Origin of the sequence: Nocardia kruczakiae NBRC 101016 (assembly GCF_001612965.1) — a bacterium.
In the GTDB taxonomy this organism is placed as follows: Bacteria; Actinomycetota; Actinomycetes; order Mycobacteriales; family Mycobacteriaceae; genus Nocardia; species Nocardia kruczakiae.
This window is the reverse complement of record NZ_BDBL01000032.1, coordinates 56,337-110,520: the sequence shown is the minus strand read 5'-3', so window position 1 is coordinate 110,520 and position 54,184 is coordinate 56,337. Positions and strand designations below refer to the sequence as shown.

42 protein-coding genes (1 of these 42 running past the window's edge) are annotated in these 54,184 nt (G+C 69.4%); 21 read left to right on the top strand and 21 right to left on the bottom strand.

Annotated features, from left to right (window positions below; translation table 11 throughout):
- Positions 1–109: 109 nt before the first annotated feature.
- The 4 genes from NK1_RS23015 to tsf all read left to right on the top strand — a co-directional run bounded on the left by NK1_RS23015 (position 110) and on the right by tsf (position 2,946).
- On the top strand, positions 110–490 hold the full coding sequence (locus tag NK1_RS23015) for a YidH family protein (protein ID WP_063011782.1): 381 nt from the start codon (positions 110–112) through the stop codon (positions 488–490).
- Complete coding sequence (locus NK1_RS23010) at positions 487–852, top strand: DUF202 domain-containing protein (RefSeq protein WP_063011780.1); 366 nt, start codon at positions 487–489, stop codon at positions 850–852. The genes NK1_RS23015 and NK1_RS23010 overlap by 4 nt, the downstream gene beginning before the upstream one ends.
- A gap of 267 nt (positions 853–1,119) precedes the next feature.
- Positions 1,120–1,998 carry a 30S ribosomal protein S2 gene (rpsB, locus tag NK1_RS23005; protein WP_030513085.1) on the top strand — a complete coding sequence of 293 codons (879 nt, stop codon included), beginning with the start codon at positions 1,120–1,122 and terminating at the stop codon, positions 1,996–1,998.
- 123 nt (positions 1,999–2,121) lie between these two features.
- Positions 2,122–2,946 (top strand): translation elongation factor Ts, encoded by an 825-nt coding sequence (gene tsf / locus NK1_RS23000; RefSeq protein ID WP_063011778.1) that lies wholly within the window; start codon positions 2,122–2,124, stop codon positions 2,944–2,946.
- Positions 2,947–3,006: 60 nt separating this feature from the next.
- Here tsf and NK1_RS22995 read toward each other — a convergent pair whose 3' ends face one another.
- Entirely contained in the window at positions 3,007–3,324 is a 318-nt protein-coding gene (locus NK1_RS22995; RefSeq protein WP_063011776.1) for a hypothetical protein, read from the bottom strand.
- 197 nt (positions 3,325–3,521) lie between these two features.
- On the opposite strand from NK1_RS22995, the gene pyrH reads away from it, so the two are divergent.
- The 3 genes from pyrH to NK1_RS22980 all read left to right on the top strand — a co-directional run bounded on the left by pyrH (position 3,522) and on the right by NK1_RS22980 (position 5,868).
- Positions 3,522–4,256 (top strand): UMP kinase, encoded by a 735-nt coding sequence (pyrH, locus tag NK1_RS22990; RefSeq protein ID WP_036503626.1) that lies wholly within the window; start codon positions 3,522–3,524, stop codon positions 4,254–4,256.
- A 63-nt stretch (positions 4,257–4,319) separates the two neighbouring features.
- On the top strand, positions 4,320–4,877 hold the full coding sequence (gene frr / locus NK1_RS22985; RefSeq protein ID WP_062962886.1) for a ribosome recycling factor: 558 nt from the start codon (positions 4,320–4,322) through the stop codon (positions 4,875–4,877).
- A gap of 103 nt (positions 4,878–4,980) precedes the next feature.
- The gene (locus NK1_RS22980) at positions 4,981–5,868 is read left to right on the top strand and encodes a phosphatidate cytidylyltransferase (RefSeq protein WP_063011818.1); all 888 of its coding nucleotides are present in this window, start codon (positions 4,981–4,983) and stop codon (positions 5,866–5,868) included.
- A 15-nt stretch (positions 5,869–5,883) separates the two neighbouring features.
- On the opposite strand, the gene NK1_RS22975 is transcribed toward NK1_RS22980, so the two are convergent.
- Positions 5,884–6,231 (bottom strand): LapA family protein, encoded by a 348-nt coding sequence (locus tag NK1_RS22975; RefSeq protein ID WP_063011774.1) that lies wholly within the window; start codon positions 6,229–6,231, stop codon positions 5,884–5,886.
- A 135-nt stretch (positions 6,232–6,366) separates the two neighbouring features.
- Between NK1_RS22975 and rlmN the strand changes: the two genes are divergently transcribed.
- Positions 6,367–7,476, top strand: a complete 1,110-nt coding sequence (gene rlmN, locus NK1_RS22970; protein WP_039779781.1) for a dual-specificity RNA methyltransferase RlmN — start codon at positions 6,367–6,369, stop codon at positions 7,474–7,476.
- 63 nt (positions 7,477–7,539) lie between these two features.
- Here the strand turns inward: rlmN and NK1_RS22965 are convergent, their stop codons facing one another.
- From NK1_RS22965 to aroF, 5 genes are all read right to left on the bottom strand, one after another.
- Positions 7,540–8,238: a DUF8020 domain-containing protein gene (locus NK1_RS22965; protein WP_063011772.1), complete on the bottom strand. Its 699-nt coding sequence runs from the start codon at positions 8,236–8,238 to the stop codon at positions 7,540–7,542.
- Between the two features lie 80 nt (positions 8,239–8,318).
- On the bottom strand, positions 8,319–10,142 hold the full coding sequence (gene asnB / locus NK1_RS22960) for an asparagine synthase (glutamine-hydrolyzing) (RefSeq protein ID WP_063011769.1): 1,824 nt from the start codon (positions 10,140–10,142) through the stop codon (positions 8,319–8,321).
- A 14-nt stretch (positions 10,143–10,156) separates the two neighbouring features.
- Entirely contained in the window at positions 10,157–11,596 is a 1,440-nt protein-coding gene (locus NK1_RS22955; protein ID WP_063011767.1) for a phenylacetate--CoA ligase family protein, read from the bottom strand.
- A gap of 11 nt (positions 11,597–11,607) precedes the next feature.
- A complete protein-coding gene (locus NK1_RS22950; protein WP_063011764.1) occupies positions 11,608–13,236 on the bottom strand; it encodes an HAL/PAL/TAL family ammonia-lyase in 1,629 nt (542 codons plus the stop codon).
- Positions 13,233–14,288 (bottom strand): 3-deoxy-7-phosphoheptulonate synthase, encoded by a 1,056-nt coding sequence (gene aroF / locus NK1_RS22945; RefSeq protein WP_063011762.1) that lies wholly within the window; start codon positions 14,286–14,288, stop codon positions 13,233–13,235. The genes NK1_RS22950 and aroF overlap by 4 nt, the downstream gene beginning before the upstream one ends.
- A 438-nt stretch (positions 14,289–14,726) precedes the next feature.
- On the opposite strand from aroF, the gene NK1_RS22940 reads away from it, so the two are divergent.
- From NK1_RS22940 to NK1_RS22905, 8 genes are all read left to right on the top strand, one after another.
- Positions 14,727–16,334 carry an ABC transporter substrate-binding protein gene (locus tag NK1_RS22940; RefSeq protein WP_063011760.1) on the top strand — a complete coding sequence of 536 codons (1,608 nt, stop codon included), beginning with the start codon at positions 14,727–14,729 and terminating at the stop codon, positions 16,332–16,334.
- Positions 16,331–17,359 (top strand): ABC transporter permease, encoded by a 1,029-nt coding sequence (locus NK1_RS22935; protein WP_063906086.1) that lies wholly within the window; start codon positions 16,331–16,333, stop codon positions 17,357–17,359. The genes NK1_RS22940 and NK1_RS22935 overlap by 4 nt, the downstream gene beginning before the upstream one ends.
- Complete coding sequence (locus tag NK1_RS22930) at positions 17,356–18,213, top strand: ABC transporter permease (protein WP_063906085.1); 858 nt, start codon at positions 17,356–17,358, stop codon at positions 18,211–18,213. The genes NK1_RS22935 and NK1_RS22930 overlap by 4 nt, the downstream gene beginning before the upstream one ends.
- Positions 18,210–19,790 (top strand): ATP-binding cassette domain-containing protein, encoded by a 1,581-nt coding sequence (locus tag NK1_RS22925; RefSeq protein ID WP_063011758.1) that lies wholly within the window; start codon positions 18,210–18,212, stop codon positions 19,788–19,790. The genes NK1_RS22930 and NK1_RS22925 overlap by 4 nt, the downstream gene beginning before the upstream one ends.
- A gap of 135 nt (positions 19,791–19,925) precedes the next feature.
- On the top strand, positions 19,926–20,798 hold the full coding sequence (locus NK1_RS22920) for a cyclase family protein (RefSeq protein ID WP_063011756.1): 873 nt from the start codon (positions 19,926–19,928) through the stop codon (positions 20,796–20,798).
- A 54-nt stretch (positions 20,799–20,852) separates the two neighbouring features.
- Positions 20,853–21,863, top strand: coding sequence for an SGNH/GDSL hydrolase family protein (locus tag NK1_RS22915; RefSeq protein WP_063011754.1), 1,011 nt, complete (start codon positions 20,853–20,855; stop codon positions 21,861–21,863).
- 115 nt (positions 21,864–21,978) lie between these two features.
- Positions 21,979–23,352, top strand: a complete 1,374-nt coding sequence (locus tag NK1_RS22910) for an acyltransferase family protein (protein WP_063906084.1) — start codon at positions 21,979–21,981, stop codon at positions 23,350–23,352.
- Complete coding sequence (locus NK1_RS22905) at positions 23,349–23,867, top strand: hypothetical protein (protein WP_063011752.1); 519 nt, start codon at positions 23,349–23,351, stop codon at positions 23,865–23,867. Before NK1_RS22910 ends, NK1_RS22905 begins: the two co-directional genes overlap by 4 nt.
- Here the strand turns inward: NK1_RS22905 and NK1_RS22900 are convergent.
- From NK1_RS22900 to NK1_RS35820, 4 genes are all read right to left on the bottom strand, one after another.
- Positions 23,854–24,174 (bottom strand): ArsR/SmtB family transcription factor, encoded by a 321-nt coding sequence (locus tag NK1_RS22900; RefSeq protein WP_039779771.1) that lies wholly within the window; start codon positions 24,172–24,174, stop codon positions 23,854–23,856. The genes NK1_RS22905 and NK1_RS22900 overlap by 14 nt on opposite strands.
- A gap of 39 nt (positions 24,175–24,213) precedes the next feature.
- The gene (locus NK1_RS22895; protein ID WP_439955960.1) at positions 24,214–24,861 is read right to left on the bottom strand and encodes a nitroreductase family protein; all 648 of its coding nucleotides are present in this window, start codon (positions 24,859–24,861) and stop codon (positions 24,214–24,216) included.
- 2 nt (positions 24,862–24,863) lie between these two features.
- On the bottom strand, positions 24,864–26,096 hold the full coding sequence (locus tag NK1_RS22890; protein ID WP_063011750.1) for an MFS transporter: 1,233 nt from the start codon (positions 26,094–26,096) through the stop codon (positions 24,864–24,866).
- Between the two features lie 180 nt (positions 26,097–26,276).
- Complete coding sequence (locus NK1_RS35820) at positions 26,277–26,600, bottom strand: ArsR/SmtB family transcription factor (protein WP_232329432.1); 324 nt, start codon at positions 26,598–26,600, stop codon at positions 26,277–26,279.
- A 298-nt stretch (positions 26,601–26,898) separates the two neighbouring features.
- Here NK1_RS35820 and NK1_RS35420 point away from each other — a divergent pair, with 298 nt between their 5' ends.
- Positions 26,899–35,076: a type I polyketide synthase gene (locus NK1_RS35420; RefSeq protein ID WP_063011748.1), complete on the top strand. Its 8,178-nt coding sequence runs from the start codon at positions 26,899–26,901 to the stop codon at positions 35,074–35,076.
- A gap of 50 nt (positions 35,077–35,126) precedes the next feature.
- Here NK1_RS35420 and NK1_RS22875 read toward each other — a convergent pair whose 3' ends face one another.
- The gene (locus NK1_RS22875) at positions 35,127–36,365 is read right to left on the bottom strand and encodes a serine hydrolase domain-containing protein (protein WP_063011746.1); all 1,239 of its coding nucleotides are present in this window, start codon (positions 36,363–36,365) and stop codon (positions 35,127–35,129) included.
- Positions 36,366–36,561: 196 nt separating this feature from the next.
- Here NK1_RS22875 and NK1_RS22870 point away from each other — a divergent pair, with 196 nt between their 5' ends.
- The 4 genes from NK1_RS22870 (at position 36,562) to NK1_RS22855 (ending at position 41,213) form a co-directional block, all read left to right on the top strand.
- Entirely contained in the window at positions 36,562–37,548 is a 987-nt protein-coding gene (locus NK1_RS22870; protein ID WP_063011744.1) for an LLM class F420-dependent oxidoreductase, read from the top strand.
- Between the two features lie 275 nt (positions 37,549–37,823).
- Positions 37,824–38,588, top strand: coding sequence for a response regulator transcription factor (locus tag NK1_RS22865; RefSeq protein WP_084461412.1), 765 nt, complete (start codon positions 37,824–37,826; stop codon positions 38,586–38,588).
- A 157-nt stretch (positions 38,589–38,745) separates the two neighbouring features.
- Positions 38,746–39,966, top strand: coding sequence for a cytochrome P450 (locus NK1_RS22860; RefSeq protein WP_063011740.1), 1,221 nt, complete (start codon positions 38,746–38,748; stop codon positions 39,964–39,966).
- A 2-nt stretch (positions 39,967–39,968) separates the two neighbouring features.
- Positions 39,969–41,213: an MFS transporter gene (locus NK1_RS22855; RefSeq protein WP_167354287.1), complete on the top strand. Its 1,245-nt coding sequence runs from the start codon at positions 39,969–39,971 to the stop codon at positions 41,211–41,213.
- A gap of 49 nt (positions 41,214–41,262) precedes the next feature.
- On the opposite strand, the gene efeB is transcribed toward NK1_RS22855, so the two are convergent.
- The 9 genes from efeB to hpnE all read right to left on the bottom strand — a co-directional run.
- Entirely contained in the window at positions 41,263–42,498 is a 1,236-nt protein-coding gene (gene efeB, locus NK1_RS22850) for an iron uptake transporter deferrochelatase/peroxidase subunit (RefSeq protein ID WP_063011737.1), read from the bottom strand.
- Between the two features lie 37 nt (positions 42,499–42,535).
- The gene (gene efeU / locus NK1_RS22845) at positions 42,536–44,740 is read right to left on the bottom strand and encodes an iron uptake transporter permease EfeU (protein WP_063011735.1); all 2,205 of its coding nucleotides are present in this window, start codon (positions 44,738–44,740) and stop codon (positions 42,536–42,538) included.
- A gap of 83 nt (positions 44,741–44,823) precedes the next feature.
- Positions 44,824–45,951 (bottom strand): flavodoxin-dependent (E)-4-hydroxy-3-methylbut-2-enyl-diphosphate synthase, encoded by a 1,128-nt coding sequence (gene ispG / locus NK1_RS22840; protein ID WP_063011733.1) that lies wholly within the window; start codon positions 45,949–45,951, stop codon positions 44,824–44,826.
- On the bottom strand, positions 45,948–47,741 hold the full coding sequence (locus tag NK1_RS22835) for a 1-deoxy-D-xylulose-5-phosphate synthase (RefSeq protein ID WP_063011731.1): 1,794 nt from the start codon (positions 47,739–47,741) through the stop codon (positions 45,948–45,950). Before NK1_RS22835 ends, ispG begins: the two co-directional genes overlap by 4 nt.
- 47 nt (positions 47,742–47,788) lie before the next feature.
- The gene (gene hpnH / locus NK1_RS22830; RefSeq protein ID WP_036503553.1) at positions 47,789–48,790 is read right to left on the bottom strand and encodes an adenosyl-hopene transferase HpnH; all 1,002 of its coding nucleotides are present in this window, start codon (positions 48,788–48,790) and stop codon (positions 47,789–47,791) included.
- On the bottom strand, positions 48,791–49,771 hold the full coding sequence (gene ispH, locus NK1_RS36250) for a 4-hydroxy-3-methylbut-2-enyl diphosphate reductase (RefSeq protein WP_245660752.1): 981 nt from the start codon (positions 49,769–49,771) through the stop codon (positions 48,791–48,793).
- Positions 49,772–50,270: 499 nt separating this feature from the next.
- A complete protein-coding gene (gene shc / locus NK1_RS22820; protein WP_084461408.1) occupies positions 50,271–52,424 on the bottom strand; it encodes a squalene--hopene cyclase in 2,154 nt (717 codons plus the stop codon).
- Between the two features lie 2 nt (positions 52,425–52,426).
- Positions 52,427–53,443, bottom strand: a complete 1,017-nt coding sequence (locus NK1_RS22815) for a polyprenyl synthetase family protein (RefSeq protein ID WP_063011727.1) — start codon at positions 53,441–53,443, stop codon at positions 52,427–52,429.
- Positions 53,440–54,184, bottom strand: the final stretch of a protein-coding gene (hpnE, locus tag NK1_RS22810; RefSeq protein WP_063011812.1) for a hydroxysqualene dehydroxylase HpnE. 767 nt of this gene lie beyond the right edge of the window; only the last 745 of its 1,512 coding nucleotides appear in the window; its start codon lies off the right edge, out of view; its stop codon occupies positions 53,440–53,442. Before hpnE ends, NK1_RS22815 begins: the two co-directional genes overlap by 4 nt.

Here is a 54,184-nt window from a genome sequence, read left to right as displayed (position 1 = left end):
GTCCGCCGCGCGTGATGTCGAGCCGTCGCCTGCACCCGCGGCCGAGTCGTCGCCCGCGCCTGCGGCTGAGTCGTCGCCCCCTCCCGTGGCTGAGTCGTCGCCCCCTCCCGTGGCTGAGTCGTCGCCCGCTCCCGCGGCCCAGCCGTCGCCCGCCCCCGCCGAGGGGCCCGACCTCGACTACCGATTCACCCTCGCCGGTGAACGCACCTTCCTCGCCTGGATCCGTACCGCCCTCGGCCTGCTCGCGGGCGGGGTCGCGGTGCACGAGTTGGTGCAGCCGTTCGGCCATCACGACATCCGATCGGTGCTGGCGATCAGTTGCATCGTGCTGTCGGCCGTCATCGCGCTCGGCGCGTTCGGCCGCTGGCGGCTGGTGGGCGCGGCGATGCGGGAGGGCCGTCCGCTCCCGAACACGGTGATGGTGCCGATTCTGGCGATCGGGATCGCCGTCATCGCCATGCTGGCCGGAATCGGATTGCTGCTGTCATGACCGCGATCCCGCCGAATCGTCCGCCCGCGGTCCCGGCCGACCGCGGTTTGCAGGCCGAGCGGACGGCATTGTCCTGGTGGCGGACCGCCGTGGGCGCCATGGCCAATGCGCTGCTGTTCCTGCACGTCGCCTTGACCAGCGGTGACCTCGCCGCCACCGTGCTCGCGCTCGTGGCGATCGGCGCGCTGGCGGTGATCTCCACCGTCTGTGTGGTGCGCAGCCGGACCCTGCACACCCATGCGTGGGGGAGGTGGAGCGACGGGCGGATCGCGATGTCGACGACGAGCGCGGCGATCTGTGTCGTGGCGTCGGTGGCGCTCGTGGTGGCGTTGCTGGAGTCGACGCCCGGCTGGCATCTCTGAGCTGATCTGCGCATCGGCAGGTTGCCCGGCGTCCGCTGGGCGGGGGGTGGGAATCCGGGCGTGACCACCCCGTTTATGTTCTCACCTGCGCTGGTCGTAGACTGACAACGCGGTTCGCTGTACGCGGATCGACTCCGCGCGTCCGATCTCGGTGCCGTCGGCTGGTCCTCCCGAATTTTTCCGGAAGGTCCGGCGGCCACGGACGCCAGGGCAGAGATCGACCCTCGATTTCTGCGTCAACCGGCTCAGAAAGGCGGGTACGCAGCTATGGCTGTCGTAACCATGAAGCAGCTGCTCGACAGCGGCGCACACTTCGGTCACCAGACCCGGCGGTGGAACCCGAAGATGAAGCGGTTCATCTTCACCGACCGCAACGGCATCTACATCATCGACCTGCAGCAGACGCTGACCTACATCGACAAGGCCTACGAGTTCGTCAAGGAGACCGTCGCCCACGGTGGCACCGTTCTCTTCGTCGGCACCAAGAAGCAGGCTCAGGAGTCGATCGCGGCCGAGGCGACTCGCGTCGGGATGCCCTACGTCAACCAGCGCTGGCTGGGTGGCATGCTCACCAACTTCTCCACCGTGCACAAGCGGCTGCAGCGCCTGAAGGAACTCGAGGCGATGGAGCAGACCGGTGGTTTCGAGGGCCGCACCAAGAAGGAAATCTTGATGCTGACCCGCGAGAAGAACAAGCTGGAGCGCACCCTCGGCGGTATCCGCGATATGGCCAAGGTTCCCTCGGCCATCTGGGTCGTCGACACCAACAAGGAGCACATCGCCGTCGGTGAGGCTCGCAAGCTGAACATCCCGGTCATCGCGATCCTGGACACCAACTGCGACCCCGACCTGGTCGACTACCCGATTCCGGGTAACGACGACGCGATCCGCTCGGCCGCGCTGCTCACCAAGGTTGTCGCTTCCGCGGTCGCCGAGGGCGTGCAGGCCCGCGCCTCCCGCGCCTCGGGCGATGTGAAGCCCGAAGCCGGCGCCGGCGAGCCGCTCGCCGAGTGGGAGCAGGAGCTGCTGGCGCAGGCGACCCCGGCCGCCGAGGGCGGCGAGGCTGCTGCCGAAGCTCCGGTCGAGACCGCCGCCGAGGCGGAGCTGAAGGAAGAGCCGGCCACCAAGACCCCGGCCGACTTCTGATCCGGCGCGGTTCCCACCGCGATTGTCTGTTCACCCTGCCGGCCCTTCCTGTTCGGAAGTGGTCGGCATGGTGGTGCTAAGAGACCTGACAACTTTCGTAAATCTTCGAGGAGGCTCGCCACGATGGCGAACTACACCGCCCAGGATGTGAAGCGGCTCCGCGAGCTCACCGGCTCCGGAATGATGGACTGCAAGAAGGCCCTGGAGGAGACCGACGGCGACTTCGACAAGGCCGTCGAGGTGCTGCGGATCAAGGGTGCCAAGGATGTCGGCAAGCGTGCCGAGCGCGCCACCGCCGAGGGCCTGGTCGCCGCGCAGAACGGCGTGATGATCGAGCTCAACTCCGAGACCGACTTCGTCGCCAAGAACGACGAGTTCCAGAACACCGCCGGCGACATCGTCGACGCCGCCGCCAAGGTGCGCCCGGCCGACCTGGAGGCGCTCAAGGCCGTCGACGTCAACGGCAAGACCGCCGACCAGGTGGTGCAGGAGCTGGCCGCCAAGATCGGCGAGAAGCTCGAGCTGCGCCGCGTCGTGTCCTTCGACGGCCCGGTCGCGACCTACCTGCACAAGCGTTCCTCGGACCTGCCGCCGGCCGTCGGCGTGCTGGTCGAGTACCAGGGTGAGGGCGACGCCGCGGCCGAGGTCGCTCGCGCTGCCGCGATGCAGATCGCCGCGCTGAAGGCCAAGTACCTGACCCGCGAGGATGTCCCGGCCGATGTCGTCGCCAAGGAGCGCGAGATCGCCGAGGCGACCGCCAAGGAAGAGGGCAAGCCGGAGGCCGCGCTGCCGAAGATCGTCGAGGGCCGCGTGAACGGCTTCTACAAGGACGTCGTCCTGCTGGAGCAGTCCTCGGTCACCGACAGCAAGAAGACCGTCAAGCAGCTGCTGGACGACGCCGGTGTCACCATCACCCGCTTCGCCCGCTTCGAGGTCGGTCAGGCCTGATCTGCCGGAAAGGCCCCCGGTGCGACGAATTCCGTTGCGCCGGGGGCCTTTCGGTATCGATCAGCCGTAGCAGCCGCCGGGATTGATGCATCCGCTGCTGCCCGTGACGGCCCAGTTCGCCAGATACGGGATCGCCGGCAGCAGGCTGATGATCGGCGTGCTGCTGTCGACGCTGCCGAACGCGGCCTCGGTACTGCCGGTCTGGATCGGTCCGGTGAAACTGGCCGGTGTCGCCGAATCCACGCCGTCCGGCGCGGGGGCGGTTTCCGGTGTCAGGGGAACGACCGCCGCGGTGGCGGGAGAGGCGATGGCGAGGGGTGCGGCGCCGAGCAGTGCCGCGGTGCAGAGAATGTGAACCGTCCGGCGAGTGATCGTCATGCGCCCGCACCTTATTTGAAACAACAACGTTTCGCAGTGGGATAGGGAATTGTCGCGTATTCGAGGGTCGGCTCACCGGCGCGACCGCTCGTGGTGCAGGATGGACGCAGCGTGTTACCGTCCCGCGCGAACAATCGCGCCCGGGAGGGTGATTTCCCGTGCGTGCGCTCGCTCGACTGCCGAGGATTAGGAGACCGATGACGGACCCGGATACGGCGCCCGACCGCAAGGGCTATCGCCGAGTACTCCTCAAATTGGGTGGGGAGATGTTCGGCGGCGGCGAGGTCGGGCTCGACCCGGATGTGGTCCAGACCGTAGCCGAGCAGATCGCCGAGGTCGTCTCGACCGGCGTGCAGGTGGCGGTGGTCATCGGTGGCGGCAACTTCTTCCGCGGCGCCGAACTCGAGGAGCGCGGCATGGAACGGGCCCGGTCCGATTACATGGGTATGCTCGGCACCGTGATGAACAGCCTTGCGCTGCAAGACTTTCTGCAGAAGCAGGGGGTCGACACCCGCGTGCAGACGGCCATCACCATGGGACAGGTCGCGGAGCCGTATCTGCCCCTGCGCGCGAAGCGGCATCTGGAGAAGGGCCGGGTGGTGATCTTCGGCGCCGGTATGGGCATGCCGTACTTCTCCACCGACACCACCGCGGCGCAGCGCGCGCTCGAGATCGGTGCCGAGGTGGTGCTGATGGCCAAGGCCGTCGACGGCGTCTTCACCGCCGACCCCAAGGTCGAGGCGGAGGCGAGCATGTTCTCCGAGATCACTCACAAGGAAGTCCTCGAGCGTGGACTCAAGGTGGCCGATGCCACCGCGTTCAGTTTGTGTATGGACAACCAGATGCCGATGCTGGTGTTCAATTTGTTGATCAAGGGCAATATCGCCCGCGCGGTGGCCGGTGAGAAAATCGGCACACTGGTTCGGTCCTGAACCCTGTGGGGATCGGTCCTCGCGAATTCCGGGCCCCGAAACGATGCTGTGGAGGAAACGGTCGTGATTGATGAAGCGCTCTTCGACGCCGAGGAGAAGATGGAAAAGGCTGTCTCGGTGGCGAAGGACGACCTCGGAGGTATTCGGACCGGCCGCGCCAACCCGGGCATGTTCAACCGGGTCGTGGTCGAGTACTACGGCTCGCCGACGCCGATCACCCAGATGGCCAGCATCACCGTGCCCGAACCGCGCATGGTCGTCATCAAGCCCTACGAGCAGGGGCAGTTGCAGACGATCGAGACCGCGATCCGCAATTCGGATCTGGGTGTGAATCCGACCAACGACGGCACCATCATCCGCGTGGTGATTCCACAGCTGACCGAGGAACGCCGCCGGGAACTGGTGAAACAGGCGAAATCCAAGGGGGAGGACGCCAAGATCGCCATTCGTAACGTGCGGCGCAAGTCGATGGACGAGCTGAACCGCATTCAGAAGGACGGCGAGGCCGGCGAGGACGAGGTCGGTCGCGCCGAGAAGGAACTGGACAAGACCACCCAGAAGTACGTTGCCCAGATCGACGAGCTGGTCAAGCACAAGGAATCGGAACTGCTCGAGGTGTGAGACTCGGCCCGGCGCGACGATGCGGCACGGGCCCGGGGACGGAGTGGACGAATAAGTGAGCGACGGGACAATCGTGGCCGAAGAAGCCGCAGCCGGCGAGACGATGCCGGCGAGCGACCCGGCCGGTGCAACACCGGCTCCCGACACGCCCTCGGCGCAGCCGAGCGGTAAGCCCTCCCGCGCCGGTCGCAATTTACCGGCCGCGCTGGCGGTCGGTGTCGGCCTCGGCGCATCGCTGATCGCGATCCTGCTGTTCGTTCCGAAGGTTCTGATCGGAGTCATCGCGGTCGCGATGGCGATCGCCACCTGGGAGGTCGCCAAGCGGCTGCGCGAGGCCGACGTCCTGGTGCCGCGGGTGCCGCTCATCGTCGGCGGACAGGCGATGATCTGGCTGGCCTGGCCCTACGGCACCGAGGGAGTGGCGGGCGCCTTCGCGGCGACCGCGCTGGTGTGCATGGTGTGGCGCCTGTTCGACCACGGCCTGGCGGCCACGCCGCGAAACTTCCTGCGCGACACCGCGATCACGGTGTTCGTGGTGTCCTGGATCCCGCTGCTGGCCTCGTTCGCGGTGCTGATGCTGCAGCAGGACGACGGCAATCTTCGCGTGCTGACCTTCATGATCCTGGTGGTCTGCTCCGATGTCGGCGGATATGTGGCCGGCGTGCTGTTCGGCCGCCATCCGATGGTGCCGGCCATCAGCCCGAAGAAATCGTGGGAGGGTTTCGCCGGATCGCTGGTGTTCTGCATCATCGGCGGACTGCTCACGGTGACGTTGCTGCTGCAGGCCAATTCGATGATCGGCGTGCTGCTGGGTGTCGCCATCGTGCTCGTGGCGACCTGCGGTGATCTGATCGAATCGCAGATCAAGCGCGAGCTGGGCATCAAGGATATGGGCACGTTGCTGCCCGGGCACGGCGGCATCATGGACCGCCTCGACTCGATGCTGCCCTCGGCGTTCGTCTCCTGGCTGGTGCTGACCGCCCTGCTCTGACCCCCTTGCTCGGGCTCAGCGCCGCTTGGCCGCGCGCCGCAACTGCATGATCCGCCAGCCGCCGGCCAGCGCCATCACCAGCGCTCCGGCGATCACCGACAGCAGCAGCGTGACACCGAGCGGCATGTTGAACTGCCAGAAGAACAGGTGGATCCGGACCTGATCGAGGTTCTGCAGGATGAAGATCAACAGCAGCACCCCGATGACCGCCGCGGCCACCAGCGCCACCCAGGTGTAGCCCGCGCGGGTTTTGAGGGCTCGGTTGCGGCGGACGGGTGCGGTCGAGGGCGGATTGTCGACGCGCGGGGGATCGGTGTGCGGGACCGGATCCGGTCCGGGGCTCGGTACTGCGTCGCTGGTCATATTTCGATCATTCCCGATCGCTATGGCGGATATGTGTATCTCCGGAATACCCGTTCGTCCGCGCCGTAACTGTGATCGGGTTATCCCTGCCCGCAGGCGCCGGGCCGGCACCGGCAATGCGACACTGGAAGGGTTATGACTACCTCCCTGCCGCTCGTTTTCGATGCCCCGCGCCGTGGAATGCCGCCGCGGCATCTCGCCGACCTCGATTCGGCCCAGCGGCGGCAGGCGGTGGAGGAACTCGGACTGCCGAAGTTCCGGGCCGATCAGATCGCCCGGCAGTACTACGGGCGGTTGCAGGCCGATCCGCGGCAGATGACCGATCTGCCCGAGCCGATGCGGGAGAAGATCGCCGAAGCGTTGTTCCCGCCGCTGCTCAGCGAGGTGCGGCAGGTGGTGTGTGATGCGGGCACCACGCGCAAGACGCTGTGGCGCGCCGGTGACGGCACCCTGCTCGAGAGCGTGCTGATGCGCTACCCCGACCGCAACACGCTGTGCATCTCCAGCCAGGCCGGCTGCGGGATGGCCTGCCCGTTCTGCGCGACCGGGCAGGGCGGACTGAACCGCAACCTCTCCACCGCCGAGATCGTCGACCAGGTGCGCGCGGCCGCCGCGGCGCTGCGCGACGGTGAGGTGGCCGGCGGTGCCGGTCGCCTGTCGAACATCGTGTTCATGGGAATGGGCGAGCCGCTCGCCAACTACAAGCGTGTGGTGGCCGCGGTCCGGCGAATCACCTCTCCCGCGCCGGACGGCCTGGGTATCTCGCAGCGCAATGTGGTCGTGTCGACGGTCGGTCTTGCCCCCGCGATCCGCAAACTGGCCGACGAGGGCCTGTCGGTGACGCTGGCCGTTTCCCTGCACACGCCGGACGACGAATTGCGGGATACGTTGGTGCCGGTCAACAATCGCTGGTCGGTTGCCGAAGTCCTCGACGCCGCACGGTATTACGCCGACAAGACCGGCCGCCGGGTCTCGGTCGAATATGCCCTGATCCGCGATATCAACGACCAGCCGTGGCGTGCCGACATGCTGGGCCAGAAGCTGCACAAGGCGCTGGGCGCCCGCGTCCACGTGAACCTGATCCCGTTGAATCCGACCCCGGGCTCGAAGTGGGACGCCTCACCGAAACCTGTTGAGCGGGAATTCGTTCGGCGGGTGGAGGCACAGGGTGTGCCGTGCACCGTACGCGATACCCGCGGGCAGGAGATCGCCGCGGCCTGCGGACAGCTGGCGGCCGAGGGTTAGACACCGCTCGGCGGAATGGCCGTCGGGCAGGCCTCCGGCGATCCGGAAGCCCGCCCGCACCGCCTATCCCGCCGGTTTGGTGAACGGCTGGTTGATGGTTGTGAAGTATTGCGCCGCGGCCAGAATCGCCACCGGCGCCGTCACCAGCAGCTGACCGATCAGGGTGCCGAGGGCGCCGATCGCCACGATGCCACCCACGCAGCCCACCGCCGCCGCAGGAACGAACGGGCCGAACAGGCCGACGATCGTCGCGGAGGCGACGGTGGCTCCGGCGATGCCGCCGAGCAGGCAGCCGATCGCGCCGCCGCTGAGTCCGCCGATCAGCGTGCCGATCGTGGCGCCCGCGCCGATCGTGCTGGTCAGGCGGGACCATGCGGCCTGTTCGCGGTCATAGGGGGTCTTCCACGGCGCCTGATCCTCGTACGGCAGCGCGACGGGGCGGTATGTCGCGTGCGCGAGATCCAGTTGCGGTGTCAGGGTCGCGGTGTGGCCCGAGATGTCCGCGGCGATCGGGAAGACGAAATCGTCCACCCGGAAGGACAATTCGGTGCCCGCGAGCACGGTGCCGTCGGCCGCCTCGATCCTGAAGACGCCGGCCTCGTCGGTCAGCGAACCGCTGTCGGTGCGGATGATCGTCGACGTCGGGGTCGTGGTGGCGGTGTAGTTCACCGCTCCGGCCTCGGCCGGATCGGCGTGGGCGAGCGCGGGCGCCACACTCAGTGTGGTGGCCAGCAGTGCGCTCGCCGCGATCATTTTCCTCATCTTTTCCTTTCCTCTCCCGAAACCCGGTCCGCGCCATCGGTTGTCGACGAGGGCCGGTGGTGGGTACGTGCCGGATGCGGCTACAGCCGCACCTCGACGCGGTAGTCGCGCAGCCAGGTGTTGAGCTGCAGGGCGCGGGGCAGCCAGGGCGGCGGGGTGAAGGTGCCGCTGTGCCAGCGATCGCCCTCGGCGAGTTCGGCGAGCGCGCCGGTGTTCAGCAGAGCCAGCGCGGGGGCGCTCGGATCGGCCAGCATGGCTCGGGTGGCCTCGCGCACCGCGGCGAGATATTGCGGGCTCTGGCCGAACGGGAAACCGCTCTTGGGTCGCTTGGCGACCTGTGGTGGCAGCCAAGGCTCGGCCGCGGCGCGCAGGATCCCCTTCTCCTGGCCGCCGTGGCGCTTGAGATCCCACGGCACGTTCCACAGGTATTCGACGAGCCGGTGATCGCAGAACGGCAACCGGACCAGCAGGCCGGTGCGCATGCTCATCCGGTCCTTGCGGTCGAGCAGGAACGGCAGGAAACGGGTGAGTTCGAGATGGAAGACCTCCCGGATGCGCCGGTCCGGACCCTCTTCACCGTCGAGCGGGGACAGTTCGGCGACGGCCTCGCGATGCCGGTGCACCACCGCCGCGTCCAGGTCGAGATGGGCGCGCAATTCGGGCGACAGCATCGCGTTGCGATCGGTGTTGCCCGCGGCCCACGGGAAACTGCCGCTGGACGCGGCGGCCTCGGCCGCGAACCACGGATATCCGCCGAAGATGTCGTCGGCGCCTTCTCCCGACAGCACCACGTCCGCGTATCGGCGGACCTCCCGGAACAGCAGGTAGAGCGAGACATCCAGATCGCCGACGCCGGGGATGTCGCGCGCCCGCAGCGTTTCGCCCATCTCGTCCAGCAGGGCGGGGGCGTCGAGGAGGACCTCGGTATGGTCGGTGCCGACATGGTCCACCACCGCACGCACGTACGGCGCGTCCCGGCTGACGTGCAGGGCGTCGGGCGTGAAATCGGTGTCGCTACCGGCGAAGTCGACCGAATAGGTGGCCAGTTTCGCGTCGCCACGCGCCCGCGCCGCCAAGGCGGTGATGACGCTGGAATCCAGACCGCCGGACAGCAGCCCGGCGGCCGTGCCGGTGCGGGTCTGCCGCTCGACGATATCGGTGAGCAAATCACGCAGCGTGGCGATCGTGGTGTCGACATCGTCGGTGTGCGGTGCGCTGACCGGCTGCCAGTACCGGTGGTGGTGCAGGCCGTTGTGATCGGCGCGCACGATCCAGCCCGGCCGCACCTCGCGCAGTCCGCGATAGACCGCGTCACCCGGACGCCGCATCGCCACCGTGAAGATGTCGATCAGCCCCTCGACATCGACCTGCGGCCGGAACAACTCGTTGGCCAGCAACGCTTTCGGTTCCGAGCCGAACAGCAGCCCGCCGGGGTGCTCGGCGTAGTAGAGCGGTTCGATGCCCAGCCGGTCGCGGGCCAGCAGCAGTTCGCCGCGACGCACGTCCCACACGGCGAAGGCGAACATGCCGTCGAGGCGGCGCACCGCGTCGGCGCCCCACTCCAGGTAGGCGTGTAGCACCACCTCGGCGTCGGGGTCCGTCGCACCGGTGAAGGCGTGGCCGCGGGCGGTCAGTTCGTGGCGGAGTTCGGCGGTGTTGTAGATCTCGCCGGACAGCGTGAGCACCGCGATCGGCCGTCCGGCCTCGCCGGTGACGACGGGCTGCCCGTTGTCGAGCAGATCGGCGACCGCGAGGACGTTGCGGCCCAGCGCGATTCGCTGTTCCAGCCAGATGCCGCCGCCGTCGGGACCGCGGTGGGCGAGTGCGTCGGACATGGCCCGGACCGTCGCGGTGTGCTCGCGCAGATCGCGGTCGCGGTCGAGCCAGCCGGTGATTGCGGACATGAGTCGTGGCCTCCTCAGGCACCGGGTGCGAGTTCGGCGATCGTCTGCCGCACCACGGCGTCGATCGGGGCGGGCAGCCGGTCCCAGTTCTTCTCGTCGTCGAGGTCGAGGACCCGCGAGAGCTTCCAGCCGAGGTACTGGCCGAGAGAGGCCAGCGGCGGCAGCACCGGCACCGGACGGACGGTCACTTCCTCGCGGCCGAACAGCGCCCGCAACCGGCCGGCCAGCACGTCGGTCCACGGGCCGGCGGGGTCGCCGTCGTAGGTGACCAGGAAGACGACCTGGCGGCCGCGCACGACGACCATGTAGTTGAAGACCGTCGCCGCGGGCAGCGGCTGTTCCCACACCGCCGCCTCGAGGTCGTTCTGCCGAATTCCGTTGCGGTCCAGGACCAGAAGGTCCTGGGAACGTCCCTGGGTGAGCAGGACCGGGGTGGCGACCCCGCACGGGCACGGGGTCGCATCGATCTCGACGAGATCGCCGGTGCGGTAGCGCAGCAGCGGCCGGGCGGGCAGATCGAGCGTGGTCAGCACCAGTTCACCGCGATCGGAAGTGTTCCCGATGCGGCGAATTCCGTTGTCGTCGGCCAACTCCAGCAGGAAGCTCTGCGGTTGCAGGTGGAGCTGTCCCCGCTCACAGGTGACCGCGGGTGTTCCGGTCTCCGAGGAGCCGTAGGAGGAGACGTACGATTGCGCGCCGGTCAGGCGTTCGAGGTGACGGCGGAAACTGGGGCCGGTCTGTTCGGCCATCAGCAGTAGCCGATCGAAGCGTGGCGCCGGCAGATCGTTGCGGTGGGCGAACTGCACCATTTCCAGCAGCCGCGACGGCGGTCCGACGAAGACGTTCGCGCCGAGTTGGTCGACCAGCCGTAGCACCCGGGTGTAGTCGCCGGTGATGTTGTCCACCCAGGGCCGCAGCGACATGACCTCGAGGTATTCCAGCGCCTTCTCGAACTGGTAGGCGGCCGGGGCGAACGGGGCGTTGATCAGAATCAGCGCGATATCCTCCGGCTGCAGCAGCCGGGCCCACATCTCGCCGATGTTGACGGTGTTGACCAGCAGATCGTCCAGCGCCTTCGGCGCGGCGGCGGGATCGCCGGTGGTGCCGGAGGATTCGTAGTAGTGCAGGAATTCGTTCAGCGGCCGGGTGAACGCCTCGGCCCCGAACCGGCCCAGTTCGCGCTTGCCGAGCAGCGGGAGCGACGGCAGGATCTCGGTGAGCGCCCGCTCGTCGGAAATCATTGTGCCCGCGTCGATCTCGGCGAGCAGATCGGCCGGCAGCCGCCCCTCGTACATAGGGGAGCCGGCGGCGGCCCGGACGGTTCGCAGCAGTTTCGCCGCGTGAACCCCGTCGAGGTCGGCGGTGCCGTCGAGCACCGAGCGAACCAGGCGGGTGTGTTCATCGAGCAGGGCCTCGTTCTTCGCGCGCGTGCGCGCATCGCGTAACAGCAACATCGGTACGGCTCCTAACCGTGGGGGGTGAGAAGGGGATCGGCGACGCCGGCGGCGGCACGCACCGATCCGTCGGCGATCAGCCGGGCGACCCGCTCGATATCGCGGTCCATGCGGCGGTCGCGGTCGGTGAAGGGGACGTGCGCGCGAATCAGTTCGTGGACCCGGCGCACCGCGGGCGCTGCCTGTGCGGCGCCGCGGATATCGATCGCCTGCGCGAGCGCGATGAGGTGGATGGCGGTGACCTGCCGCGTCAACTCGATGATGGTCCGCGCGTCGCGGGCGGCGATCGTGCCCATGCTGACCTTGTCCTGGTTGTGCGATTCGGTCGAGCGCGACAGCACGGTCGCCGGACCGCTGAGCCCGAGTGCCTCGGCGGTGACCGCGGACGCGGCGATCTGCATGCCTTTGAACCCGTGGTGCAGACCGGACTGCCGGTCGGACTCGGGCAGCGGCGCGACGAGATTGGCGGTCAGGCCCGCGTTGAACTTCTCGTCCACCACCAGGGCGAGCTGGCGGTCCAGCAGATCGGCGAGACTGGCCACGGCGACCTTCAGGCTGTCCATCGCCTGTCCGACGTGGCCGGCGTAGAAGTTGCCGCCGTGATGCAATTCGCCTGTCTCCCAGGCGAAGAGCGGATTGTCGGTGGAGGAGTTGATCTCGGTCTCCACCCACCTGCGGGTCCACTCGAGACTGTCGCGCAGCACGCCGTTGACGTGCGGTGCGCAGCGCACCGAGTACTTGTCCTGGATGCGGTGGTCCAGCAGCAGGAACCCGCGGCCGTCCAAGGTGTCGCGGCGGACCAGGATCTCCTCGTAGCTGGTGGTGAGCTGCGAACCGGCGAGCAGTTCCCGGATCAGCGCGGCGCTGGCGCCCTGACCCGGATGGGGCTTGTTGGCGTGCACGAACGGATGGAAATGAGAAGCGTTGCCCAGCAGCGCTTGACAGGTCATCGCCGTGGCGACGTCGGCGGCGTAGGCCAGCTCGGCCGCGTCGGTGAGCGCCAGCGCCGCGAAGGCCGCCGTGAACGAGGTGCCGTTGATCAGCGCCAGGCCCTCCTTCGGGCCCAGCGCGACCGGTGCGATGCCCGCCTCGCGCAACGCGTCGAGCGCCGGCCGGGTCTCGCCGCGGTAGCGCACCTCGCCCTCGCCGATCAGCGCCGCCGCGAGGTAGCACAGCGGCACCAGATCGCCACTGGCGCCGAGAGATCCGCGTTCGGGGATCAGCGGCAGGATGTCTTCGTCGAGGTGCCGCAGCAACGTCGCCACCACCTCGGGGCGGATCGCGGACGGCCCGCGGGTGAGGCAGTTCGCCCGGATCAGCATGGTGGCGCGGGCGACCTCCTGGGTCGCGATCGGCCCCACGCCGTTGAGGTGGTACAGGATCAGATTGCGCTGCAGCGCAGCCGCTTTCGACGGTGCGATCTGCCGGTTGACGCTGTCGCCGAATCCGGTGGTGACGCCGTAGATCGGTATCCCGGTTTCCAGCAGTTCGTTCTTCAGCAGCACCGACTCCGACATCCCGGCCTGGGCCACCGGTGCGATGCTGACCGAGATCGGCGCGTCGCGTCGCGCCACCGCCGCCACATCGGCGAGTTGTAAACCGTTGCCGTCCAGAACCAGTTCGGTGCTCGTGGTGGTCATGACAGTTCGGCCAGCAACTCGGGGGTGGAGACGAATTCACGGCCGAGGGCGCTCGCGAGCGGGCGCAGATCCGCGCTGAACCGGTCGAACTGCGCCAGATCGAGCGACTGAGCGCCGTCGGAGAGCGCCTCGTGCGGGCGCGGATGCACCTCGACGATCAGTCCGTCGGCGCCGGCGGCGAGGGCGGCGGCCGACATCGGCGGCACATATCGCGTCGCGCCGGTGCCGTGGCTCGGATCGACCAGAATCGGCAGGTGGGACAGTTCCTTGACCACCGGAACGGCGTTGAGGTCCAACGTGAACCGGGTCGAGCGCTCGAATGTGCGGATCCCGCGCTCACAGAGGATGACGTTGTCGTTGCCGTGCGCGAGCAGATATTCCGCCGCGTTGAGCCACTCGTGCACGCTCGCCGACATGCCGCGCTTGAGCAGTACCGGCCGCCCCGTCAGCGCCAATTCGGTGAGCAGGCTGAAGTTCTGCATATTGCGCGCGCCGACCTGCAACACGTCGGCGGCGTCGCCGACCAGCTCGATATCGCGGGCGTCGAGGATTTCGGTGACGATCGGAAGTCCGGTCTGCGCCCGCGCCTCGCGCAGCAGTGGCAGCCCGATGTGGCCGAGGCCGTGAAAGCTGTAGGGGGAGGTGCGCGGTTTGAAGATGCCGACGCGCAGCATGGCCGCGCCGGCGGCCTTGACCCGATGGGCCGTTTCCAGCAGTACTTCCGGGGTTTCGGCCGAGCACGGCCCGGCGATGATCACCGGCCTGCCGTCGCCGACCGGCACCGAGCCGACGTGCACCACCGACCCCTCCGGCCGATGTGCCCGCGCCGCGAGCGGAAACGACGTCCCTTCCGGCAGTACGCGGGTCACGTACTCGCTGCGGGTGAGTTCGGCCTCCAGGACGGGACCGGAGGCGCCCCACGCCACGATCAGGAAGCCGTCGCGGGTGCGCCGGGTGGTCGCGGCGGCGGGCAGTTGCCGGATCCGGGACAACAGGTCCTGCAACCGGTTTTCGTCGATATCGCCGCGGGTGTGCGCTACATAGACGGTCATCGTGTCGGCCTCCTCGGGTCGCCGAACCCTGGGGCAGCAGCATTGGTGCGAGCCAGGCGGGAAGAAAACGATCGAATTGCGATCGCACATCATTCTGTTTCGGCCGGGAATATCGGTCTTCCGGCCACGGCCCTATTGCGTTCGGGTCCAGTGGCGTGTTTTCCGGACATCGACCCGTACCGGAGACCGGGTTCGGTCCCCGGCTGTGGGCCGTCCCCGCATTTCTGTACTGGACTTTTGCCGGTCGAATTACCGCGCTCCCAGCGGTTAGCTTTTGTCAATGTTTGGAATCCGTCGTCGGCGAAAAGCTGTGTGCCGGCCTGTCGTCGACTTCACTGAAATTCCCCGTAGCCCGTCCGATGCGCGCCCGGCGCGCCGACGAAAGAATGTGTGATGCGAAAAAAGAGCCGGTCGATTTCCGGATCGATCGCGGGAGTAATGGCGATAGTCGCGCTGGTCACGGCCTGTTCGTCCGGTGGTTCCGGCGCGGATGAGGAATCCGCCACGCCGGTTTCCGGCGGTACGCTGACCTACGCCTCCTATCGCGACGCGACGTGCATGGATCCGCATGTCAGTCCGGGTGACATCGTCGGAGAACTACAGCGCAACGTATTCGACTCGCTCGTCGCGCAGAAATCCGACGGCACCTTCGCTCCGTGGCTGGCGAGCGCGTGGAAGATTTCCGCCGACGGTAAAGAATATGTGTTCACACTGCGCCCGGATGTGAAATTCTTCGACGGCACCCCATTCGATGCCGCAGCGGTGAAGGCCAACTTCGAACACATTCTCGCGCCGACCACGAAATCGCAGTACGCGGCGAGTCTGCTCGGGCCCTATGCCGGCACGGACACCGTCGACGACCACACCGTGCGAGTCCGCTTCACCCAGCCGTACTCGCCGTTCCTGCAGGCGGTCAGCACCGCCTACCTGGGGTTCTACTCACCGAAGGTGCTGGCCGAGCACCCGGACGAGCTGTGCGGAGGTGGCCGCTACGCGGTGGGGACCGGGCCGTTCCGGGAGCTGACCGTGACCCACGGCCAGGGCATCGAATTCGAGCGGAATCCGGACTACGGCTGGCCGCCGGCGACCGCGCGGCACACCGGTCCGGCGTATCTGGACAAATTGTCGGTCCGGTATCTCACCGAGGACGCGGTGCGCACGGGCGCGCTGCGGGGTGGGCAGGTCGATGTGATCGCGGGTACGCCGCCGGCGGATTATCAAGCGCTGCAGCAGGATCCGGCGTACCGGATCGTTCGCGGTGATGCGCCGGGGGCGCCGTACACGTTCTTCTTGAATCAGTCGAAGGAGCCGTTCTCCGATATCCGGGCGCGGCAGGCGGTGAGCGCGGCGATCGATATCGACGGCATCGTCGACAGCATCTATCTGGGGGTCTACCCGCGTGCGTACGGACCGCTGTCCGCCTCGACTCCCGGCTACGACGCCTCGGTGGAGAAGCGGCCGGGGTACGACGTGGCGAAGGCCAACCGCCTGCTCGACGAACTGGGCTACACCGGGCGTGACGCGCAGGGCTATCGAACCAAGGACGGTCACCGGTTCGGCCTGGTGTTGCCCTACGCCTCGAATCTGGTGCGGGAGTCCCGGGATCTGGTCACCCAGGCGGTGCAGCAGGATCTGAAGAAGGTCGGCATCGAATTGCGGCTCACCCCGGTCGATTACGGGACCTACACCACGATCATCGCCGCCAACGGCTACGACCTGGTCGGCGCCAGCTGGGGCCGATCCGATGCGGACGTGCTCGCCACGCTGTACCAGTCGGACCGCTCGGTCGCCAAGGGTGGCGCCAACAACGGAAAGGTGGCCGACACGCAACTGGACGCGCTGCTGCAGCAGGGCCGTGCGACCGCCGATCCCGCGCAGCGGGCCGCCGCCTACAAGCAGGCGCAGCAGTTGATCCTCGACAAGGCCTACGCCCTGCCGATCTACGTTTTCACCGGTGTGTACACGGCGGCCGCGCGTGTGCACGGCTTCGGGCTGGATGCCAACGGCTGGAGCAACTTCTACGACACCTGGGTGGACCACTCGTGACCGGGCAGGTGGTTCGCATCCTCGTCCACCGGATCTGGACCGGTGCGCTGGTATTGCTGGGTGCGGTCACACTGACCTTCTTCGCCCTGCGGCTGGCGCCGGGAAATCCGGTCGACACCCTGCTGGGCGCCCAGACCAGCGCGTCGCCGCGCGTGCGGGCGCAGATCGCCGCCGATCTGGGACTGGATCAGCCGGTGTGGCGGCAGTATCTGCACACCGTGGTGCGTCCGCTCACCGGTGATCTCGGCCGTTCCTATCAGCTGCAGGAGGATGTGAAAAGCCTGCTGCTGAGCCAACTTCGGCCCACCGCGGAGCTGGCGCTGTGTGCCCTGGTGCCTGCCGTCCTGGTGGCCGTGCTGGCGGCGACCTCGACGGCCGGGCGGGGGCGGTTCGTGCGCGCGGCGGTGTCCGGCGCGGAACTGCTCGCGGTATCACTGCCGCCGTTCTGGCTCGGACTGCTGCTGATCACCGCATTCGCCTTCCGGCTGCACATCTTCCCGGTCGCCGGTGACCACGGCGCGGCGAGTCTGGTGCTGCCGGCGCTGAGCCTGGCGGTACCGATGGCGGGCGAATTGGGGCAGGTGCTGCGCGGAAATCTGGACCGGACCCTGGAACAGCCGTTCGTCGCGACACTACGGGCGCGCGGGCTGTCCGAGCCCGGCCTGCGCGTGCGCCACGCGCTGCGCCACGGATCGCTGGCCACGGTCACCATGACCAGCTGGATGCTCGGCACGCTGTTCAGCGGGACCGTGCTGGTGGAGACGTTGTTCGCGCGGCCCGGCATCGGCCGGATCACCGTGAACGCGGTGACCACCAAGGACTTTCCGGTGGTGAGCGCGGTGGTGCTGCTGGCCGCGGTGCTGTTCGTGGTGATCAATCTGGTGGTGGATCTGCTGTACCTGGTCCTCGATCCGCGGCTGCGTGCGCCCCGCGCGCGGCCGCCGCGCGTGCCGGCCGCCGCGCCGGCGAGCATCGTCGTTGCGGTCGTGGCCGATGCCGAACCCGTCGGAAAGGGGACGCCGTGAGCAGATGGTCCGAAGCCCTGGGGAGAAATCCCGGGGCGCGACTGCGATCGGTGCCGTGGCCGGTATGGATCGCCGCGGCCGTCTTCGTCTTTCTGGTCGTCGCCGCGCTGGCGCCGGATCTGGTGACCGGAGTGGACCCCACCGCGATGGCCCGCCGCCAGACCCTGCGGCCGCCGAGCGGCGAACACCTGTTCGGCACCGACCAGCTCGGCCGCGACGTCTTCGCCAGAACCGTGCACGCCACGCGGATCTCGCTGGGCATCGGGATGGTGGCGACGGCGATCGGATTCGGCCTGGGCGCGGTGATCGGACTGCTCGCCTCGGGCCCCTCGCGCTTGCTGGATGCGGTGCTGATGCGGCTGACCGACACTATGCTGGCCTTTCCCGGGATGCTGCTGGCACTCGTGGTGATCGCGGTATCCGGGCCGGGAGCGCGCAATTCGGCCATCGCCATCGGGCTGGCCACCATCCCGTACTACGCCCGGCTGGTCCGGTCGCAGGCGCTCGAGGTGCGCCACAGCGGATATGTGGAGGCCGCGCGCACTCTGGGACAGAGTCGATCGCGGATCGCGCTGCGCCACGTCCTGCCGAATGCGCTGACGACGCTGGTGGTGCTGGCGACGCTCGGCGTGGGCACCGCGATCGTGGCGGGTGCGGGCCTGAGTTTTCTCGGCCTGGGCGTGATCCCGCCGACGCCCGAATGGGGCTCGATGCTGTCGGAGGGACGCAATCTCGTCGGCCGGGCCTGGTGGATCGGGGTGTTCCCCGGATTGTTCGTGGTCGCCTCGGTTGTCTCGATCACGGTGCTGAGCCGGTACTGGCAGCGCCTGGCGGAAGGAAGGACCGCGCGATGACAGCACTCGAATTCGAGGATCTCACCGTCTCTTTCGGCGAGACCGAAGTCGTCCACGGCATCTCGCTGCGCGTGCGGGCCGGTGAATGCGTGGCCGTCGTGGGCGAATCCGGTTCCGGCAAAAGCGTTTCCGCGCGTGCTCTGATCGGGCTCACACAGCGCGACGGCCGCGTGCGGGCGGCGCGGTTGCGCATCGGCGACCACGACGCGCGCGGGTGGTCGCAGCGGCGCTGGCGGACCGTGCGGGGCAGCACCGTCGGCTATGTCACCCAGAACGCGCTGGCGTCTTTGGATCCGTTGCGGCGGGTCGGGCAGGAGCTGGGCGAGGCATTGCGGGTGCACCGCAGCGTCCCCGCGGCCTCGATTCCCGACCGTGCGCTGGAGCTGCTGCGACGGGTGGGAGTACCCGATCCGGTCAACCGGTTGCGGCAGTACCCGCACGAGCTTTCGGGGGGCCTGCGCCAGCGGGTCCTGATCGCGAGTGCCCTCGCGGCGCAACCACAGTTCCTCATCGCCGACGAACCGACCACCGCCTTGGACGCCACCGTCCAGCGCCAGATCCTCACGCTGCTGCGTGACATCCGCGATGCCGGTACCGGTGTGCTGCTGATCAGCCACGACCTGGCCGTGGTCGCCGAGGTGGCGGATCGGATCGTGTTGATGCGTGACGGCCGGATCGTCGAGGAGGGCGCGACGGCCGATATACTCGGCCGTCCCGAACACGAGTACACGAAACTGCTGCTGGCCGCGGTGCCCTCGGCGCATACCCGGGGCGCGCGGCTCTCGCCGGTCGAATTCGATCTCGCCGCGCAGTTGCCCGCCCGGGCGGCGGTGACGACGACGGAACCACTCGTGCGGCTGGCGGGCGCGCACCGCCGTTTCGGTAAGCCCGACGGCGGGGTCACCGTCGCGCTCGACGGGGTCGATTCGGTGGTCGCGCCCGGCCGGGTGGTCGGTGTGGTGGGCGAATCGGGTTCGGGCAAGAGCACTTTCGCGCGGGTGCTGCTGGGGCTCGAGCGGCTCGACTCCGGTTCCGTGACGGTCGCTCCCGGCGCCAGTGTCCAGGCGGTCTTCCAGGATGCGCTCGGCTCGTTCGATCCCCGGTTCACGGTGCGCCGGGTCCTGGCCGAGGCCCTGGAGGCGGGCCGGGTACCGCGCGCCGCCCGCGACGACCACGCCCGCCGGCTCCTGGCCGCGGTGGGATTGTCCGAGACGGTGCTTGCTCGTCGTCCGCTGGAACTGTCCGGTGGTCAGCAGCAGCGGGTCGCGATCGCACGGGCGCTGGCCCCCGGTCCGGATGTGATCGTCTGCGACGAGCCGGTGTCGGCGCTGGATGTGTCGGTGCAGGCCCAGATCCTGGATCTGCTGCTGCGGGTGCGCACCGAACTCGGTGTGGCACTGGTGTTCATCTCCCACGACCTCGGTGTCGTCCACCACGTCAGCGACGAGATCCTGGTCATGCGGGCGGGGCGGGTGGTCGAATCCGGCCCGGCCGACGAACTGTTCGCCGACCCGCGTGACACGTACACGCGCGAACTGCTCGCCGCGGTGCCGACGCTCCCGGTGGCGCGAGACTGAGCCGGGCGGCTCGAAAGCCGTTGCGGGCCGGGCGTTCCCGGGCCACGGACCGGGGCGTGGATCCGGGCTACGGGCCGAAGACGCGGCCCCGGCGCGCCAGCACACTGGGGGCACCGTCGCGAAAGGAGATCGTCTGTGTGTGCTCCGGAACTGATCGACAGTGTGGCGTCGCCGTGCGGCCTGGTCGCCGCCCCGCCCCGCCCGGCTCGCCGGGGATTCTTGAAGACGCTGGCCACGGGCCTGGCCGTCGGTGCGGCGGGGGCCGTCACGACGGGTGCGTCTCCGGTGCAGGCGGCGTCCGGGCGCGGTCGCGGCTTCGGCCGGGTCGCCGATCTGACCCACACCGTGACCCCGGACTTTCCGGTGTGGACACAGGTGAGCAAACCGCCGCAGTTGATTCCGGTGTCCCGGATGGCGGAGAACCGGTACAACGGCGACGAGATCGTCACCTACGAACATGTCGGCACCCATGTCGACGCACCCCTGCATTTCAGCGACGGGGGTGTGTCGGTGGACCGGATTCCCGCCGATCAACTGGTGGCGCCGCTGGCGGTGCTGCGGATCGCCGATCGGGCGGCGCGGGATCCGTCCGCGGCGGTGACCGTGGCCGACATCCGGGCCTGGGAGGCCGCGCACGGCCCGCTGCCCGACGGCGTCTTCGTGGCGATGGATTCGGGGTGGTCGCACCGCATTTCGGTGCCGGGCGCCTATCTCAACTACGACGAGCGGCGCAACGTGTATCGCTGGCCGGGGTTCAGTGCCGAGGCCGCGGATTTCCTGCTCCGGCAACGTCGCGTGGTCGGTATCGGTGTCGACTCCACCGGCCTGGACCGGGGTAGCGACCATGCGGTTCCGGTACATCGCAGCTGGTTGCCGGCGGGGCGCTACGGCGTCGAATCGCTCGCCGACCTGGATCAGGTGCCCGACGCCGGCGCGACGCTGATCGTGGGTGCGCCCAAGCACGGCGGCGGAACCGGTGGGCCCGCAAGGGTTTTCGCGCTGTTCTGATCGAGCCTGCCCCGCTACTGGACATTTCTTCATGATTTCGACGACAATCGAAATGTGATCGATGATCTGGTGAACTGGGACGGAGTGGTCGCGGTGAGCGACGCGGGGCAGTGGCGGCAGCCGTGGCGGTTGCCGCCGGACCGCCTGGCGGCCGCGTTCTCTCCGGAACTGGCCGAACACGCGGCCGTGGCGACGGGAGTGCGGCTGGGACTGGTGACCGATGCGGCCGAGTTGACGCTGCCCGTGCACTCCACCCCGATCTGGCAGCCGCGGCCCCGGTTCGTCGACGTCTTCGTCGACGGGCGGCGCACCCAGCGCGTGCCGGTGGGTTCGGGTGCCGAGGTTGTGGTTGCGACGTTGCCCGGCACGCGTTCCCGGGTAGAGCTGTGGTTGCCGCATCGCGGGGCCGTGACGCGGGTCGGCGCCCTGTCGGTACCGGCGGGCGCGACCGTGGAACCGTGGGAATCCGACGGTCCGCGGTGGATCACCTACGGCAGCTCCCTCACCCAGTGCCTGATCACCGAGGCGCCCAGCGACACCTGGCCGGCCCGGATCGCGCGAACCCACGGCTGGCGCATGCTGAATCTGGGGTTCGCCGCCCAGGCCTATCTGGACCCGTTCGTCGCCCGCGCCATCGCGGCCCGGCCCGCCGACCTGATCTCGGTGGAACTGGGGCCGAACCTCTACATCCGCGGACCGTTCGCCGCCCGGTCCCTGGGCGGGCTCGCGGCCGGATTCCTGGAGACGATCCGCACGGCGCATCCGGATGTTCCGGTGGTCGTGTTCTCGCCGCCGGTGTGGGTGCAGCGCGAGAACGAGCCGAATCCGCACGGCCTCACGCTGCGCGACGTCCGGGAGCTGGTCGAGGACGTGGTCGCGGTTCTGCAGCGGCTGGGGGACGACAAACTGCATCTCGTCTCCGGCGCGGAACTGTTCGGGGCCGGTGATGGCGCGCTCACCGTCGACGGACTGCATCCGGATGCCGCGGGCGACGCGCTGATCGCCGAGCGCTTCGGACCGCGGCTCGCCGCGGCGCTGGCGACCGCGGCACCGGTCCGGTCCTGACGCGGACCGGCCCGAGGGCGGGCCGGCGAACCGGTCCGTTGCCCGAAGACGACCGGATCACCCTTTTCGACACTTGATGGGCCGTCGTTTCCTTCGCCCGTCAGGAGGGTGCTCCGTGACCGACACATCGCAACCGACCAAGATTCCCCGCCTGCCGACACTCACCGGAATGCGTTTCGCCGCAGCACTTCTCGTGTTCTGCACGCACGTATCGCTGGAGGGGTTCTTCGCCGATGCCGGCGCCGCCGACACCGCCTCGTTCCTGGTGAAGCGGGCCGGGTGGACCGGCGTCGGATTCTTCTTCGTGCTCAGCGGTTTCGTGCTGGCGTGGTCGGCGCGTCCCGGCGACACCACGGTGGGCTTCTGGCGCCGCCGGGCGGTGAAGGTCTACCCCAATCACGTGCTCACCTGGGCGATGGCGTTCGCGCTGCTGCTGTGGACGGGAAAGACGGTCACCGCGGGGGTGGCGATTCCCAATCTGCTGCTCGTGCACACCTGGCTGCCGATCGTGCAGAACTTCGCCAGTATGAACACCGTCGCCTGGTCGCTGTGCTGTGAGGCGTTCTTCTATCTGCTGTTTCCCTGGCTGCTGGCCGCGGTGAACCGGATCCGGGCCGAACGGCTCTGGGCGGCGACGATCGCGGTGATCGCCGTCATCGTCGTACTCCCGCTGATCGCGCAATTGCTCCCCGACCGGCCACGGGTGCCGTTCGCACCGGATGTGCCGGTCTACCAGTTCTGGTTCGTCTACCTGTTCCCGCCGGTGCGCACCCTGGACTTCCTGCTCGGCATCCTGCTGGCGAAGCTGCTGCTGTCGGGCCGGCGCGCGCCGCTGTCCCTCGCCCCGGCGACCGGGCTGGCGGTGCTGGGATATGTGGGTCTGCTGTACGCGCCGTACCTGTTCGCGCTCGACGCGGTGACCATCGTGCCGATCGCGCTGCTGATCCTGGCGGGCGCGCGGGCCGATGTGCGAGGTACCCCGTCGCTGTGGCGGGCGCGTTTCGTGGTGTGGCTGGGCGATATCTCGTTCGCGTTCTACATGATTCACGAATTGGTACTGCACTATCGGGTCCGGCTGTTCGGTATCCAGGCGGCCTGGTCCACCCCGTTCGCGCTCGCGGTCGTGCTGGGGCTGCTGCTGGTCGATGTCGTGCTCGCCTGGGGCCTGTACTCGGCGGTGGAATCGCCGATCGTGCGCCGGTGGAGTCGTCCGCGCCGGCGGGAGTCGTCGCTACCGGCCGCGGCGACCGCGACGCTGACCTCGCTCGCCGGGGTGGCGGCGGACACCGGAAGGTCGGCGGGAGCAGCGGGTGCCCGCGGTGGTGCCGCCGCACCGTCGATCGCGGTGGTCGATTCGCCTGCGGCGGTGTCGGATTCGCCTGTCACTGAGATCGATTCGCCTCCGGCGGTAGTCGAATCTCCCGTGGCGGTGCTCGATTTGTCCGCGGTGGTGCTGGACTCGCCCGCGGCAGACGGGGTGGAGCGATGAGGGCGCTGATCGTCTCGGCGGTGGTCCTGGCGTGGACGGTGGCGGTGACCCTGTGCACCGCACCGTCCGCGCGCGCCGATGACGTCGAAATACGCTGCGCCGGAACCAGTACCGTCACCTACACGCCCGGCCTCACCGCCACCGCGCGGCCGACCACCATCGTCACCGACGCGACCCTGTCGTGCGCCTCGAGCGATCCGTCGATCACCGGCGGCACCACCCACGCCGGCGGCCGGGCGGAGATCGGCTGCGGTCCGGCGGCGGGAGTCGGCACCTCCCGCATCGATTGGAACAACGGACGCCACAGCACGTTTCGTTTCCGCACGGTCTTCGCCGACCGACCGGCCGGGCAGACGGTGATCGTCGTGTCCGGCACGGTCGTCGACGGCGAATTCCTCGGCGATCAGGTGGACGGCGCCGGGGTCTACCTGACGCCCGATCTGGCCGGATGTGCCACCGCGACCGGTGTCACCAGCACGACCGGGCCGCTGGTGCGGACGTTCAGGAAGCCGTGATGCCCTCGTGCACATTGCGCAGAATAGAGCTCAGCACTCCGGGGAAGCGGGTCTCGACCTCGTCGTAGCGCAGTTCGTTGCGGCGGTAGCTGCCCTCCTGGATCACGCGCAGCAGACCCGCCATCCGCAGCACCTTCAGATGATGCGACAGCGTGGACATGCTCACCGGGACATCGAATCCGCCGCAGGTGATCGCCTCGCGCTGCATCAGTTTGCAGACGATGTCCAGGCGCACCGGATCGGCGAGGGCCTGCAGCAGAGTGGGCAGGGCGACCGAGTCGACGGAGGGGTGTTCGAGCGCGCGCACTGTGCGAGTCTACCGGCGTCGCGGACGGCACAGCCGCCCTCACCAGGTGTCCCAGTGCGCGACGTTGTCCAGATCGGTGCGCGCTGCCGGGCGGAACGAGGTGCCGATGGTGTACGCCACCGGAATCAGCGCGGTCTGGAGCACCGATTCGTACGGAATGCCCAGCAATTCGGCCGCCTCGCGCTCGTACTGCAGATGCGGCGTGGTCCACACGGTGCCGAGGCCGCGTTCCCGGGCGGCCAGCATGAAACTCCAGGTGGCCGGCAGGATCGAGCCGAAACTGTTGGCCAGGTCGACGGCTCCGGGACGGGTGCGCCGCACGATGTGCACGCACGGCACCAGCAGAACCGGCACCTGGTGCAGATACCGGAACAGATGATGCCCGCTGTCGTGACCGCGCTGGATCTGGGCCGGGTCGTCGCGCCAGTCGATGCCGTCCTCGGGGACCACCTCGGTCGGCGCCATCAGCCCCTTGCGGTACAGATTCGCCAGTGCCGCACGCTTTTCCGGATCGGTGACCACCACGAACGCCCACCGTTGCCGATTACGCCCGGTGGGCGCCTGGGTGGCCAGGTGCAGGCACTCCTCGAGCACCTCGCGTTCGACCGGCCGGGTCAGGTCGAGTCGTTTGCGCACCGCCCGGGTGGTGGTGAGCAGTTCGTCGGTCGTGAGGTTCAGCCTCGTCACCATTACGCCGCCACCGCCTCGGCCACCGCGCGCTCACGCACGAGCAACACCACGATCGGGAAGACCAGCAGGCACGAGATCGCGCAGACGACGCCGAGCCACACGAAGCTGTGCGTGCCCGACAACACCGCGACCGATGCCGAGGTGCCGATCGTCGAACCCGCGTACAGCGCGGAGGAATTCAAGCCCAGCGCGGTTCCGCGGGCGCTGGGACTGAGTTCGCTCACCAGCGTGGTGATCGAGGACGCTCCGATATTGAACGCCAGCACCCACAGCGCGGCGATGACGACCGGCGGAACGAGAGCGCCGCTGAGACTCGAGAACGCGACCAGCGCGACCGCGACCGACACACCGGCCGCGGCGATCACCGCACGCTTGCCGTATCGGTCGGTGAGCCGCCCGCCGAGGAAGTTGCCCAGCACCCCGACCGCGCTGATGACCAACAGGACCAGGCCGATCGCGGTCGTGGACAGATCGAACTCGGTATGGAAGTAGACCCCGATATTGGCCCACATGCCCTGGTTGCCCGCCGTCCAGAAGAACGTCGACAGCAGCACGAAGATCACCGTCGGATTGCTGAACGCGGCCCGGAACTTGCCCACATAGGCGCGCAGCGGGCTCACGTCGGAGTCGGCGGCCGCCGGGGGCAGCTGCGGCAGCGACAACGGGACGGCCACCAGTGCGACCACCGCCAGGGCGGCGATCACCCAGAACGTCACCCGCCAGCTCAGGGCGTCGGCGGCGAAGGAGCCCAGCGGGACGCCGATCAGCGAGGAGCCGGTGAGCGCGCCCATGATGATGCCGATCGCGCGGCCGCGGCGTTCCGGCGCGACGACGTCGGCGACGGCGGCGAAGATGCTCGGCACCATCATCGCGGCGCCGAGCCCGGCGAATCCGCGAAACACCAGCAGCACAGCGAAATTCGAGAACACACCGGTCAGGGCCGTGCCCACGCTGAAGGCGACCAGGCCGGTGAGGATCACGTTGCGCCGGCCCCAGCGGTCGGAGACCGGGCCGAACAGCGGGCCGGTCACCGCGTAGACCAGTGCGTAGGTGGTCACCAGCAGGCCGGCGGAGTCGATCGAGGCACCGGTGGAGCGGGTGATGGTGGGGGCGAGGGGCGCGACGACCAGCGCGTCGAGTCCGACGAGCGCCGCGCAGACGGAACCGACGATCAGCAGCCGGCGCGTGGCGCGATCCGGATTCTCGGTGATAAGTGGGGTCGGTGAAACCATGCGTGTACACCTACTTCGGGGGCTTGTAAGAGACTTCGAAAACAATCGAAATGTGGTTCACATGGTGACACAGGCCCGTTGGGGCGTCAACGGTTACGGGAACGCGCGCCGGGGCGACGACGCCAGATCCGGCGCCTCCGGCGGGGTTGTCTTCCGCTGCCGCGGAACGGCTTTCGCCCTCTAGGCGCGAACGGGGCGAGGGGCGACCGCGACGACGGTCCGCAGCAGACCCGGGAACCGGGCGTCCAGATCGTCCGCGCGCAGCGAGACCATCCGCCGCGTACCGTCGACGCGGGTCACCGTGAGTCCCGCCTCACGCAGCACCTTCAAGTGGTGGGACAGGGTCGATTTCGACATCTCGACCGTCAACTCGCTGCACGACATCTCGTCGGTGCGGTCGGCCAGATCGCAGACGATGCGCAACCGTGCCGGATCGCTGAGCGCATGGAAGACCGCGGTCAATTCGATGTCCTCGCGCGCCGGCTGATTAACGACTCGAGCCACCACGACCGCCTTCCGCTCACCTCTGCTATTTCGATGATAGTCGAACGAGGTGGCGACCCGGTCCGCGGCCCCGGAGGCCGGGCCGGGCCCCGGACCGGTTCCGCGGCCGGTGATCCGTGCCTGCGGCCGAAGACGCGGACATGCCTGCTCGGACAGACTGAGCCGAGCCGCCCGAGGGTGCACAGACCGGCGCTGTCCAGTCGCCGGACCTCCGGGCCTCACCCGCGGCCCTGGCGACGATGCCGGCCGACGCTCGCACAGACCTCGCGGTCGTTCGCACAGCAACGGAAGTGGCCGAATGAGCATGGTTCCCCTACCCCCGTCCCGGACCGCCATCGCCGTGGTCGGACTGTCGTGCCGCCTACCGCAGGCGCCCGACCCGCAGGCATTCTGGCAGTTGCTGCGCGGCGGCACCGACGCGATCACCGACACCCCGCCGCAGCGGTGGCGCTCGGCCGACGAATCGCTGCGGCGAGGTGGATTCCTCGACACCGTCACGGATTTCGATGCCGCGTTCTTCGGCATCTCCGCGCGCGAGGCGATCGAGACGGACCCGCAGCAGCGGTTGATGCTGGAATTGGCCTGGCAGGCATTCGAGGACGTTCTCGGCCGCCGGCCCGGCCGCACCGGAGTGTTCGTGGGCGCGATGGCCGACGACTATCGCCTCGTGCAGCAGCGTCGCGGTGACGCGGCGATCGCACAACACACCGGTGCGGGCGCCAGTCGCGGCGTGATCGCGAATCGGATCTCCTACCTGCTCGGCCTGCGCGGTCCCAGCCTGACCGTCGACACCGGACAGTCCTCGTCGCTGGTCGCGGTTCATCTGGCGATGGAGAGCCTGCGGCGTGGCGAATCGACCACCGCGCTGGCGGGCGGGGTGCAGCTGAATCTGGTCGAGGACAGTGCGTTGCGGATGTCGCGGTTCGGCGGGCTGTCCCCGGACGGTCGCTGCTACACCTTCGACGCGCGGGCCAACGGTTTCGTCCGCGGCGAGGGCGGCGGTTTCGTGGTCCTCAAGACGGTGCCGCAGGCGCTCGCCGACGGGGATCGGATCTACGCGGTGCTGCGTGGCAGTGCGCTCGGAAACGACGGCGCGGGAAAGGATCTCACCACGCCGACGGTCGCCGGGCAGCGAGCCGTCCTGCGCGAGGCGTACCGTGCGGCCGGCGTCGACCCGGCCGCCGTGGCCTACGTGGAACTGCACGGAACCGGCACACGGGTGGGTGATCCGGTGGAGGCCGAGGCGCTCGGCGCCGAACTGGGTGCGCGGCGCCGCACCCCGCTGCTGGTCGGATCGGCGAAGACCAATATCGGGCATCTCGAAGGTGCGGCCGGAATCGCCGGCCTGCTGAAGGTGGTGCTGGCCGTGCACCACGGTGAACTACCGCCGAGCTTGAACTTCCGGACCCCGAATCCCGCTGTGCGATGGAAGGATTGGCGACTCGAGGTGGTGACTGCTCGACGCGCGTGGCCGGACGGCGAACGTGCGGCGGGGGTTTCGGCCTTCGGTATGGGCGGCACGAATTGCCACGTGGTCGTCGCAGCCCCGGAGCCGGCCGAGGCGGATCGACCGGCAGACAGCGGCACGTCCTCCGGTCCGGCTGTCGCCGCCCGGCCGGTGCCCTGGGTCTTCTCGGCCGTCTCGGACGCGGGCGTGCGGGCGCTGGCCGCGGATCTGAGGGCGGGCATACCCGATTCGGCTGCCGCGCTGCCGGATATCGCGCGCACGCTCGCCGCCCGCTCCGGCCTGGCCGAACGCGCGGTCGTCTTCGCGCAGACCCCAGACGAACTTTCGTCTGGGCTGCAACAGATTTCGCAGAGCGAAACCCGGGTGGTCACCGCGCGGGACGCATGGTCCGATGCCCATGAGCTGCCTGTCCCGGCAGGCCCGTCGGCGACCTTCCAGGAACTGACGGAGCTGTGGGCCTTTCCCGCCGCCGCGGCCGAATCGGTCGCGTTCGTCTTTCCGGGGCAGGGCGGTCAATGGGCCGGTATGGGAGCGCGCCTGTGGGAGACCTCCGCGGTGTTCCGCGCCTGGGTGAGCGTGGCGGACGAGGTGATCGCGGCCGAGGCCGGATGGTCGGTGCGGGAGGTGCTGCTCGACCTGGACGGCGCACCGTCGCTGGACCGGGTCGACGTGGTGCAGCCCGCCCTGTTCGTGACGATGGTCGGGATCGCGCTGGTGTGGGCGTCCTGGGGGATCGCGCCGGACGCGGTGGTGGGTCATTCCCAGGGCGAGGTGGCGGCGGCCTTCGTGGCGGGCGCGCTGACCCTCGGCGACGCCGTGCGCGTGGTCGCCGGCCGCTCGGCGCTGGTCGCGCGGCGGCTCAGCGGGGCCGGACGCATGGCCGTGGTGTGGGCCCCCGCGGATTCGGTGCGAGCCCGTCTGGTCGACGCGGTGTCGGTGGCCGCGATCAACGGACCGGCCACGACGGTGCTGACCGGTGCGCCGGAGGCGTTGGCGGCGTTGGTGTCTCGTTACGACGACGACGGCGTGCGGGTGCGCTGGGTGGACGTCGACTATGCGTCGCACTCGCCGCAGGTCGAGCCCGTGCACGCGGAGCTGGTGGCCGAGCTGGCCGCGGTGCGGCCCCGCCGCGCGCAGGTGCCGTTCTATTCCTCGGTCACCGGTGCGCAGCTGGACGCGGCCGAATTGGACGCCGAGTACTGGTTCCGCAATCTGCGGGAGCCGGTGAATTTCGCCGGCGCTGTCGACGCGCTGGTCGCCGGTGGATTCCCGACCTTCGTCGAATGCTCGCCGCATCCGAGTCTGGCCGGGGCCGTGGAGGGTGCGGCGGGCCCGCAGGCGGTGGTGCTGAGTTCGCTGCGCCGCGACGACGGTGGGGCGAACCGCCTGCTGGAGTCGTTGGCCCAGGCGTGGGTGGCCGGCGTCGGTGTCGACTGGACCTCGGTCATCGGACCGGGCCCGCGCCGGCCCGCGCCGCGATACTCGTTCCGCCGCACCACCTTCTGGCCCGGTGTGGCGACCGCCGCGGAGCCGGACCGTCCGACCCTCGCCACGCGGTGGAATGCGCTGCCCCCGGCCCGTCGCCGCCGGGAACTGCTCGACCTCATCCGGGCCGATGCGGCGGCGGTCGGTGCCGCGGACATCTCCGACACCGCGGTGAGTTTCACCGGCAGTGGATTCGATTCGGTGATGGCGATCGAGCTACGAAACCGGCTGTCGCTCGCGACCGGATTGTCGCTACCCGCGTCGGTCCTGTTCGACCACCCCAGTCCCGACCGGCTCGCCGACCACCTTGCGAGTCTTCTGAACAGCTCGCCCGCCCAGGAACTTTCGGCCCCTCTCGCCGGCGACGGCGTCCAGGACACCGGCGGTGACGATCCGGAGGCGATCGCGATCGTCTCGATGGCCTGCCGCTATCCCGGCGGCGCCGACGCCCCCGAGAAGCTCTGGGACCTGGTGGTCTCCGGACGGGATGCGATCGGCCCGTTCCCGGCCGACCGGGGCTGGGATCTGGCCGGGCTGTTCGACGACGAGCCCGGCCGGGCCGGCAAATCGTCGGTGCGTGCGGGCGGATTCCTATACGACGCACCGCAATTCGATGCCGAACTGTTCGGAATCTCACCGCGCGAGGCGGCTGCGATGGACCCGCAGCAGCGCCTGCTGCTCGAGACCACGTGGGAGCTGTTCGAACGCGCCGGGCTGAACGTGCACGCGCTGCGCGGCAGCGATACCGGCGTCTTCATCGGTGCGATGGCGCCCGACTACGGGCCGCGCATGAGCGAGGCCGGCGAACGGGCGGCCGGATACGTCCTGACCGGCACCACCGGAGGCGTGGCCTCGGGCCGGATCTCCTATGTCCACGGCTTCACCGGGCCGACGCTGACGGTGGACACCGCGTGCTCGAGTTCGCTGGTCGCCCTGCATCTCGCGGCGGCCGCCCTGCGTCGCGGCGAATGCTCGCTCGCGGTGGCCGGCGGTGCGACGGTCATGTCCACACCGGGCATCTTCGTCGAATTCTCCCAGCAGCGCGGACTCTCACCGGACGGCCGCTGCCGCGCCTTCGGTGCGGGCGCCGACGGCACCGGCTGGGCCGAAGGCGTCGGAGTCCTGTTGCTGGAACGTGTGTCGGATGCGCGGCGCCACGGCCACCATGTGCTGGCCGTGCTGCGCGGCAGCGCGGTCAACTCCGACGGGGCGTCCAACGGCTTGACCGCGCCGAACGGGCCCTCTCAGGAGCGAGTGATCCGCCGGGCACTGGCCGATGCCGGGCTGACCACCGCGGATATCGATGTGGTGGAGGGACACGGCACCGGAACCACGCTCGGTGATCCGATCGAGGCCCATGCGCTGCTGGCGACCTACGGCCGCGATCGGGCGGGCGGGCATCCGCTGCGGCTGGGCTCGCTGAAATCCAATATCGGGCACAGTCAGGCGGCCGCGGGCGTCGGCGGCGTGATCAAGATGGTGCAGGCGCTGCGGCACGGCGTGCTGCCGCGCACGCTGCACGCCGACCGCCCGTCACCGCTGATCGATTGGGCCGCGGGGCAGGTGGAACTGCTTACTCGCAACGAGCCCTGGCCGGTGACGGGCCGGCCGCGGCGCGCGGCGGTGTCCTCGTTCGGCATCGGCGGAACCAATGCGCACGTGGTGCTGGAACAGGCCCCGGCCGTCGCGGACTCCGCACCCGCGCCGCGTAGCGGGCCGGTGCCGTGGATTCTGTCTGCGGCCTCGGCCGACGCCTTGCGCGACCACGCCGCCGCGCTGGCGGAGTTCGCCCGGCGGCCGGACGCACCGGATCCGCGCGGGGTCGCCGCCGCGCTCGCCACCCGCGCCACCCTGGCCGAGCGCGCCGTGGTGATCGGGCGTGCCCCGGAGGACTTCGCCGAAGCACTGCACCGGATCGCCGAGGCGCCGCCGCGGGTGGTCGCGGCTGCGTCGACACCGGACTCGCACGAGCACGATCCGGTGCCGCTCGGCAATGCCGCGCTCACCTTCCCGGAATTGCTGGCGGCGTTCGGGTTTCGCTTCGAGCCGGTCGAGGGCGTCGCCGTGCTGTTCCCCGGCCAGGGCGGCCAGTGGGCGGGGATGGGAGCGCAGCTGTGGGAATCGTCGCCGGTCTTCCGCGCCTGGGTGTCGACCCTGGACGTGGTGGTGCGGGAGGCGGCCGGCTGGTCCGTCCGGGACGTGCTGCTCGACCGGGCCGGGGCCGAACCGCTCGACCGCGTGGACGTGGTGCAGGTCGCGCTGTTCGCGATGAGTGTCGGGGTGGCGCTGGTGTGGGCGTCGTGGGGGATCGGCGCGGAGGCGGTGGCCGGTCATTCCCAGGGTGAGGTCGCGGCGGCGTTCGTCGCGGGCGGTCTGACGCTCGCGGACGCCGTGCATGTCGTCGTGACGCGGTCGCGGCTGATCGCAGGGAAACTGAGCGGCTCCGGCGGCATGGCGGTGGTGTGGGCCGCGCCCGAGCGGATCCGGCCGCGGCTCGGGGACGGCGTGGTCGTCGCCGCTGTCAACGGGCCCGAAGTCGTTGTGCTGTCCGGAGATTCACAGCCCTTACGCACGGTCGCCGACGGTTTCGAGGCCGAGGGTGTTCGGGTGCGCTGGGTGGATGTCGACTACGCCTCCCATTCGCCCGCGGTGGAGGCGGTCCACGACGAACTGGTGGAGCGACTCGTGTCGTTGCGGCCGCGCAGTTCGGCGGTCGCGTTCTACTCCTCGGTGCACGGGGGCCTGCTCGACACCGCCGAACTGGATGCGGCCTACTGGTTCCGGAATCTACGTGAACCCGTCGACTTCACCGGGGCGGTGGCGGCGCTGGCCGCCGACGGATTCCGCTTCTTCGTCGAATCCTCCCCGCACCCCGGCCTGGTCGGTGCGGTGGAGGAGACGGTGGGCGCCGGCGGCATCGTCGTCGGATCGCTGCGGCGCGGAGAGGGCGGGCTGGACCGGCTACTTGCCGCGGCGGGCGACGGCTGGGTGCGCGGGCTACCGGTCGACTGGCCGCGCGTCGTCGGTGCCGCACCGGACGCCGAGGTGCCGACGTACACCTTCCGGCGCCAACGCTATTGGCTGTCCGCCGAACCGCCTCGCGCGCGCACGGCCGACGACTGGCGCTACCGCGTCGACTGGCGTGCGCTGCCGCCGGGTACGGCGCGCCCGTCCGGCCGCTGGCTGCTCGTCGGCGCGCCGGCCGAGGTGCGGGCCGCACTGTCGCGATCGAGACTCGAGGTCACCGACGACCGCGACTCCGGGCCGTTGCGCGGTGCGCTGTCGTTCCTCAGTGATATCGGCGAAACACTGGAACTGCTGCGTGCGCTTCCCGAATCCGTTCCGCTGTATGTGATCACGCGCGGGGCGGTCGGCGTCGCGGGGGAACCGCTCGTCGACCCGGCGCGGAGCGTGCTGTGGGGTCTCGGCTACAGCCTCGCGCTGGCACGCCCGGACCGCTGGGGCGGCCTGATCGACCTGCCCGCGACACCGCTGGACGCGGATCTCCTCGCCACGCTCGAGAGTGCCCTGAGCACCGCGACCGAGAACCAGCTGGCGGTGCGCCCGTCGGGTCTGTTCGCGCGCCGGCTGGTGCGCGCCCACGCGCGGATCGACCACGCTGCGTGGCGTTCCCGGGGGTCGGCACTGGTCACCGGAGGCACCGGCGCGATCGGCGCGCGGGTGGCCCGGTGGCTGCTGCGAACCGGCACCGACCACGTGGTCCTGCTCAGCCGCAGCGGACCCGCCGCGCCGGACGCGGCCGCACTGCGCGCGGAATTCGGATCGGCGGTCACCATCGTGGCCTGTGACATCACCGACCGCGCGGCACTGGGCCGGGTGATCGGCGACATCGCCGATCTCCGCACGGTCGTCCATGCCGCGGGCGTCGTGGACGGCACGGCCGTGACCGAGGTGACGGCCGCTGACATCGCACGTGTCATCGGGCCGAAAGCCGTTGCCGCACAGTATCTCCACGAACTGACCGGGGAGCTGGACGCCTTCGTCCTGTTCTCCTCGGGCGCGGCCGTCTGGGGGAGTGCGGACCAGGGCGTCTACGGTGCGGCCAATGCCTATCTCGACGCGCTCGCGGCACACCGGCGCGGACTCGGCCTGCCCGCCACCTCGATCGCCTGGGGTGCGTGGGACGGTGGCGGCATGGCCGCCGAACCCGGCGCGGCGCAGCGGTGGCGCCGGCAGGGAGTCCTGCCGATGGACCCGGACGCGGCACTCAACCATCTCGAACGCGCGCTGCGCGCGGGGGAGAGCGGGCTGCTCGTGGCCGATATCGACTGGGCGCGTTTGGCGCCGGTACTCACCGCCGCGCGACCGCTCCCGCTGCTGGCGGAGCTGCCCGAGGCGCAGCCGGCCGCCGAGCCCGCGGAGACCACGACGGGCCGTAGCTTCGCCGAACGCCTGGCCGCCCTGCCCGAGGACGAGGCCGACCGCGCCCTGCTCGAACTGGTTCGCTCCGAGATCGCCGGGGTGCTCGGCTACGACGCACCGCGTGCCGACGACGACGATCGCAATCTGCTCGAGCTGGGTTTCGACTCCCTGACCACGGTCGAATTGCGCAATCGGCTCAATGCCGCGACCGGGCTGTCGATCGCGGTGACGTTCCTGTTCGACCACGCCACCGCCAGCGAGCTGGCCAAGGCGCTCGGATCCGAACTCGCCCTCACCGCCGAGCCGCCGGTCGCCCCGGCCGACCCGGTCAGCATGCTGTTCCACCAGGCGTTCGAATCGGGCAAATTCGCGGAGGGTATGGCGCTGCTGCGCGAGGCGGCGCGGCTGCGGCCGATGTTCGACAGCGCGGCGACGGTGCCGCATCCGGATCCGGTCACCCTCGCCGACGGCGACGGCGGCCCTCAGATGATCTGCTTCTCCGCGCTGGTGGCGATGACCGGTGCGCAGGTGTACACCCGTTTCGCCGACGAATTCCGTGGGCAGCGCAGGGTTTCGGCCTTACCCGCTCCCGGCTTCGTGAGCGGTGACAGCCTGCCCGCGACGATCGAGGCGGTCATCGATCTGCAGACCGAGATCGTCCGGCCGATCGCCGCCCGGGCGCAGGTGGTGCTGACCGGAACGTCGTCCGGCGGCTGGCTGGCGCACGCGGTGGCCGCGCGGCTCGAACGCGACGGGCTTCGCGTCGCCGGGGTGGTGCTGCTGGACACCTACCTGCCGGATGCGGATCTGCTGCGGCGTGCCCAGCATCGGGTGATCGGTGGCGTACTGGATCGGCAGGCCGGATTCGGGCTCGCCGACGGTGTCCGGCTGTCGGCGATGGGTTGGTACATACCGCTTTTCGCGCACTGGCGGCCGGAGCCGATCACGGCGCCGACGCTCCTGGTGCGGGCGTCCGAGCCGCTGCGCGACCACACCGGCGCGGCGCTCGAGGATCTGGACTGGCGGTCGGCGTGGACGCTGCCGCATACGGTTGTGGATGTACCGGGCGACCATTTCACCATCCTCGAGGAGCACGCCGCCTCGACCGCGCGCGCGGTGCGCGAATGGCTGGATCGCTGACGCGCGAAGGGCGCCGGCCACGGCCGGCGCCCTTCGCGTCACCACGCCGATCACTCGATGACGGCGGCGTGTACCAGCTGGCGCAGCCGGGAGAACAGCGGCAGCGCCTTGGAGGGGAACAACTGTGGAAACGCCAGTGCCGTGATCCGGGTGACCGGGTCGACGAAGAAGTAGGTGCTGGTCGCCGAATACCACGAGAACTCACCGGGATTCGCGATCACCTTGCTCGCGGCCGGGTCGAGCACGGTCATGAAGCCGAATCCGAATCCGAGGCCGGCCATTGTGGTCAGCGCGGGCAGCACCGGCCGGCCGAAGCTTCCGAGGTCGGCGCCGCCGGGCAGCTGATTGGTCGTCATGTACCGCACCGTGGCCGGCGAGAGCACCCGTGCGCCGTTCCAGCTGCCGCCCGCCAGCAGCATCTGCAGGAAGGTGTGGAAGTCCGCGGCGGTGGTGAGCAGGCCGGCGCTGCCGGACAGCCAGGTCGGGCGCTGGGTCGGGTCGCCGCCCATCGCGTCGTTGCGGACCGCCAGACCGGTCGCCGGATCGGCCATGTAGATCGCGGCGAGCCGCTGGGTCTCCTCCGGCTCGATCCAGAATCTGGTGTCGTGCAGTCCGAGCGGCTGCGTAATGCGTTCGGCGATAACGGTATCCAGCGACTTGCCGGAGACCACCTCGATCAGCCGGCCGAGCACGTCGGTGCTCACGCCGTAGTTCCACGCGGTACCCGGTTCGAACAGCAGCGGCAGCGATGCCCAGGTGTCCACGGCGGTCGCCAGATCGATTCCGGGCGGCGCACTCCACTCGAAGCCGCGTTGGACGTACAGCTCGTCCACAGGATGGGAATGATGGAAGCCGTAGGTGAATCCGGCGGTGTGGGTGAGCAGATGCCAGATCCGGATGGGTTCGCGCGCGGGCCGCGACTCCAGGTTCGAGCCGCCGCCGCGGGTGTACACGCGCACATCGCGCAGCGACGGAATGTAGTCGGCCACCGGATCATTGAGCCCGAAGGCCCCGTCCTCGTACAGTGCCAGCGCCGCGACGGAGGTGAACGGTTTGGTCAGCGACCAGGAGCGGAACAAGGAGTCGGCCTCCATCGCGAGGCCGGCCTCGCGGTCGCGGTGGCCGCCGGTGCCGATGTGGGCGATCTTGCCGTCGCGCGCGATGATGCCGACCCAGCCGGGCATCCGGCCCGCTTCCACCAGACCGTCGAGGTAGTCGTCGAACCGCCGCAGCCGGTCCGGGTCCAATCCGGCCTCGGCCGCGTCGATTTCGATCTTTATCTCACTCATGATGTGGCCCCTGCCTGTTTCCGGAGTGCGGAGAAGAGAATTTTCGGCGAGATTCTTGCCAGCCGACACCGTGAATAGTAGCTTTAGTTCGATAGATGTACAACTATCGAACTATGTTGTGCCGGTGGTGAATTCGCGCCGGTGAATTCCCCCCGCCCGAGCCGTCGTCGACGCAGATGAAGTGGAGTTGGTTGTCATGTCCCGCTACGGGATCACCCTGCCCTTGCCGTTCGTCCCACTCCCGCGCCATCGCGACATACTGGGCGAGCTGGCCGATCTCGGTTACACCGACGCGTGGACCGGAGAGTATGCGGGGGTGGATGCCTTCACGCCGCTGGTGCTCGCCGCGGCATGGGGTTCGCCGTCGCTGCGGCTGGGCACCGCCGTCGTGCCGGTGTACACGCGCGGGCCCGCGGTGATCGCCCAGACCGGCGCCGCGCTGGCCGAACTCGCCCCCGGCAGGGTTGTGCTGGGTATCGGATCCTCCGGGGCGCAGCTGGTCACCGGGATGAACGGGATCGCGATGGACGAGCCGTATCGGCGGGTGCGCGATACGTTGCGGTTCCTGCGCCACGCCTACGAACACGGCCGTGTGGCAGGGCGATTCGATACCTTCACCATCGAGGATTTCGAGCTCGGGCGACCGGCGCAGATTCCGCCGCAGCTCATGGTCGGCGCGCTGCGGACCGGCATGTTGCGGCTCGGATTCCGGGAGGGCGCCGGCGCCATCACCAATTTCCTCACCGCCGAGGACATTTCGACGGTGATTCGCGGCCTCGGGGCCGATCGCGACCGCGGGGAGCTGGTCGCCCGCGTCTTCGTCTGTCCGACCGAGGATCTCGACTACGCGCGCGAGTCGGGCCGGCGCATGCTGACCCATCTGTTCACCCGACCGACCTACGGCGCCTTCCACGAGTGGCTGGGGCGAGGCGATCAGGTCGAGCAGGTCCGCAAACATGTTGCGGCAGGAGATCTGCGGCGCGCGGGGGAGGCGATCTCCGACGACGTGGTGGACGGCGTCCTGGTGCACGGCAGCCCGGAACGCTGCCGGGAGCAGATTCACCGCTACGTCGAGGCGGGGGTAGACACTCCGGTGCTGATGATCCAGTCGACGCCGGAGTTGTTCGCCGGCGGCCCGGAGGCGGTTCTGAAGGTCGTGCGGGACCTGGCACCGCAGCGGTGAGTGGCGCGCTGTCGGGTACTTCCACAAGTGACGAACAATCGATACTACGTGCGGTTTCCCGCTGCTGCGGATTTGTCAAGTATTTCGCCGGTTACTGTTCGAATCCGGTTTTTCCGGTTCGCGAATTGTTTGCGCCCGAATTTCACTCCACGTGAATCCAGCTCGCATTGCCGCGATGGTTCCCAGGTGTTAGCGTTATTTGTCGGGTTTGTTCCCGAGTTGTGATAGGAGCATCCCGATACCTCTCGTCACCTGCCGGGCCTGCAACTGCATTCATGGCCCATGAAACTTTGGGGGCCTCGATGACCGTGACCGAACTACCGAATACGGCCAGAGAATTCGGCGACGCCCATGGGCGCGATTCGGGTCGTGCCAGGGTTCTCGTGGTGTGCGGCGAGCAGATCATGCGCAGCGGACTGATCTCCGTACTGCGCGGAATGCCGGATGTCGGCTGGGTCGGACCGGCGGTCAACAGCGAAGCGGCGCTGAAGATGGTGGCGGCCGACAAGGCGGATGTGGTGGTGCTCGATCACTGCCCCTCGCCGCGCTGGGACGGCCCCGGCCTCACGCAGCGGCTGACCGCGGTGCGCCCCGGCGGCGAGGTCGGCGTCGTCGTGGTGTCCGAGGGCACCGACAGCGAACTGCTGCTGCGGTATCTGCAGGCGGGTGCGCGTGGGCTGGTGTCGCGACGCTCGAGTGCGGTCGACCTGGTGAGCGCGGTGGATGCGGTGGTGCGCGGCCAGGCCATGCTGTCACCGTCGATCACCCGGCTGGTCCTCGACGCCACCGCTCCGTATCTCCCCGCGGTGGCGCACAAACCGGTCACCGCCCTCGACAGCCTGACCCAGCGCGAGCACGAGATCCTGATCCTGGTCGCCGACGGGCTGTCCAACAGCGAGATCGCGCAGGTGCTGCACGTCAGCTACAAGACGGTGAAGTTCCACGTCTCCAACATCCTGCGCAAACTGTCCGTACGCACCCGGGCGCAGGCGATCGTGTACCTGCGGCCGACGGTGACCATCGCCTCGCGCGCCGGCTGAGTCTCCCGGCGGGACCGATCTCTTGTGCTCGTCGAAGATCGGCTGTTATCTTGGTATTCGAAAGTTCGCCAAGTATCGAACTTTAATTTCTTCACTCACCGTTCGAGGTAGTTTCCCATTCGTCTTCGCATTTTCCGATCCAGGAGGGGGAATCCCCATGTCGAATTCCATCGACGAGACGCTCGACTACTATCCGTTTCCGCTGGGACCGCTCGGCGAACCGCCGGAGCGATTCTCGGAACTGCGCGCCCAGTGCCCGGTCACCAAAGTGCGGTTACCCAGCGGCGACACCGCGTGGGCGGTCACCGGTTACGACGAGGTGGTCGCCGCGATGTCCGATTCTCGGCTGTCGCGCGCCGCCCTGCGGGAACCTGGCGCGCCGCGGGTGATCAACGGTCCCGACTTCGCCGACAACCCCTTCAATCTGCTCAGTCAGGACGGACCCGACCACCGGCGCCTGCGGCGGCTGATCTCGCCCGCGTTCACGCCCAAACGCGCCGAGCGGATCCGCCCGCGCATCCAGGAGATCGCCGACGAACTGGTCGACGCGCTCGAGGCGGGACCGCGCCCGGCCGACCTGCACCACGACTTCGCCGCCCTGCTGCCCATCTGGGTGATCACCGATCTGCTGGGCGCCTCGCGGGAACGGCGCGCCGACATCCAGCGCTGGACCGACCATCTGGTCAGCATCACCGCGCACACCGCCGACGAAAGACTCACCGCCCGTGAGGAATCCGCCGCCTACGTCGTCTCCCTGCTCGCGCAGCGGCGAGAGGCGCTCGGTGAGGACCTGCTCTCGGATCTGATCACCGCCCGCGACGACGGCGACCGCCTCTCCGAACAGGAACTGGTCTGGCTGACGATCAATCTGCTCGTCGCCGGGCACGACACCACGGTCAGCGCGCTCAGCCGCGCCGCGTTCATGGTGTTGCGGCACCCGGACCAGTGGCGACTGCTGGTCGACCAGGTCGACGACCGCCAGGTCGTGCGGCACGCGGTGGAGGAACTGCTGCGCTACGCCCCGCCGTCGGAAATCGGTTTCATCCGGGTCGCCACCGAGGAACTCGAAATCGGTGACGTGGTCGTGCGCCAGGGTGAGGGCGTCATCCCGATCATGCACGCCGCCGGTCGCGACACCCGCCACGTCACCGATCCCGACCGCCTCGACCTCACCCGCGAGGACGTCGAACACGTCGCCTTCGGCCACGGCAGTCACTTCTGCCCCGGCGCCGGGCTCGCCCGGCTGGAACTTGAGATCGGGCTGGCGACACTCGCGCGGCGGCTGCCGAATCTGCGCCTGGCGATCGCACCGGAGAACATCGACTGGTCCAGTGGCCTGCTCACGCTGCGGCCCAACACTTTTCCGGTGGAGTGGTGAGCGTGACCGAACATCGTTCCGCCGTGGGATCCGAGCGGCGCTGGCTCACCGTGCTGGCGATCTGCGGATGTTTCGTCGGCCTGGACGCGCTGGTCGTCTCGCCGCTGGCACCGCAGATCACCCATTCCGTCCACGTCTCGCCCCGGCTCGGCGGTCTGCTCGTCACCGCCTACGCGTTGGCATACATGATCGCCGCGCCGATCTTCGGTCCGCTCTCGGACCGCTGGGGGCGCAAGCGACTGATGACCGCGGGACTCACCGTCTTCGCGGTCGGCACGGTACTGACCGGATTCGCCTCCGGCTTCGCGGCGATCATCGTATTCCGCGCGATCTCCGGACTCGGCGCCGCGATCCTGGTGCCGGCCATCCTCGCCTTCGTCTCCGGTGCGGTGGCGGCCGAACGCCGGGGCGCCGCGATCGGGGTGATCGTGGGCGCGATGATGGGTGCCTCGGTGCTCGGGGTGCCCGCGGGCGCCTTCCTGGCCGGAATCGTGTCCTGGGAGTGGACATTCTGGGGCATCGGCATCGCCGCGGCGCTGCTGCTCGTGCCGCTGACCAGGTTCGTCCCGTCCAGTGCGCCGGCCGCCGCCGCACCCGCCGGGCCGCTGGCGATCTTCGCGCAGCAGTTCCGCGCCGCACTCGGCAATCCGGCGGTGCTGTTCACATTGCTGTGCACCTTCCTGTGGACCGCCGGACTGCAGGGCATGTTCGCCAACGGTGGACTGTTCTACGCGAGCAACTTCGGGCTCACGACCGGATGGGTCGGGCTGGCGCTGGCCGGCGGCGGGGCGATGAGCGTCGTGGGCAACATCTACGGTGGCCGCCTTGCCGATGCCGTCGGCCGGCGCCGGGTCATCGCGGTGGCGGCGCTGGTGGCCGCGGCGTCGGTGCTGGCCTTCTCGCTCTCGACCGGCTCGCTGGCGCTGGCGATCGTGGTGCAGATCGTCTGGGGCGGAGCGGTCGGCTTCGGCCAGTCCGCGCTGACCACCCTCGCCAGTGAACTCAGCCCGGATGCGCGCGGAACCGTTCTGGCACTGAACTATTCGGTGCAGTATGGCGGGATGATGGCGGGTACCGCGGCGGCCGCCGCACTGCTCGACGGCGGTTCCGCGTTCTGGTCGGTCGGGTTGCTGTGCGGGGTGTGCAGTCTGCTGGTGTTCCCGGTGGTCACGCTACTGCTGGGCCGCAGGACCGCGGTGGCGACGCCGGAGTCTTCCGGAGTGCAGCCGACGCCCGCGGGTTCCTAGGGCTCCTCGGGCCGGGAGTGCCGCGCGGCGCTCGCGGCCCGAGGTCCGCTCAGCTCAGCAAAGCCCGTGCGTACCAATCCTTCTCGTCACGCACCCCCGGCAGAGCGAAGAAGTAGCCGCCGCCGAAGGGCTGGACGTAGTCGGTGAGGGGTTCGTTGATCAGCCGGGTCTGGATGGCCTCGAACTGGCGGGCGACGTCCTGCTGGAAGCAGGTGAAGATGTGGCCCGAGGCCATGTTGCCGTTGCGCTCGACGCCGAGGTCGTAGTTGTAGGAGCGGCGGACCAGTTGCTGGCGCGCGGTTTCGGGGGTGCGCGGATTGGCCAGCCGGATATGGGAATCCAGCGGGATGACCGAGCCCTCCGGGTCGGCGGCGTAGTCGGGGGTGTCGAATTCCTGGTTGCCGTCGAGCGGGGCGCCGGAGTCGCGGCGGCGCCCGAACATGTTCTCCTGCTCGTTGATCGAGACCCGGTCCCAGAATTCGACGAGCATGCGGATCAGCCGGACCACCTGGTAGGTGCCGCCGCGGGTCCATTCGGGTTCGCCGCCGCCGTCGGTCCAGATGAGCGATTCGGCGTCGGCGCCGGTCGGGTTGGCCGTTCCGTCCTTGAAGCCCAACAGGTTCCGGCCGGTGCCGGAGGGACGCGGCGGAGAGTTGTAGCCGTCGATCTTCCAGCGCAGTTGCAGTGCGCCGCGGGTCTGGCGGGTGATGTCGCGCAGCGCGTGATGGACCGTGTCGGGGTGGTGGGCGCACAGCTGGATCAGCAGATCGCCGTGCATCCAGGCCGGGTCCGGGGTGTCGTTGGGGAAGGTTCGCATCGGCGTGAGTTTGGCGGGTTTGGCCGCGGCCAGCCCGAAGCGGCCGTCGAACAGGCTCGCGCCCACTCCGGTGGTGACGGTGAGCCCGTCGGCGATCACCTCCGGCCCGAGCACCGCACTGTCGGACGGCGGCTGACCGAGGCCGAGGTCGGTCGGGGCGCCGCCGGCGGTGAGGAAGCGGGCACGTGCGGTGAGGGTCTTCATCGCCTCGACCAGTTCCGCGCGGTGGGTGGTGGTGACATCGAAGGCGGCGAAGCAGGCGGCGTTCTGTTTGGCCGACGGTCCCGGCGTGAGGATGCCGGCCTGATGTTCGCCGTGGAAGGGATAGCTCGCCTCGGCCTTCGGGGTGCCCACGGTGGCGGCCTCGGCGTCCTGGCGGGCACCCTCGGCGAGAATGCCCGCGGTCAGCGCGGTTCCGGCGGCACCGGCGGCGGCGCCGGAGAGGAAGCGGCGGCGGCTGACGTTCATCGTGAAGCCTTACTGGTCGGTCGGTGGTTCGGCATGGTCAGTGGGAGATCGGCACTTCGAGCAACCGCGGCACCTTGGCGAGTTCCTCGAGAGCGGCGCCGAGGCGCGCGTTGACGGCTTGCCGCGCGGCCGGCGGGGTCCGATCCGGTGACTGCCACTGTCCGTGGTTCCGGGTGGCGAGCAGGGCCGCCTGCAATTCGTCGAGGCGGGTGCGCAGGGTGGCGCGCAGTTGCGGCGCCCGCGGATCGATCAGCGGCCCGAGCTGATCGAGGACCGCGCGAGTCACGTCGATGTCGGCGAGCGTCATCGGATACGCCGCGCCCGCGCCTTGGTCGTCGATGCCCGAGATATGGTCGCGCAGGGCGTCTTCCAGGATTTCATGGGCGCGCAGCGGCAGATTCTTCGGATCGCCGGCGAGGTCGTCGCTGCCGAGATTCTTGCGGATGTCGGCGATATCGCCGCCGAGCCGATCGACCACCGGCAGCAGCTGATCGGGCCGCTGTCCGTGCCACAGGCCGTATTCCAGCCGGTGCAGACCGGTGAATCCGGGATCGTTGGCGCCACCGGGCAGGCCGTCGGGCAGACCCGAGACCGCGGTGCCGGCGTCGCCGAAACTGTTGTAGGAGGCGCCGACCCGTTCCCATTCCAGCTGGGCGCTGAGCCAATCCGCTTGTGCGGCAGCGATATTGCCGCCACGCAGATCGTTGCCGATCACGGTGACGGCGCCGGAGAGCCGGGTCAGCACGCCGGCGGCGTAGGCCTGATAGGCGTCGTTGGGGCCGCGCAGATCGTCCTCGGTGACGCGTTTGACGGCCGGTGGGGTGTCGCCCGCCTCGCCACTGACCTGCACCGCCGCCGACGAGGTCACCGGCTTACCGGACATCAGGCATTGCATGGTGTAGGTGCCGCTGCTCAAGGTCGCGGTCAGGTTGGCGGTGGTGGCGGGGCCGATCGTCTCGATCTCGCCGACGACCGCACCGCCGGAGTTCACCAAATTGATCTCCCCGGCCTTGGACGTCTTGTTCTGCACCTCGAACGTCTGCGTCCCGGCCCGCCCGGACTTCCATTCCGAGGCGCACGAACTGTCGGTGACCGACACCGCCTGCGCCTTGTCGGAGCCGCTCGACGGCAGCAATGCGATCGCCACCCCGGCGGCCAGGGCGGGAACGACCACCAGTACCGCCCCGACCAGCAACGGCCGCGGCCCGGCGATTCGCTCCCACCAGTCGGGCGTGTTCTCGGAGCCGGCTGGAGCCGATGCGGATGTTGCCGCCGCAGCCGGGGGAGGCGCCGACGCCGTGGTTCTCGGATCCTGGCCGGTCGCCCCGGCTGCCTGCGGCGAAGTCGTGGCGGCCTCGGCGGCTGTGCGGTCCGACTCGGCCGCGGGGGCCTTCGCGGGCGCCTGGCGTCCGGCGCGGATGAACAGCGGGATCACCACGGCCAGATAGACGACCCACGCCACCACCTGCAGCACGGTCATGCGCGGGGTGAGTTCGGTGATGCCGGTGATGATCGACACCCACCACGAGTTCGGGTCGATATGCGCCGAGAGGTCGAAGGCGACCCAGTGTCGTCCGGGCAGGATGTTCGCGTCCTGCAGATCACCGAGACCGTAGGACAGCACACCGGCGGCGATCACGATCAGCGCGAGCGCGGTGCGGTTGAAGAACACGCCGAGGTTGAGTTTCACCGACTGCCGGTACAGCAACCAGCACAGCACCACCGCGGCGGCGAAACCGAGCGCGGCGCCGACCAGCGGTGCGACCGTGGTGCCGGATGCCTTGACCGCGGTCCAGACGAACAGCGTCGATTCCAGGCCCTCGCGCCCGACGGCCATGAAGGCCGTGATGGCCAGTGCGCCCGCCCCGATCGCGGTGGCGCGGGCGACCTCACCGCGAAGCTGACCGGACAGCGACGCGGCGGTGCGCCGCATCCAGAACACCATCGCCGTCACCAGCCCGACCGCGATCACGCTCAGGGTGCCGCCGACGATTTCCTGGCCGGAGTTCGAGAGCACGCTCGTGGAGTAGGTGAGCACGGCCGCGAAGCTGGCCGCCACCGATACCGCTCCGAGCAGGCCGAGCCAGACGGGTGTCGCGGAGACCGGGCGCTGCGGGGTCGACGTCTTGCGCACGGCAGCCAGCAGGATCGTCACCACGAGTCCCGCCTCGAGGCCCTCCCGCAGGCAGATCAGTAGATTCGGTACAGCCTCGGCCCAGCTCACCGTCCAAAGGTAAGGCATACCTATACCACAGGTCCAATCCTGCATGCGTGTAGCGAGTACTCATTGCCGCAGGTGGGGAGGTATGCGAGGTATGTCCGGTATTAGCTCGACTGGCTCTCCGGCGCGTCCTCGATCAGTGTCAGCGCTTCCTCCAGCAACGCCTCCACGATCATCGATTCCGGCACCGTCCGCACCACCTCGCCGCGGACGAAGATCTGACCCTTGTGATTGCCCGCCGAGACCCCGATATCGGCTTCCCGTGACTCACCCGGACCGTTGACGATGCAGCCCATCACCGCGACGCGCAACGGCGCCGGGAAATCCCGGAAGGCCGCCTCGACCTTCTTCGTGAGCTCGAAGACGTCGACCTGACAGCGGCCGCAGGTCGGGCAGGACACGATGTCGAGGGTGCGGGGCCGCAGCCCGAGCCCGGCCAGAATATGGTGCCCGACCTCGACCTCCTCGACCGGCGGCGCCGACAGCGAGACCCGGATCGTGTCGCCGATCCCCTCGGACAGCAGGATCCCGAACGCGGTGGCCGATTTCGCGGTGCCCTGCAGCGGCGGACCCGCCTCGGTGACGCCGAGGTGCAGCGGATAGTCGCAGCGCTGGGCGAGCAGCCGGTAGGCCTGGATCATCGTCAGCGGATCGTTGTGTTTCACCGAGATCTTCAGAGCGGTGAATCCGTGCTCCTCGAACAGCCCGGCCTCCCACAGCGCCGATTCGACCAGTGCGGAGGCCGTGGCGCGACCGCCGTGCCGGTCCAGGATGCGCCGATCGAGGGAACCGGCGTTGACCCCGATGCGGATCGGCACCCCCGCCGCACCGGCCGCCGCGGCGATCTCACGAACCTTGTCGTCGAAGGTGCGGATGTTGCCCGGATTCACCCGCACCCCGGCGCAGCCGGCGTCGATGGCGGCGAAGACGTAGCGCGGATTGAAGTGGATGTCGGCGATCACGGGGATGGCCGAGCGGCGGGCGATCGTCGGCAGTGCGGCGCAGTCGTCCTGGGTGGGCACCGCGACGCGGACGATATCGCAACCGGCAGCGGTCAATTCGGCGATCTGACGCAGCGTGGCCTCGACGTCGGCGGTGACCGTGGTGGTCATCGACTGCACCGAGATGGGTGCGCCGCCGCCGACAGGCACCGAACCGACGTCGATGCGCCGGCTCTCCCGGCGTGGTCGCAGGGGCGGAGCCGAGGGCTCGGACAGGAATACGGCGGTCATCGGATCCTCTCGGTCGCGGGTAACCACTGCGTGCAGGCCGCGGCGATGCCCTCGCCGGTGAGGCCGTATTCGGCCAGGATGCTGTCGCGGGAGGCGTGGGCGATGAATGCGGTCGGCAGGCCGAGCGCGCGGACCGGGGCGGCGCCGGTGTCGCGGGCGACCGCGTGCGTCAGGTGGGTGCCGATTCCGCCGGCGGCGATACCGTCCTCCACGCAGACGGTGAGCCGATGCCGTGCCGCGATCGCCGGCAGACCCGGATTGATCGGCCACACCCAGCGCGGATCGACGACGGTGGCGCCGAAACCGCTGTCGGCCAGCAGTTCCGCCGCGCGCAGACACGGCCCGGCCATCGGTCCGACCGCCACCAGCAGGATGTCGAGCGGACTGCGCGGACCGCGGTGCAGGATATCCATCCCGTCCATTCGTGCCAGCGGCGAAATATCCTCTCCGGCAGTAGCTTTCGGATAACGCACGGTGGTGGGACCGGCGGTGGCGACGGCTTCGCGCAGGAGTTCGCGGACCCGGCCGGGATCGCGCGGACAGGCGATCCGCATCCCCGGCACGCAGGTGAGCAGCGCCAGATCCCACATGCCGTGATGGCTCGGTCCGTCCGGGCCGGTGACGCCGGCGCGGTCCAGTGCCAGGGTGACGGGCAGATCGTGGAGGGCGATATCGAGCAGCACCTGGTCGATGGCGCGGTTGAGGAAGGTCGAGTACACCGCCACCACGGGATGCATACCGGCTGCGGCCAATCCCGCCGCGGACGCCAGCAGGTGCTGTTCGGCGATCCCGGAATCGAACACCCGCTCCGGTGCGCTCCGGGAGAATTCGCCGAGTCCGGTGGGCAGGCGCATCGCCGCGGTCAGGGCCACCACCTCCGGATGGTCACGGGCGATATCGGCCAGTTCGGATTCGACGATATCGGTCCAGGTGGGGGCGGGTTGTTTCCGCGGCGCACCGGTGACCGGATCGATCACCCCGCACGCGTGCATGCGGTCGGCCTCGTCCGCCTCGGCCGGGCCGAAGCCGCGGCCTTTGACCGTCACCGCGTGCACCACAACGGGTTTGGCCAGTGCGACCGCCTTGTGCAGGGCCGTGCACAGCGCGCCGATATCGTGGCCGTCCACCGGGCCCAGATAGCTGAAACCCAAGGCGTCGAACAGATTTCCGGAGACGATATCGCCCTCGCGCAGCCCGGTGAGATGGCCGGCCAGCGCACCGGCGGTCGGATCGTAGGAGCGCCCGTTGTCGTTGAGCACCACCACGACCGGCTGCCCGCCCGCACCCAGATTGTTCAATCCTTCCCATGCCACACCGCCGGTCAGCGCCCCGTCGCCGATCACCGCCACCACCCGGCGATCGTGTTCGCCGCGCAGGTGGAAGGCCTTGGCGATACCGTCGGCCCAGGCGAGCCTGACCGAGGCGTGGGAGTTCTCCACCCAGTCGTGCGCGGATTCGGTGCGATTGGGATATCCCGCGACCCCGCCGGCCTGCCGCAGTGTGTCGAAGGTGGATGCCCGCCCGGTGAGCAACTTGTGCGCGTAACTCTGATGTCCGGTGTCGAAGAGGAGAACATCGGTGGGCGAACGGAATACGCGATGCAGCGCGATGGTCAGTTCCACCGTCCCCAGGCTGGCGCCGAGATGGCCGCCGGTTCCGGTGACGGTCTCGACGAGGCGATCACGTAACCGCTGCGCCAGTGCGGGCAGTTCGTCGTCGGACAACGCGGCCAGCGCGTCGGGTCCGGTGAGGGCGGCGAGCGGGTCCGGCCCGCGCGGCGAGGATTTCATGGGTGGCTCACCTTCCGGTGGGGAATTCGACCCGGTGTCGATTCGACTCAGCTGACGGCGGCGCGGATCGTCTCCTTCAACGAACCCAGGGTCGCGACCACTGCGGTGGGCTCGTATCCGCAGTGCGCCATGCAATTCGAGCAGCGCGGATCGTTGCCGCGGCCGAAGGCGTTCCAGTCGGTGTCGTCGATCAATTCCCGATAGGTGGCCACATACCCGTCGTCGAGCAGATAACACGGCCGCTGCCATCCCTTGAGCGAATACGACGGAATCGCCCAGGCGGTGCAGTCGAAGTCGACCTTGCCCTCCAGGAAATCCAGATACAGCGGGGAGTGGTTGAGCCGCCACTTCTTGCGGCGCCCGTCGGCGAAGGCCTTGGCGAACAGCTGATGGGTCTCCTTCACGCCGAGCCAATGCTCCTGATCGGGCGCCTTCTCATAGGCGTAGCCGGGCGCGATCTGCATATGGTCGATCTCGAGCTCGTCGTTGAGATAATCCAGGACGTCGATCACGTCCTGCGGCGAATCCACGTCGAAGAACGTGGTATTCGTCATCACCCGGAATCCCGCGGCCTTGGCCTCGCGGATCGCGGCCACGGCCTGATCGAAGACACCGTCCTTGCACACCGAGGCGTCGTGGCGTTCGCGCAGTCCGTCCAGGTGCACCATCCACGCGAAATTGCGGTGCGGGGCGAACTTGTGCAGATGTTTGGGCAGCAGCACCGCGTTCGTGCACAAAAAGACGATCTTGTTGCGGTCGAGCAGTTGCCGCACGATCTCGTCGATCTGCGGATGCATCAGCGGTTCGCCACCGGCGATCGACACCATCGGGGCGCCGCATTCCTCGATCGCGCCGACGGCCTGTTCGACCGGCATACGCTGTTTGAGCAGCGTGTGCGGATGCTGAATCTTGCCGCAGCCCGCGCATTTCAGATTGCAGGCGAACAGCGGCTCCAATTCGACCAGGATGGGGAATTTCTCGCGCCGCAACAGCTTCTGCTTGGCGAGATACGCTCCCAGACGTACGGATTGACGGAATGGCATGGCCATTCAGCTCACCTCCCGAGGCAGGTTGAATCGAACACTCTCTTCGGTCACGGTGGTGTGGCGGACCCGGAGGGCGCCGAGCCCGGACAGGGCCTCGACCAGGTCGTCCACCAGATGCGGTGGTGCCGACGCGCCGGCGGTGACGCCGATGCGGCGAGTGCCGGCCAGCCAGGTCAACTCGACCTCACCGGCGTCCTCCACCAGATGCGCCGCCACACCCTCGGCCGCGGCGACCTCGGCCAGCCGCAGCGAATTGGAGGAATTGCGCGAACCCAGCACCAGCACCAGGTCCGATTCACGTGCCACCGCCCGCACCGCCTGCTGGCGATTGGTGGTGGCGTAACAGATGTCGTCCTTGCGTGGCCCGCTCAACGCCGGAAACCGTTGCCGCAGGACGGCGGCCGTGGCCTCGGCTTCCGCGACGGCCAAGGTGGTCTGCGTGACATAGGCGACCCGATCCGGATCCGGTGGCGACACCCGGGCGGCCGCCTCCGGATCGGCGACCACGACGACGTTCTCGGGCGCCTCGCCGCGGGTGCCCACCACCTCCTCGTGCTCGGCGTGACCTATCAGGAAGACCGTCTTGTCCGCGGCGGCGAAGGCGCGCACCTCCGCATGCACCTTCGACACCAGCGGGCAGGTGCCGTCGGCCACGCGCAGGCGGCGGCGTTCGGCCTGGCGGCGGACCTCCGGGGCCACCCCGTGCGCGGCGAGCACGACCACCGCGCCTTCGGGCACATGATCGAGCTCCTCGACGAAAACCGCTCCCCGCCCGGCCAATTCGCGCACCACATGGCTGTTGTGCACGATCTGACGCCGCACGTACACCGGGGCGCCGAAGCGGTCCAGGGCCTGCTCGACGGTCTCGATCGCTCGCTCGACCCCGGCGCAGAACGAGCGCGGACCGGCGAGCAGGATCTCGCGATCGCCGGTCGCCGCCGACCACCGGTCCAGCGCCGGTGCCGCGGCGCGCAGCGAACGCAGTGCCCGTATCCCACGCCATATGGTGCCCGGGCGGAGCAGGGGCGCGTCCGGGGTGTCGACGATCGCCCGGATCGCGACGGCCTGCCCGTCGGGGGCGTCGGCGGCGAGGAACGCCGTTTCGGTATCGACCGCGAGCGCGCCGGTCTCCGCCAGCGCGGCGCGCGCCCGGCCGGTGACGACCCGTTCGGCCGAATACACCGGCCCGAGGCGCGCGGGCAGCCCGAGTCGCAGCAATTCTCGGTGCAGCAGAATCGCTGCGGGACTGGGCAATTCGGTACCGTTGCGCCGAATCTCGCTGGCCACCACGAGATCCCCGGGGCGCAGCTGCGTGGTCAGCGCGCCCGCGACTCCCGCCACCGCGACCGGGCCCGCCGCGGCGGCGTCGTAGCGCCGCCGCGGACCGCGGCCGGTGTGCACCACGGGCGCAGCGGCGGCGCCACGCAGTGCTGCCCACTCCGAAAGCAGAGGGGTGCAGACGGTTCCGGGCCGGGTCATACGATCAGCTCCCGTCCCGGCCGGCAGTGCCGGCCCCGTTCGAGCGCGGGCGGTCGACGCTGCGGGCCTCGCCGTCCGAGCCGTGGTGATTACTCGTGTCGGGCGAGCCGGTCGAGGTGTTGCCGCCGAACGAGTCGGCGCCGTCCTCGCCGAATGCGCCTGCCTGCCGGTGCCGCCGACCGGCCGTTCCGTCGGCGGCCGGGGATATGGCCGACGCGGTCTGCCGCCGCAGATACCGGCCCAGCGCCCAGATCGGGAACACCAGCCGGTACAGGTGGTAGTTGATGTAGAAATCGCCGGGGAATCCGGTGCCGGTGAACAGGTCCTCGTCCCAGCCGCCGTCGGGTCGCTGTGTGCGCACCAGCCAGTCGATGCCGCGGCGCACGGCGGGAGAGTCGTGTTCCTCGGCGGCCAGCAGGGCCAGCAGCGCCCACGCGGTCTGCGAGGCGGTGGATTCGCCGCGGCCGACCCATTCCGGCTCCCGATAGGAGCGCAGATCCTCACCCCATCCGCCGTCGGTGTTCTGATGGGCTTCCAGCCAGCGCACCGCCGCGCGGATCGCCGTCGACCGCGGGCTCGTGCCCGCCGCCACCAGTGCCGGCACCGCCGCGCCCGTGCCGTAGACGTGGTTGGCGCCCCAGCGCCCGAACCAGGAACCGTCGGACTCCTGATGATCGAGCAGCCAGCGCACGCCGCGCCGGCATGCGCGATCACCGCTGCGGCCGAGCGCCGCCAGCATCTCCACCACGTGCGCGGTCACATCGGCCGAGGGCGGATCGGTGACGGCGCCGAAATCGCAGAACGGCAGTTTCGTCGGCAGGATCGAGGTGTTGTCGGCGTCGAAGGCACCCCACCCGCCGTCGGCGGACTGCATGCCGACCGTCCAGCGCACCGCGCGTTCGATCGCGGTATCCAGTGCACGGCGGTCCGGATGCGCAACCTGATGCAGCGCGATGACGATCTCGGCGGTGTCGTCGGTGTCGGGGTAGACGTCGTTGGCGAATTCGAAGGCCCAGCCGCCGGGTTCCAGATGCGGCCTGCGCACCTGCCAGTCGCCGCCGGCGGTGATCTGCTCACCCAGCAGCCAGTCGGTGGCCCGCAGCACCGCCGGATCGTCCGGCGCCACTCCGCCGTCCAGCAGTGCGGCCGTCGCCAATGCGGTATCCCACACCGGGGATTGGCAGGCTTCGAGCCGCCGTACCTCGCCCTCCGGCGTCTGCTCGCGGACGACGAATCCGTCCAGCCCCGCGATGCCCGCCCGCATCGCCGGATGATCGAGCGGATAACCCAGAAGGTGCAGGGCCAGTAGCGAATACACCCACGGCGGCTGGATTCCACCCCAGCCGCCGTCGGCCTCCTGGCGGGCCAGAATCCACTCCGCGGCGTGCCGCATCGCCACATCGCGCAGCGGGTTCAGCGGCAGTCGCGCGTAGGTGTGCAGCACCGTGTCGACACGCTGGAACACTCCGGCCAGGGAGGTGAGGGGCGCGCGGCGGGCCCGGGGCGCGCCGGTCCGCAATTCGTCGATGCCGAACGGCAGCGGGCGGCACGGCCGCAGCGTGGCCACCACGGTCAACGGCACCACGGTCTGGCGGGCCCAGCATCCCCAGTCGTAGATGTTGAGCGGAAACCAGGACGGGAACAGCACCAGCTCCGGCGGCAGATTCGGCAGATCGTCCCAGGACCACAACCCGAACAGGGCCAACCAGATTCGGGTGAAGACCCGCGCGGCCTCGATCCCGCCTTCGGCGCGCACGAAGTCGGCGGCGGCGCGCATATGCGGTGCGGCGGGGTCGTCACCGGCCAGCCGCAGGGCCACCCACGCCTCGGCGGTGGTCGACAGGTCGCCGGGTCCGCCGTGGAAGGTCGCCCAGGTTCCGTCGGCGCGCTGCTGCGATCGGATCCAGCGCGCCGCCGGCTCGGTCACGTCCGGGGTGGAGATGCCGAGGAACTCCCGCAGTAGCAGGTCTTCGGCGTCCATCGTCACATTGGTCGCCAATTCGCCCTTCCACCAGCCCTGTTCGTGCTGGGTCGAGCGCAGCAGCCGCACCGCCGCGTCGGTGGCGGCGCGGACCGCGCTCAGGTCGTCGGCGTCAGGCGCCGGATCGACCGCTGCCCGCCGGTTCGCTGCCGCATTGCCGGTGTGGGTGACTGTCATTCCTATGCACTCCGTTCCACGATGAAATCCGCCAGGTCGCAGAGCTCCCGGCGGTATTCGGGGGTGAGGGTGACCGTGGTGAGGGCCTGCTGGGCGGTGCGCACCCGCCGCCGGGCCTCGGCCCGTGCCCAGCGCCGGCCACCGGCGGTTTCGACCATGCCGGCGGCGGCCCGCAGATCGTGTTCGCTCGGTTCGCCCGATTGCGCCAGCCACTGCGCCAGCGCTTGCCCGGCCGGACGGCCGGATTCGAGGCACCAGGTGACCGGCAGCGACTTCTTGCGCGAGCGCAGATCCGAGAACACCGGTTTGCCGGTCACCGCCGGATCGCCCCAGATGCCGAGCAGATCGTCGACGAGCTGGAAGGCCAGGCCGATGTTGTCGCCGTAGGCCTGCAGCGCCGCGACCGTCGCCGGTGGCGCCCCGGCCAGGACGCCGCCGACCGCGGCACTCGCCGAGAGCAGCGCCGCGGTCTTGCCCATGGCCATGCGGATACATTCGGCCAGGCCCACGTCGTTGCGATGTTCGAAGTCGACGTCGGCGGCCTGGCCGATGATCAGATCCTGGGTCGCCTTCCCGACCAGCCGGGCCGCCGCCATCGCATGCGGGGAGCCGGAATCGAGCAGCACCTCGTGCGACAGCGAGAGCATCGCGTCACCGGCCAGCACCGCCACCGGATCTCCCCACACCGCCCACACCGTGGGGCGATGCCGGCGGGTGGCGTCGCGATCCATCAGGTCGTCGTGCACGAGCGAGAAGTTGTGCACGAGTTCGACCGCGACCGCACCGGGGATTCCGCAGAGTCCGTCGCCGCCGGCGGCGTGGGCAGCGAGCATGGTCAGCCGCGACCGCACCGATTTGCCGCTGTCGGCGACGACCGGGCGTCCGCGTTCGTCGCAGAAGCCGAGGTGATACGCGACCACCGGCCGGATCGCGTCGTCGAGCCGTCCGACGGCGTCGGACAGCGCCGACCGGACGGCATGACCGTCGGCATCGACCGTGGACAGGGTTGTCACTGTCATCTGATCACCTCCGATATCCGCGTGCGGGGTTCGGGCGTACCGGTGCGCTCGGCGGCACCGGCGCGGGGGAGGAGCCCCGCCAGATGCGAAATGACTTCGGCCGCAGCGGCTTCCCCGCTGCGCACGGCGCCCTCCATGGTCGCGGGCCAGCCGGTGTCGGTCCACGCGCCGGCCAGCGACAGGCCGGGCAACGCGGTGGCCGCGGGCGGTCGCAGCCGCGCGCTGCCCGGCGCGGGCCGGAACGTCGCATGGCGTTCGCGAGTGACGAAGAAGTCGGCCACCTGTGCCGTACGGGCGGCGGGCAGCAGCCGTTCGAGGGCGGGCAGGAATTCCCGGCGCAGCTCGGCGACCGGGCGATCGACGAAGGCGTCGGCGGCGGAGACGGAGACCGCCAGATACTGTGCGCCGGTGGGGAACCGGGCAGGTGTCACCGATGTGCTCGGTGCGGCTGCCGCGGTCTCGACCGGCGTCGAACCGTCGTGCGGCCCATCCGCGACGTCCGCGCTCCGGCGACCCGCCGCCGCGCGTAAGCCCGAGGCGTCGGTGCGGTCGAAAACCCACTGGACGGGCGAGCCGACCCCCGCTCGCAGCGGTTCGTCCATCACCGGCCGGTCGTAGACGACGTGAATGTTGACGATCGGCGAACTGCCCAGGGCCGCAGCCCAATTCGCGGGCAGATCCACCGCCTCGGCGGGCAACAGCGCCTGCGCCGCCGTCGGGGGCACCGCCGAGACGACCGCG

Excerpts from the sequence above, each read along its gene's own strand:
- NK1_RS23010 (WP_063011780.1), top strand. The coding sequence starts at position 487 with ATGACCGCGATCCCGCCGAATCGTCCGCCCGCGGTCCCGGCCGACCGC.
- rpsB (WP_030513085.1), top strand. The coding sequence starts at position 1,120 with ATGGCTGTCGTAACCATGAAGCAGCTGCTCGACAGCGGCGCACACTTC.
- tsf (WP_063011778.1), top strand. The coding sequence starts at position 2,122 with ATGGCGAACTACACCGCCCAGGATGTGAAGCGGCTCCGCGAGCTCACC.
- NK1_RS22995 (WP_063011776.1), bottom strand. The coding sequence starts at position 3,324 with ATGACGATCACTCGCCGGACGGTTCACATTCTCTGCACCGCGGCACTG.
- pyrH (WP_036503626.1), top strand. The coding sequence starts at position 3,522 with ATGACGGACCCGGATACGGCGCCCGACCGCAAGGGCTATCGCCGAGTA.
- NK1_RS22980 (WP_063011818.1), top strand. The coding sequence starts at position 4,981 with ATGCCGGCGAGCGACCCGGCCGGTGCAACACCGGCTCCCGACACGCCC.
- NK1_RS22975 (WP_063011774.1), bottom strand. The coding sequence starts at position 6,231 with ATGACCAGCGACGCAGTACCGAGCCCCGGACCGGATCCGGTCCCGCAC.
- rlmN (WP_039779781.1), top strand. The coding sequence starts at position 6,367 with ATGACTACCTCCCTGCCGCTCGTTTTCGATGCCCCGCGCCGTGGAATG.
- NK1_RS22965 (WP_063011772.1), bottom strand. The coding sequence starts at position 8,238 with ATGAGGAAAATGATCGCGGCGAGCGCACTGCTGGCCACCACACTGAGT.
- asnB (WP_063011769.1), bottom strand. The coding sequence starts at position 10,142 with ATGTCCGCAATCACCGGCTGGCTCGACCGCGACCGCGATCTGCGCGAG.
- NK1_RS22955 (WP_063011767.1), bottom strand. The coding sequence starts at position 11,596 with ATGTTGCTGTTACGCGATGCGCGCACGCGCGCGAAGAACGAGGCCCTG.
- NK1_RS22950 (WP_063011764.1), bottom strand. The coding sequence starts at position 13,236 with ATGACCACCACGAGCACCGAACTGGTTCTGGACGGCAACGGTTTACAA.
- aroF (WP_063011762.1), bottom strand. The coding sequence starts at position 14,288 with ATGACCGTCTATGTAGCGCACACCCGCGGCGATATCGACGAAAACCGG.
- NK1_RS22940 (WP_063011760.1), top strand. The coding sequence starts at position 14,727 with ATGGCGATAGTCGCGCTGGTCACGGCCTGTTCGTCCGGTGGTTCCGGC.
- NK1_RS22925 (WP_063011758.1), top strand. The coding sequence starts at position 18,210 with ATGACAGCACTCGAATTCGAGGATCTCACCGTCTCTTTCGGCGAGACC.
- NK1_RS22905 (WP_063011752.1), top strand. The coding sequence starts at position 23,349 with ATGAGGGCGCTGATCGTCTCGGCGGTGGTCCTGGCGTGGACGGTGGCG.
- NK1_RS22890 (WP_063011750.1), bottom strand. The coding sequence starts at position 26,096 with ATGGTTTCACCGACCCCACTTATCACCGAGAATCCGGATCGCGCCACG.
- NK1_RS35420 (WP_063011748.1), top strand. The coding sequence starts at position 26,899 with ATGAGCATGGTTCCCCTACCCCCGTCCCGGACCGCCATCGCCGTGGTC.
- NK1_RS22875 (WP_063011746.1), bottom strand. The coding sequence starts at position 36,365 with ATGAGTGAGATAAAGATCGAAATCGACGCGGCCGAGGCCGGATTGGAC.
- NK1_RS22870 (WP_063011744.1), top strand. The coding sequence starts at position 36,562 with ATGTCCCGCTACGGGATCACCCTGCCCTTGCCGTTCGTCCCACTCCCG.
- NK1_RS22865 (WP_084461412.1), top strand. The coding sequence starts at position 37,824 with ATGGCCCATGAAACTTTGGGGGCCTCGATGACCGTGACCGAACTACCG.
- NK1_RS22860 (WP_063011740.1), top strand. The coding sequence starts at position 38,746 with ATGTCGAATTCCATCGACGAGACGCTCGACTACTATCCGTTTCCGCTG.
- efeB (WP_063011737.1), bottom strand. The coding sequence starts at position 42,498 with ATGAACGTCAGCCGCCGCCGCTTCCTCTCCGGCGCCGCCGCCGGTGCC.
- efeU (WP_063011735.1), bottom strand. The coding sequence starts at position 44,740 with ATGCCTTACCTTTGGACGGTGAGCTGGGCCGAGGCTGTACCGAATCTA.
- ispG (WP_063011733.1), bottom strand. The coding sequence starts at position 45,951 with ATGACCGCCGTATTCCTGTCCGAGCCCTCGGCTCCGCCCCTGCGACCA.
- NK1_RS22835 (WP_063011731.1), bottom strand. The coding sequence starts at position 47,741 with ATGAAATCCTCGCCGCGCGGGCCGGACCCGCTCGCCGCCCTCACCGGA.
- hpnH (WP_036503553.1), bottom strand. The coding sequence starts at position 48,790 with ATGGCCATGCCATTCCGTCAATCCGTACGTCTGGGAGCGTATCTCGCC.
- shc (WP_084461408.1), bottom strand. The coding sequence starts at position 52,424 with ATGACAGTCACCCACACCGGCAATGCGGCAGCGAACCGGCGGGCAGCG.
- NK1_RS22815 (WP_063011727.1), bottom strand. The coding sequence starts at position 53,443 with ATGACAGTGACAACCCTGTCCACGGTCGATGCCGACGGTCATGCCGTC.